Origin of the sequence: Pseudorhodoferax soli (assembly GCF_003337555.1) — a bacterium.
GTDB classification, from domain to species: domain Bacteria; phylum Pseudomonadota; class Gammaproteobacteria; order Burkholderiales; family Burkholderiaceae_C; genus Pseudorhodoferax; species Pseudorhodoferax soli.
In genome coordinates this window covers 386,411-441,919 of sequence record NZ_QPJK01000008.1, presented here as the reverse complement: position 1 = coordinate 441,919, position 55,509 = coordinate 386,411, and the positions used below count along the sequence as shown (strand labels likewise).

At 70.3% G+C, this 55,509-nt stretch carries 51 protein-coding genes, 1 other RNA gene and 2 riboswitches (2 of these 54 only partly in view); of the genes, 18 read left to right on the top strand and 34 right to left on the bottom strand.

Annotation, left to right across the window (positions count from 1 at the left end; genetic code table 11):
- Together DES41_RS27395 and DES41_RS27390 are read right to left on the bottom strand one after the other, a co-directional pair.
- Positions 1-265: the beginning of a cobyrinic acid a,c-diamide synthase CobB gene (locus tag DES41_RS27395; RefSeq protein ID WP_245965885.1), read on the bottom strand. It extends 1,082 nt beyond the left edge of the window; only the first 265 of its 1,347 coding nucleotides appear in the window; it begins with the start codon at positions 263-265; the stop codon falls past the left edge of the window.
- Positions 250-2,055, bottom strand: coding sequence for a TonB-dependent receptor domain-containing protein (locus tag DES41_RS27390; RefSeq protein ID WP_425466399.1), 1,806 nt, complete (start codon positions 2,053-2,055; stop codon positions 250-252). The genes DES41_RS27395 and DES41_RS27390 overlap by 16 nt, the downstream gene beginning before the upstream one ends.
- A gap of 143 nt (positions 2,056-2,198) precedes the next feature.
- A riboswitch (cobalamin riboswitch) is annotated at positions 2,199-2,432 on the bottom strand.
- Positions 2,433-2,470: 38 nt separating this feature from the next.
- Between DES41_RS27390 and DES41_RS27385 the strand changes: the two genes are divergently transcribed.
- The 5 genes from DES41_RS27385 to DES41_RS27370 all read left to right on the top strand — a co-directional run bounded on the left by DES41_RS27385 (position 2,471) and on the right by DES41_RS27370 (position 4,960).
- The gene (locus tag DES41_RS27385; RefSeq protein ID WP_114470762.1) at positions 2,471-2,731 is read left to right on the top strand and encodes a cell division protein ZapB; all 261 of its coding nucleotides are present in this window, start codon (positions 2,471-2,473) and stop codon (positions 2,729-2,731) included.
- A complete protein-coding gene (locus DES41_RS27380; protein ID WP_114470761.1) occupies positions 2,728-3,042 on the top strand; it encodes a cell division protein ZapA in 315 nt (104 codons plus the stop codon). Before DES41_RS27385 ends, DES41_RS27380 begins: the two co-directional genes overlap by 4 nt.
- Positions 3,043-3,106: 64 nt before the next feature.
- Positions 3,107-3,285: non-coding RNA, 6S RNA (ssrS, locus tag DES41_RS39915), on the top strand.
- 26 nt (positions 3,286-3,311) lie between these two features.
- Positions 3,312-4,121: a sulfite exporter TauE/SafE family protein gene (locus tag DES41_RS27375; RefSeq protein WP_114470760.1), complete on the top strand. Its 810-nt coding sequence runs from the start codon at positions 3,312-3,314 to the stop codon at positions 4,119-4,121.
- A 5-nt stretch (positions 4,122-4,126) separates the two neighbouring features.
- Positions 4,127-4,960, top strand: coding sequence for an SAM-dependent methyltransferase (locus DES41_RS27370; RefSeq protein WP_114470759.1), 834 nt, complete (start codon positions 4,127-4,129; stop codon positions 4,958-4,960).
- Positions 4,961-4,985: 25 nt separating this feature from the next.
- On the opposite strand, the gene DES41_RS27365 is transcribed toward DES41_RS27370, so the two are convergent.
- The 3 genes from DES41_RS27365 to DES41_RS27355 are packed head-to-tail and all read right to left on the bottom strand — an operon-like array spanning position 4,986 to position 8,824.
- Positions 4,986-6,152 (bottom strand): mandelate racemase/muconate lactonizing enzyme family protein, encoded by a 1,167-nt coding sequence (locus DES41_RS27365; protein WP_114470758.1) that lies wholly within the window; start codon positions 6,150-6,152, stop codon positions 4,986-4,988.
- 3 nt (positions 6,153-6,155) lie between these two features.
- Positions 6,156-7,139, bottom strand: a complete 984-nt coding sequence (locus tag DES41_RS27360; protein WP_114470757.1) for a Bug family tripartite tricarboxylate transporter substrate binding protein — start codon at positions 7,137-7,139, stop codon at positions 6,156-6,158.
- A gap of 41 nt (positions 7,140-7,180) precedes the next feature.
- Positions 7,181-8,824 carry a GMC family oxidoreductase gene (locus tag DES41_RS27355; RefSeq protein ID WP_114470803.1) on the bottom strand — a complete coding sequence of 548 codons (1,644 nt, stop codon included), beginning with the start codon at positions 8,822-8,824 and terminating at the stop codon, positions 7,181-7,183.
- Positions 8,825-8,993: 169 nt separating this feature from the next.
- Between DES41_RS27355 and DES41_RS27350 the strand changes: the two genes are divergently transcribed.
- The 6 genes from DES41_RS27350 (at position 8,994) to DES41_RS27325 (ending at position 15,186) form a co-directional block, all read left to right on the top strand.
- Positions 8,994-9,749, top strand: coding sequence for a GntR family transcriptional regulator (locus DES41_RS27350; protein WP_114470756.1), 756 nt, complete (start codon positions 8,994-8,996; stop codon positions 9,747-9,749).
- 238 nt (positions 9,750-9,987) lie between these two features.
- Positions 9,988-10,953, top strand: a complete 966-nt coding sequence (locus tag DES41_RS27345) for a choice-of-anchor A family protein (protein ID WP_114470802.1) — start codon at positions 9,988-9,990, stop codon at positions 10,951-10,953.
- Between the two features lie 44 nt (positions 10,954-10,997).
- Positions 10,998-11,957: a glycerophosphodiester phosphodiesterase family protein gene (locus DES41_RS27340; protein WP_114470755.1), complete on the top strand. Its 960-nt coding sequence runs from the start codon at positions 10,998-11,000 to the stop codon at positions 11,955-11,957.
- 32 nt (positions 11,958-11,989) lie between these two features.
- Complete coding sequence (locus DES41_RS27335) at positions 11,990-13,264, top strand: putative DNA modification/repair radical SAM protein (RefSeq protein ID WP_114470754.1); 1,275 nt, start codon at positions 11,990-11,992, stop codon at positions 13,262-13,264.
- Positions 13,251-14,780: a UdgX family uracil-DNA binding protein gene (locus DES41_RS27330; protein WP_170168302.1), complete on the top strand. Its 1,530-nt coding sequence runs from the start codon at positions 13,251-13,253 to the stop codon at positions 14,778-14,780. Before DES41_RS27335 ends, DES41_RS27330 begins: the two co-directional genes overlap by 14 nt.
- Entirely contained in the window at positions 14,695-15,186 is a 492-nt protein-coding gene (locus DES41_RS27325) for a flavodoxin family protein (RefSeq protein ID WP_114470753.1), read from the top strand. Before DES41_RS27330 ends, DES41_RS27325 begins: the two co-directional genes overlap by 86 nt.
- Before the next feature lie 19 nt (positions 15,187-15,205).
- Here the strand turns inward: DES41_RS27325 and DES41_RS27320 are convergent, their stop codons facing one another.
- Complete coding sequence (locus tag DES41_RS27320) at positions 15,206-16,108, bottom strand: LysR family transcriptional regulator (protein WP_114470752.1); 903 nt, start codon at positions 16,106-16,108, stop codon at positions 15,206-15,208.
- Between the two features lie 115 nt (positions 16,109-16,223).
- Between DES41_RS27320 and DES41_RS27315 the strand changes: the two genes are divergently transcribed.
- A complete protein-coding gene (locus DES41_RS27315) occupies positions 16,224-17,090 on the top strand; it encodes a pirin family protein (protein ID WP_114470751.1) in 867 nt (288 codons plus the stop codon).
- 77 nt (positions 17,091-17,167) lie between these two features.
- Positions 17,168-17,857 carry a hydrolase gene (locus tag DES41_RS27310; RefSeq protein ID WP_114470750.1) on the top strand — a complete coding sequence of 230 codons (690 nt, stop codon included), beginning with the start codon at positions 17,168-17,170 and terminating at the stop codon, positions 17,855-17,857.
- 33 nt (positions 17,858-17,890) lie between these two features.
- Here the strand turns inward: DES41_RS27310 and DES41_RS27305 are convergent, their stop codons facing one another.
- The 7 genes from DES41_RS27305 to hemN all read right to left on the bottom strand — a co-directional run bounded on the left by DES41_RS27305 (position 17,891) and on the right by hemN (position 25,360).
- On the bottom strand, positions 17,891-18,223 hold the full coding sequence (locus tag DES41_RS27305; RefSeq protein WP_114470749.1) for a hypothetical protein: 333 nt from the start codon (positions 18,221-18,223) through the stop codon (positions 17,891-17,893).
- A 65-nt stretch (positions 18,224-18,288) separates the two neighbouring features.
- On the bottom strand, positions 18,289-19,584 hold the full coding sequence (locus DES41_RS27300) for an HD-GYP domain-containing protein (protein ID WP_114470800.1): 1,296 nt from the start codon (positions 19,582-19,584) through the stop codon (positions 18,289-18,291).
- Between the two features lie 32 nt (positions 19,585-19,616).
- Entirely contained in the window at positions 19,617-21,194 is a 1,578-nt protein-coding gene (locus tag DES41_RS39640) for a methyl-accepting chemotaxis protein (RefSeq protein WP_114470748.1), read from the bottom strand.
- 33 nt (positions 21,195-21,227) lie between these two features.
- Positions 21,228-21,650, bottom strand: coding sequence for a type 2 periplasmic-binding domain-containing protein (locus tag DES41_RS27290; protein ID WP_114470747.1), 423 nt, complete (start codon positions 21,648-21,650; stop codon positions 21,228-21,230).
- 12 nt (positions 21,651-21,662) lie between these two features.
- Positions 21,663-22,874 carry a porin gene (locus DES41_RS27285; RefSeq protein ID WP_147282974.1) on the bottom strand — a complete coding sequence of 404 codons (1,212 nt, stop codon included), beginning with the start codon at positions 22,872-22,874 and terminating at the stop codon, positions 21,663-21,665.
- 358 nt (positions 22,875-23,232) lie between these two features.
- Positions 23,233-23,943, bottom strand: coding sequence for a sulfite exporter TauE/SafE family protein (locus DES41_RS27280; RefSeq protein ID WP_114470745.1), 711 nt, complete (start codon positions 23,941-23,943; stop codon positions 23,233-23,235).
- 7 nt (positions 23,944-23,950) lie between these two features.
- Positions 23,951-25,360, bottom strand: coding sequence for an oxygen-independent coproporphyrinogen III oxidase (gene hemN / locus DES41_RS27275; RefSeq protein WP_114470744.1), 1,410 nt, complete (start codon positions 25,358-25,360; stop codon positions 23,951-23,953).
- 113 nt (positions 25,361-25,473) lie between these two features.
- On the opposite strand from hemN, the gene fnr reads away from it, so the two are divergent.
- Positions 25,474-26,193, top strand: a complete 720-nt coding sequence (gene fnr, locus DES41_RS27270; protein ID WP_114470743.1) for a fumarate/nitrate reduction transcriptional regulator Fnr — start codon at positions 25,474-25,476, stop codon at positions 26,191-26,193.
- Here the strand turns inward: fnr and DES41_RS27265 are convergent.
- Genes DES41_RS27265 through ccoN form a run of 7 tightly spaced genes read right to left on the bottom strand, consistent with a single transcriptional unit; the run spans position 26,171 to position 31,328 of the window.
- Positions 26,171-26,398: a hypothetical protein gene (locus DES41_RS27265; RefSeq protein WP_114470742.1), complete on the bottom strand. Its 228-nt coding sequence runs from the start codon at positions 26,396-26,398 to the stop codon at positions 26,171-26,173. The genes fnr and DES41_RS27265 overlap by 23 nt on opposite strands.
- A 28-nt stretch (positions 26,399-26,426) precedes the next feature.
- Positions 26,427-26,681, bottom strand: coding sequence for a nitrogen fixation protein FixH (locus DES41_RS27260; protein WP_114470741.1), 255 nt, complete (start codon positions 26,679-26,681; stop codon positions 26,427-26,429).
- An 11-nt stretch (positions 26,682-26,692) separates the two neighbouring features.
- The gene (gene ccoG / locus DES41_RS27255) at positions 26,693-28,144 is read right to left on the bottom strand and encodes a cytochrome c oxidase accessory protein CcoG (protein ID WP_114470799.1); all 1,452 of its coding nucleotides are present in this window, start codon (positions 28,142-28,144) and stop codon (positions 26,693-26,695) included.
- 40 nt (positions 28,145-28,184) lie between these two features.
- On the bottom strand, positions 28,185-29,084 hold the full coding sequence (ccoP, locus tag DES41_RS27250) for a cytochrome-c oxidase, cbb3-type subunit III (protein WP_114470740.1): 900 nt from the start codon (positions 29,082-29,084) through the stop codon (positions 28,185-28,187).
- A 9-nt stretch (positions 29,085-29,093) separates the two neighbouring features.
- Positions 29,094-29,231 (bottom strand): cbb3-type cytochrome oxidase subunit 3, encoded by a 138-nt coding sequence (locus DES41_RS27245; protein ID WP_114470739.1) that lies wholly within the window; start codon positions 29,229-29,231, stop codon positions 29,094-29,096.
- 9 nt (positions 29,232-29,240) lie between these two features.
- A complete protein-coding gene (gene ccoO, locus DES41_RS27240) occupies positions 29,241-29,864 on the bottom strand; it encodes a cytochrome-c oxidase, cbb3-type subunit II (protein ID WP_114470738.1) in 624 nt (207 codons plus the stop codon).
- Positions 29,865-29,885: 21 nt separating this feature from the next.
- Entirely contained in the window at positions 29,886-31,328 is a 1,443-nt protein-coding gene (gene ccoN / locus DES41_RS27235) for a cytochrome-c oxidase, cbb3-type subunit I (protein WP_114470737.1), read from the bottom strand.
- Between the two features lie 200 nt (positions 31,329-31,528).
- On the opposite strand from ccoN, the gene DES41_RS27230 reads away from it, so the two are divergent.
- Positions 31,529-32,782, top strand: a complete 1,254-nt coding sequence (locus DES41_RS27230) for a pentapeptide repeat-containing protein (RefSeq protein WP_170168301.1) — start codon at positions 31,529-31,531, stop codon at positions 32,780-32,782.
- A 34-nt stretch (positions 32,783-32,816) separates the two neighbouring features.
- On the opposite strand, the gene ccoS is transcribed toward DES41_RS27230, so the two are convergent.
- Together ccoS and DES41_RS27220 are read right to left on the bottom strand one after the other, a co-directional pair.
- Complete coding sequence (gene ccoS, locus DES41_RS27225) at positions 32,817-32,951, bottom strand: cbb3-type cytochrome oxidase assembly protein CcoS (protein ID WP_056899354.1); 135 nt, start codon at positions 32,949-32,951, stop codon at positions 32,817-32,819.
- Positions 32,951-35,296: a heavy metal translocating P-type ATPase gene (locus DES41_RS27220; protein WP_114470735.1), complete on the bottom strand. Its 2,346-nt coding sequence runs from the start codon at positions 35,294-35,296 to the stop codon at positions 32,951-32,953. Before DES41_RS27220 ends, ccoS begins: the two co-directional genes overlap by 1 nt.
- A gap of 104 nt (positions 35,297-35,400) precedes the next feature.
- On the opposite strand from DES41_RS27220, the gene DES41_RS27215 reads away from it, so the two are divergent.
- Positions 35,401-35,844 (top strand): universal stress protein, encoded by a 444-nt coding sequence (locus DES41_RS27215; RefSeq protein ID WP_114470734.1) that lies wholly within the window; start codon positions 35,401-35,403, stop codon positions 35,842-35,844.
- 28 nt (positions 35,845-35,872) lie between these two features.
- On the opposite strand, the gene uca is transcribed toward DES41_RS27215, so the two are convergent.
- From uca to DES41_RS27165, 10 genes are all read right to left on the bottom strand, one after another.
- Complete coding sequence (uca, locus tag DES41_RS27210) at positions 35,873-39,472, bottom strand: urea carboxylase (RefSeq protein ID WP_114470733.1); 3,600 nt, start codon at positions 39,470-39,472, stop codon at positions 35,873-35,875.
- A 148-nt stretch (positions 39,473-39,620) separates the two neighbouring features.
- On the bottom strand, positions 39,621-40,259 hold the full coding sequence (locus DES41_RS27205; RefSeq protein ID WP_114470732.1) for an urea amidolyase associated protein UAAP2: 639 nt from the start codon (positions 40,257-40,259) through the stop codon (positions 39,621-39,623).
- 13 nt (positions 40,260-40,272) lie between these two features.
- Positions 40,273-40,983: an urea amidolyase associated protein UAAP1 gene (locus tag DES41_RS27200; RefSeq protein WP_114470731.1), complete on the bottom strand. Its 711-nt coding sequence runs from the start codon at positions 40,981-40,983 to the stop codon at positions 40,273-40,275.
- A complete protein-coding gene (locus DES41_RS27195; RefSeq protein ID WP_114470730.1) occupies positions 40,980-41,831 on the bottom strand; it encodes an ABC transporter ATP-binding protein in 852 nt (283 codons plus the stop codon). The genes DES41_RS27200 and DES41_RS27195 overlap by 4 nt, the downstream gene beginning before the upstream one ends.
- Entirely contained in the window at positions 41,828-42,643 is an 816-nt protein-coding gene (locus DES41_RS27190) for an ABC transporter permease (protein ID WP_114470729.1), read from the bottom strand. Before DES41_RS27190 ends, DES41_RS27195 begins: the two co-directional genes overlap by 4 nt.
- Positions 42,644-42,662: 19 nt before the next feature.
- A complete protein-coding gene (locus tag DES41_RS27185) occupies positions 42,663-43,718 on the bottom strand; it encodes a putative urea ABC transporter substrate-binding protein (RefSeq protein ID WP_114470728.1) in 1,056 nt (351 codons plus the stop codon).
- A 62-nt stretch (positions 43,719-43,780) separates the two neighbouring features.
- A riboswitch (guanidine-I (ykkC/yxkD leader) is annotated at positions 43,781-43,883 on the bottom strand.
- 160 nt (positions 43,884-44,043) lie between these two features.
- Positions 44,044-45,861 (bottom strand): sensor histidine kinase, encoded by a 1,818-nt coding sequence (locus DES41_RS27180; protein WP_114470727.1) that lies wholly within the window; start codon positions 45,859-45,861, stop codon positions 44,044-44,046.
- Positions 45,858-46,544 carry a response regulator gene (locus DES41_RS27175; protein ID WP_114470726.1) on the bottom strand — a complete coding sequence of 229 codons (687 nt, stop codon included), beginning with the start codon at positions 46,542-46,544 and terminating at the stop codon, positions 45,858-45,860. The genes DES41_RS27180 and DES41_RS27175 overlap by 4 nt, the downstream gene beginning before the upstream one ends.
- An 11-nt stretch (positions 46,545-46,555) precedes the next feature.
- The gene (locus DES41_RS38895; RefSeq protein ID WP_211333090.1) at positions 46,556-49,894 is read right to left on the bottom strand and encodes a two-partner secretion domain-containing protein; all 3,339 of its coding nucleotides are present in this window, start codon (positions 49,892-49,894) and stop codon (positions 46,556-46,558) included.
- A gap of 2 nt (positions 49,895-49,896) precedes the next feature.
- Positions 49,897-51,543, bottom strand: a complete 1,647-nt coding sequence (locus tag DES41_RS27165) for a ShlB/FhaC/HecB family hemolysin secretion/activation protein (RefSeq protein WP_114470725.1) — start codon at positions 51,541-51,543, stop codon at positions 49,897-49,899.
- A gap of 288 nt (positions 51,544-51,831) precedes the next feature.
- Here DES41_RS27165 and DES41_RS27160 point away from each other — a divergent pair, with 288 nt between their 5' ends.
- Entirely contained in the window at positions 51,832-53,031 is a 1,200-nt protein-coding gene (locus tag DES41_RS27160; RefSeq protein WP_114470724.1) for a helix-turn-helix transcriptional regulator, read from the top strand.
- Between the two features lie 15 nt (positions 53,032-53,046).
- Here the strand turns inward: DES41_RS27160 and DES41_RS27155 are convergent, their stop codons facing one another.
- Together DES41_RS27155 and DES41_RS27150 are read right to left on the bottom strand one after the other, a co-directional pair.
- Positions 53,047-53,814, bottom strand: a complete 768-nt coding sequence (locus tag DES41_RS27155; protein WP_114470723.1) for an SDR family NAD(P)-dependent oxidoreductase — start codon at positions 53,812-53,814, stop codon at positions 53,047-53,049.
- A 54-nt stretch (positions 53,815-53,868) separates the two neighbouring features.
- Positions 53,869-54,486, bottom strand: coding sequence for a DJ-1/PfpI family protein (locus tag DES41_RS27150; RefSeq protein ID WP_114470722.1), 618 nt, complete (start codon positions 54,484-54,486; stop codon positions 53,869-53,871).
- Between the two features lie 93 nt (positions 54,487-54,579).
- Here DES41_RS27150 and DES41_RS27145 point away from each other — a divergent pair, with 93 nt between their 5' ends.
- Positions 54,580-55,509: the 5' portion of an aminotransferase-like domain-containing protein gene (locus DES41_RS27145; protein ID WP_114470721.1), read on the top strand. Its footprint extends 405 nt past the window's final position; 930 of the gene's 1,335 nt are visible here — the first part of the coding sequence; the start codon lies at positions 54,580-54,582; its stop codon lies beyond the right edge, outside the window.

Here is a 55,509-nt window from a genome sequence, read left to right as displayed (position 1 = left end):
CGGCATCCCGTGCCGCCGCATGCAGGCGCGCGCGGCAGTCGTCTTCGCCCGTCATCCAGAGGTCCAGCTGGTGCACCGGCGCGCCGCTGGCCTGGGCGAGCCAGAACGGGTCGAGGAAGTCGGGCCCGCACTTGAAGGCGCGCACGCGCCGGCCCTGGCGCGCGTGCAGCCGCGCCAGGGCGCAAGCCACCGTGGTCTTGCCCTGGCCCGAGGCCGGGGCGGCGACGAGGATGGCCGGGCAGCGCTGGCTCAGTTCGGCGCCCACTTGAGTCCGACCCACAGCGTGCGGCCACCCGTGTCGTACAGCCGCGCGGTCTCGTATTGCTTGTCGGTGAGGTTGTCGACGCGTGCGCTCAGCGTGAAGTCGCGTGCGACCGGGGTGCTGGCGTGCAGGTTGAGCAGCGTGTAGCCGCCCAGTGTGTAGACGGTGCCGCCGAAGTCGTCGTACTCGCGGCGCTTGCTGGACAGCTGCGCCTCGGCGCCGAGCGTCCAGCCGGAGACCTGCGTGTCCGCGCCCAGCGTCGCGAAGCGCTTGGCCCGGCGTGCCAGTTGCCGATCCTTCTCCAGGTCCCTGGGGTCCTGGAAGTCGACGGAGGCGCGCAGCCTCACATTGGCGATCTGGTGCTGGCCCGCCAGCGTGATGCCCTGGTACTGCGCGCGGTTCACGTTCTGGTAGCAGCCCCAGGACGAGGCGCAGGCGCCCGCGCCGTCGATGTAGTCGATCATGTGGCGCACGCGGTTGCGGTAGACCGTCACGCTGGCGCTGCTGGCGCCCTCGGTCCAGCGCAGGCCGGCTTCGATGTTGCGGCCTGCTTCGGGCTGCAGGCTGGCCGAGCCGTATTCACTGAAACGCTGGTACAGCGTGGGCACCCGGAACGAGGTGCCGGCCGACACGGTCGCACGCAGCGCGCGCGTAATGGCGTAGCCGTAGGCCGCGCTGCCGGTGGTCTTGCCACCAAACTCGCTGTCGTCGTCGCGGCGCAGGTGCAGCTGCAGCGCGTGCGGGCCGGCGTTCAGGCCGTAGCCCAGCGCCAGTGCGTTCTGGCTGCGGTCTCGGTCGATGGGGTCGTTACGCAGGCCGTCCTCGCGGCGCTCCAGCGTGGCCGACCACGTGTGCACGCCCAGGCGGTATTCGTTCTGCCACAGGTAGCCGCGCAGGTCGGTCTCGGTGCGGTAGAAGGACGGCGTGGTGGCGTAGCGTGCGTGCGAGTCGGTGAACTGCAGCCGCGTGCTGTACGCCTCGGTCCACTGGCTAGACAGGGTCACGCCTGCAGTGCGCAGCCGGTTGTGGGTGCGGTCGTCCTGCGGGCTGGCCGGGTTGTAGGAGAAGGAGTCGTCGTACTGCGATTCCAGCTGGCTGGCCAGCAGCGTGGCGTCGATCCGGTGCGCCTTGTTGATCTGCAGGCCCAAGCGCGCATTGCCGGACAGGCGCTCGTAGCCATCCTTGTCCGGGTTCGTGGCGCTGTCGAAGGCGCCGCGCAGCCGCGCCGGCATGGCATCGAAGCCGCTGCTGCGCTCCTTGGTCACGCCCAGGGCGTAGTCGATCGCGCTGTCGGTGCCGGCACGGCCGCTGATGCCGCCCTCGGCGCGCCAGCTGCCGTGGCTGCCGCCGCCCACGCCGATGAAGGGCGCGGGCTTGCCGACCTCGCCCTTCTTCGTGAACAGTTGCAACACGCCGCCGACGGCATCCGAGCCGTAGACCGCGGCTGCCGGGCCGCGCAGCAGCTCGATGCGGTCGAGCTGCGACAGCGGAATCTGCTCCCACTGCACACCGCCGGTGGATTGCGAGTCCAGCCGCACGCCGTCCAGGTAAACCGGGGTGTAGCGCGACTCGGCGCCGCGCACGAACACGCTGGTGGTTCCTGCCGGGCCGCCGCTGCGTGCGAACTGCACACCGGGCAGGCGCGCCAGCAGGTCGGCCACGCCGACGGCGCCGCTGCGCTCGATAGTCGTGCGGTCGATGATGGAGACATCGGCCACGAGGTCGGCCAGTGGCCGGGCGCTGCGCGTGGCGGTGACCACGGTGTCCTGCAACGCAGGCTGGCTCTGCGCCATGGCAACGAGCGGCCAGCAGGCGGACAGGGCCAGGGGGAGCGCAGCTAGGCGCACGTGGGACGAAGAGAACTTCATGGAAGCGGAACCCGAATAAACCGCCCGCGCCAGCTTCCCCGCCGGCGATGGGCACACAGGCCGCGCCAGGCGCAGCCACCTCGTTGGCCGGTATCCGGGCTGGCGGCGCACACTCCAATGCCTTCCCACGAGCAGGGCTCGCAGTGGCGTCGTGATGGAGGAGAAGCCATCGAAGGCTTCGGCCGCTTACCGTTGCGGGGGCAGCGCAGGTTAGATGGCCCCGTGCGGGGCGCACCCTCCTGCTTCCCGTTGAACCGCGGCGCGTGAACCACGCCGCGAGCACCAACGGCGCGGATTCTACGGGGGGGCCGGCCCCACAGGCTCCTACAATGCGCCCGCCATGGACCAAGCCACGCAAATCCAGCAGATCGCCGAGCGCACGGAGCGGCTGCTGGTCCGCCACCGTGAACTGCAGCGCACCAATGCGCTGCTGACCGAGCAGGTCGCGCTGCTCACGCACGAGCGCGATTCGCTCAAGTCGCGCCTGGGCGCTGCACGCGCCCGCATCGACGCCCTGCTCGAACGCCTGCCCGAGTCGATCACGGTCGCACCGGCCCCGGCTTACCGCAAGGACAGCACGGACGTGGGAGACCTGCCATGAAGCAGATCGAAGCCAAGATCCTCGGCCAGAGCTACCTGCTCGGCTGCCCCGATGGCGGCGAGGAGCGCATGCTCGAGGCCGTGCAGCGCGTGGACAGCGCCATGTGCGCGATCCGCGACGCCGGCAAGATCCGGGCGCGCGACCGCATCGCCGTGCTGGCCGCGCTGAATCTCGCGTTCGACCAGACCGAGCCGCCTCGCGCGAACACGGCCGGTGCCGCACCCATCGCGTCGCTGCCCGCCGATGCGCAGCTCGCGGCCATCCTTGCCCAGCTCGACGCGGCGCTGGGTGACGACGGCAGGCTTTTGTAAAGCCTCAACACCGCAATCCGTACGTTCTTTGCGCCACCGAGTTCGCGCAATCGTCCTAGAATGAAGGCGTCTGCGGTGCGCACCGGGCTTTTATGTCCTTGAACCAATGCTCATATGAGCTCGGGCTTGGAAATTTCCTGGGGAGCGTGAACGTCTCGCGTCAGATGATCCCAACTCCGGGCTGACCTCGCCCACCTGAACCGCCGGTTCAGGCTGCGGCCCGGTGGCATCTGCAGACACCTTTTTCTCTCCCCCTCGCCCCCGCTTCCATGACGCTTGTGCTGGTGATCGAGCTCGTGCTGCTGGGCGTGGGCAGTGGCTTTCTGGCCGGCCTGCTGGGCATCGGTGGCGGCATGTTGATGGTGCCCTTCCTGACCTTCCTGCTGTCCAAGCAAGGCGTGCAGGCCGACCTGGCGGTGAAGATGGCCATCGCCACCTCGATGGCCACCATCATGTTCACCTCGGTTGCCAGTGTGCGTGCGCACCACAAGCGCGGCGCCGTGCGCTGGGACATCGTCAAGACGCTGGCGCCCGGCATCGTGCTCGGTAGCCTGGTGGCCAGCCTGGGGGTGTTCGCCTTGCTCAAGGGCGCCTACCTGGCGATTTTCTTCGGCCTGTTCGTGGGCTTCTCAGCCACGCAGATGTTCCTGGACAAAAAGCCCAAGCCCGCGCGCCAGTTGCCCGGCACGCCAGGCCGGCTCGCGGCCGGCGGTGCCATCGGCTTCCTGTCGGGCCTGGTGGGCGCCGGTGGCGGCTTCGTCAGCGTGCCTTTCATGACCTGGTGCAACGTGGCCATCCACAACGCGGTGGCCACCAGCGCGGCGCTGGGCTTTCCGATCGCCGTGGCCAACGTGGCGGGTTACCTGGTCGCCGGCCAGGGCGTGGCCGATCTGCCGCCCGGCGCGCTGGGCTATGTCTGGTTGCCCGCGCTGGCCGTGATCGCGCTGGCCAGTTTCCTCACCGCGCCGTACGGCGCCCGCGCGGCGCACGCGCTGCCCGTGGCCATGTTGAAGCGCGTGTTCGCCAGCATGCTGTACCTGCTGGCCGCCTACATGCTCTACAAAGGTCTGACCGCTTGAACGCCATGCTCCGTTCCCGCACCGCGCTGGTCTGCGCGGCCCTTGCCACATCGCTCGCCGCGCCGGCCCACGCACTCGAAGAGGTGCCCTTCGTCACCTCCCCCGACAACGTCACGCTGGAGATGCTGCGCATTGCCCAGGTGGGGCCGCAGGATCGCCTGATCGACCTCGGTTCGGGCGACGGCCGCATCGTGATCGTGGCGGCGCAGCGCTTCGGCGCCAGCGGCCTGGGCGTGGAGATCGTGCCCGACCTCGTGCGCCAGAGCCAGGAGAACGCCCGCATCGCCGGCGTGGCCGACCGCGCCCAGTTCCGCGTGGAAGACATCTTCCAGACCGACCTCTCGGGCGCCAGCGTCATCACCATGTACCTGCTGCCCGATGTGAACCTGGCGTTGCGCCCACGCCTGCTGGCGCTCAAGCCCGGCACGCGCATCGTTTCGCACGATTGGGACATGGGCGACTGGAAGCCCGACCAGACCACGGTGCTGCCCGTGCCCGACAAGAAGGTGGGCCTGGAGAAAACCAGCAAGGTGCAGCTGTGGACGGTCCCGGCGCAGGTGCACGGCCTGTGGTGCGGTGCCGGCATGCTGGGCGGCATGCGCTTCGAGGTGAAGCAGAGCTTCCAGCAGTTCACTGCCATGATGACGCGCGGCGGGCGCGTGCGCGAGTACGCCGGCCGCATCGAGGGTGACACGCTGCATTCGCTGCCCGGCGCACGCACGCAGATGCAGCTGCGCCTGCAGGGCGAGCAGCTGGTGCTGGCCCAGGCCGACGGCGCGCTGGGCCTGCTGAAGGGCGCGGCACTGGCGCGCAGCAGCGGCGAGGACTGCGCCGACTGAGTCCGGCCTGCCCGGTGCGCGCACCTCAGGTCCCGGGCACCTCGACGATGAAGTCGCGGCAAGCCACCAGGTCCGGCACGACACCGAGCCCGGGGCGGTCGTCGAGTTGCACCGCGCCCTCGGAGAGGGCAAACCCGGGCACGGCCAACACCTCGCGCAACGGGTTGGGATTGGCGTCCACCTCCACGTAGCCCGGCCCGCCGACTGCCGCCTTGAGGTGGAAGGACGCGGTCAGCCCGATTCCTGCGCCGAGCCAATGGGGGCAGAAGGTCTTGCCGTGCTGCAGCGCCAGCCTGCCGACCTGCACGCAGCCGCTGAAACCGCCCCACTTGCCCAGGTCGGGCTGGACCACGGACATACCGCGGGCACCGATGAACGACGCGAACTGCGGCATGCCTGCGAGGTTCTCTCCGCCGGCCAGCACGAGCGGCTGCTCCACCGCCAGGCGTGCCCAGTCGGCAGGGCTGGCATCGGCGCGGACCGGCTCTTCCAGCCAGGCCAGGCCGAAGCGTTCCATGCGGCGGCCGGCGGCAATGGCCTCGCCCATGTTCCAGGCCTGGTTGGCGTCGACCATGAGAGGGGCATCGGCACCGATCGCATCGCGCACCGCTTGCAGGTTGGCCGCATCGCGCTCGGCCCCGAACCCCACTTTCATCTTGAAGGCACGGTAGCCCTCGGCCAGCTTGGCTGCGGCCAGCTTCTCGGGCTGGGTGGGATTGATGCCGGAGGCATACAGCGCGACCGGCGCCGGTCGCGCGGGCCCAGCAGCGGGCGACAACAGCCGCCACAAGGGCATGGCGGCACGCCGTGCCACGAGATCCCACACGGCAACATCCAGCCCGGCAACGATCTGCTGCAAGGTGCCGGGCTCGCCGCACTGCAGCGCCAGCACGGACAGCTTGTCGGTCAGCGCCTCGAAACATGCCAGAGGGCTGTCGAAACGCTGGCCGCAGACGAGCGGGCGCAGGTAGGTGGCGGCCATGCGCGCACGGTGTTCGGCCCCCACGACGGGGAAATTGCACCAGACCTCGCCCCATCCGAACACGCCGTGCGCATCCACCACCCGCAACAGCACAGCCGGGCGGTCGCGCATGGTGCCGAACGACGTTTGCACCGGCGGGTCTGCCGGCGCGCGCAAGACGAAGACATCCAGCCGTTCGACGGCCAACGCGGTATCGATGGGCAGCACCATGCGTCAGTCCAGCGCGATGCCGGAGGCACGGATGATGGGCACCCAGCGCGCGGTCTCGGCGCCGACATAGCGGTTCAGGTCTTCCGGGCTGCGGTAGAACGCCACGTCGCCCAACGCGGCCATCTTCTTCTGCAGGCCGGGGTCCTCCAGTGCCGTCTTGAGTTCGGCCGACATCCTGTGCTGGATCTGGGCCGGAACGGCCGCCTGTGCGAACAGCCCGATCCACGAATAAGCCTCGAAGCCCTTGATGCCGGCCTCCCCGAGCGTGGGCAGGTCCGGGAAGACGGGCGAACGCATGGCGCCCGTGGTCGCCACCGGCTTCACCCGCCCCGTGGCGATGATGCTCATGGCCAGCGGGATGTGGTTGATGGAGTAGGTGACGTCGCCCGCTGCCAGCGCCGTCATCGCCGCCGGCCCTCCGCTGAACGGGATGTGGGCGCTCTTGACCCCGGCCATCTGCTTGAACATCTCGGTGGCCAGATGCGGCGTGCTGCCGTTGCCATTGCTGGCGTAGTTGATCTTCTCTGCGCCGCCCTTGATCTCGTTTAGCAGTTCGGGGAAGGACTTGGAAGGGCTCTTGCTGCCCACCAGCACGACCAGCGGGCCATAGCTGATCTGCCCGATCGGCGCAAAGCTCTTCACCGGGTCGTACTTCACGCTCTTGAAGATGGCCGGGCTGTAGACCTGCGTTGCCGCATCGCCGACCAGGAAGGTGTAGCCATCGGCCGGCGCGCGTGCGGCCAGCGCCGTGCCAATGGTGCCGCCGGCGCCGGGCCGGTTGTCAACCACCACCGTCGTTTTCAACTGCGCCTGCAGTTTCTCCGCGACCATGCGCGCGGTCGCATCGATCACGCCGCCGGCCGGAAAGGGCACGATCAAGGTGATGGGTTTGGCCGGATAGCCGGCGTCTTCTGCTCCGGCGGCAAGCTGCGGCAGCAGCAGGGCACCTGCGGCGCAGGCGGTGGCAATCGCGATCGGCAAGTTCAAGATCAGTCTCCTGGTTCGAATTGGTGGTATGTGGCGAAGCGTCAGATGCGGGCTGGCGCTGCGGGCGGCGCGGCGTCCTGGATCAGGGCCGCGCCTTTTTCTCCGATGAGAATCGCAGCGGCGTTCGTGTTGGTCGACACCATGCGCGGCATCACCGAGGCATCGACCACGCGCAGGCGATCGATGCCGCGCACCCGCAGCGCCGGGTCCACCACGGCACGGTCGTCCGAGCCCATGCGGCAGGTGCCGCTGGCATGAAACACCGTGCCGCCCTTGTGGCGCGCGTAGTGTTCCAGTTCGGCTTTCGAGCGCATCGCGTCGCCTGGCGCGTATTCGTCCTTGGCCAGCAACGCGCGGAAGCTGGGCCGTTGGTAGATGTCGCGCAGGATCTCCAGGCCCGAAACCAGCACCTTGGCGTCGTGCGGGTCGGTCAGGTAGTTCGTGACGATGTGCGGAGGGTCCGCCGGATCGGCGGACCTGATCTCCACATGGCCCATGGAACGGGGCCGGCATTGCGCTGCCGACGCAGAGAACCCCGAGAAGGCATGGAGCGGATCGCCCGGCTTGTCGACCGACAAGGGCATCACGTTGAAGAGCAGGTCCGGACGGCCGCCCTCGGCGTGCGCGCTGCACACCAGGCCACCCACCTGCCCCGCGCCCACCGTCAACGGCCCGCGCTGGCCGAACGCCCATTGCGCCCCCATCTGCAGCAGCTTGAACGGGTTGCGGATGTCGTCGTTCAGCGAAACGCGGTGCTTCAGCTTGACGACCACTCGCGCCTGGTAGTGGTCCTGCAGGTTGCGGCCGCACTCGGGGGCGTCCGCCTGCACCTTGATCTGGTGCCGCCGCAGCAGGTCGGCCGGACCGACGCCGGACAACTGCAGCAGCTGCGGCGATTGCAGGGCACCGGCCGCCAGCACCACCTCCTGGTCGGCACGCCCGACGATGCGCTGGCCGCCCTGCGTCCACTCGACGCCCACGGCCCGTCCACCCTCGATCACGATCCTGCTGACGAATGCCTCGGTCGCGATGCTGAGATTGGGCCGGCCGGCAACGGGGAACAGGAAGGCATCTGCAGCGCTGCAGCGCCAGTGGCCCCGCAAGGTGAGCTGGTAGCTGCCCAGCCCCGCGTCCTGCGCACCATTGAAATCGGCTGTTGCGGCGAAGCCGGCCTCCTGCCCGGCCTGCAGCCAGGCCCGGCAATAGGGATGGTCGTTGCGCAGGTCGGACACGGCGAGCTCGCCCGCCACGCCGTGGTACTCGGAAGGCGTTCCGGCGTACTTTTCCGACTTCCTGAAGAACGGCAGCACATCGCGGTAGCCCCAGCCCGTGGCGCCCAGGCGCTCCCAGTCGTCATAGTCGGCATGCTGCCCCCGGATGTAGAGCAGGCCGTTGATGGCGCTGGACCCTCCGAGCACCCTGCCGCGCGGCCAGACGATCGTGCGCCCACCGGTTTCGGGCTGCGCCTGCGTGGCGAACTGCCAGGAAAACCGTTTGTCGTAGATGGTCCGGAAGTAGCCCACCGGCAACCTGAGCCAGAAGTTGCTGGACCGGCTGCCCGCCTCCAGCAGCAGCACCCGGCAAGCCGGATCCTGGCTCAGACGGTTGGCCAGGACGCAACCCGCCGAACCTGCGCCAACGATGATGTAGTCCCACGCCCTGGCGCTGGTGGATGCGGATGGCATGGGGTTGGGAGGCACTGCGAAGTCCTTGCGGTGGCTTTTGAAGATGTGCATATAGTCCTATAGACCATACGTTTAGTCTATAGGGATAACACGTGCTTCGAAAGCTGGCATGCTCCGCGCTCCTGCGCACCACATACCCGCACCGCCCACTTTTCCAACGCCAGACCGCATGACTTTTTCAGACAACGCCGTCCCGCTGTATCTGCAAATTGCAGACCTGCTGCGCAAGCGCATCGCAAGAGGGGTCTGGAAAAACGGTGAGAAAGTACCTTCGCTCGAAGCCATGGTGGGCGAATTCGGCGTGGCGCGCGTCACGGTCCGGCAGGCTGTCGACGTCTTGGCACGGGAAGGTCTCGTGTCGCCGCAACGCGGCAAGGGCACTTTCGTGACGGCCGTCCCCATCCAGCGGCAATGGCAGCGTGAATGGCAGACCGTGCATGCGTCGGTGGACGCGCTGGCACAGGCGTTCAAGGACACCCGCCCGCAGATCGTCACCATCAACGAATCGATTTCCGACGCACCGCTGCAGGCGAAAGACGGCATCCCCGCAGAACGCTACGTCTACATGCGGCGCGTCCATTCGGAGAAGGACGAGCCCTATTGCGTGATCGAGATCCACCTGGACGAGGCCATTTTCCGCACCGCGCCCGAGCGCTACCGCACCGAGGCGGTGGTTCCGCTGCTGGCCGAACTCACGGAGGGCGGCATCGCGCAGGCCCGCCAGGTACTGACGATTGCCAATGCAGACATGGACGTGGCAAGGCTGCTGAACATCCATGTCGGCGACGCCATTGCGCAGGTTCGGCGGGTCTTCACCGACGCGCGTGGACGGATCATCTACCTGGGCGAGGTGACCTACCGCGGCGACCTCTTCCGCCTCGAGATGGACCTCACGCCGCCCGAGCGGAACGCACGCAGACCCTGAGATCCCGTGGGTTGCACGCGCCATCGCGGCAACGTCGCGGCGACATCGCGTTGCGCGCCCGCTGCAGCCGGTGCAACAAAGTCACGGGAAGCAACCCGCCGACGCGGAGCACCGTGAAGTACTGGGCACTTTGCCAGCCCTGCTCCGCCACAGGGCCAGATTTGCGCCCGCCAGTGAACACAATCCTGCCCACTCGCTCAGTTTTACGCCGGTTCCGGCACGGGTTTCAGGATTCAGAATGTTCAAATCGTCTCGCTTTCTGCTCGGCTTCGCCACCTTCCTCGGTGCCTCGACGGCATTCGCTGCGCCGGTCGACCTGGGCCTGGCCAACGCCTACAGCCTGGTCAGCTTCGGCGACTTCAAGAGCAACAACAACAGCATCGGCGGCAGCGTCGCCGTCGCGGGCGACTTCGCGGCCAACGGGTTCTCGCTGAACGGCAAGAGCCTGGTCGTCGGCGGCGACCTCAGCTACAGCAATGGCTCCATCGCGGGCAACGCCTACGTCGGCGGCACGCGCGACACCAAGGGCATGAGCATCAACGGCCAATGGCTGAGCGGCGAGGCGCCGCTGGGCTTCGCGGCGCTGGCCCAGCAGATGGGCAGCCTGTCCAGCGGCCTAGCCGGCCTGGGCGCCACCGGCAGCAGCCAGAGCCAATGGGGCGGCCTGTACCTGGCGGGCACGAAGAGCGCGGTCGACGTGTTCCAGCTCACGGCCAGCGACTTCACCGGCAATGGCTGGAGCAACCTGAGCAATCTGGCCTACGGCAGCACCCTCATCTTCAACATCGGCGGCAGCCACCTGAGCTTGTCCAACGGCATGCTGGGTGGCCTGTCCGGCTACAACGTGCTGCTCAACTTCTACGAGGCCGAGAGCATCACCTTCGCCGGCATCTCGCTGGATGCCAGCATCCTGGCGCCCCATGCCACGGTGAAGGGCGGCAACGGCACCATCAGCGGCAATGTGGTGGTGGCGGACTGGCAGGCCCAGCTGACGCTGCCGGGCACGCGCAGCTTCCAGAGCACCGAGGTGGCCGCCTATCGGCTCCCCGAGCCGATCCAGCCCGAGCGCCCCGACCAGCTCCCAGTGGCCACGCTGCCCGGCGACGCCGTGGCCGAGGTGCCCGAACCCAGCCAGCTGGCGCTGTTCGGGGTCGGCCTGGCCATGCTCTGCATCGCCACGCGCCGCCGCAAGCTGGTGTCTTGAAGCCCATTGCGGGGGAGCCGCATGCCTTGCCCTAATATGGGGCCATGCGAACTTCCCTGGTTTCCCGCCGCACCGCGATGGCGCTGGCCGCGGCAAGCTGCCTGCCGGCGCACGCACTGAAAAAGAGCCGCTGGCCCACACGCGACGGCGCCCCGCCTCTGGTCATCGCCCACCGCGGCGCCTCCGGCTATCTGCCCGAGCACACACTGGCCGCCTACGAGCTGGCCGTGCGCATGGGCGCCGACTGCATCGAGCCCGACCTGCACCTCACGCGCGATGGCCAGCTGGTGGCCATGCACGACGCGACGCTGGAGCGCACCACCGACGCCGCCACCCGCTTCGCCGCGCGCAACGGTGGCTGGCGCGTGGCCGACTTCTCGCTCGAAGAGATCCGCCAACTGGCGATGCGCCCCCAAGGCAGCGCCGCACTGAGCGTGCCCGGCTTCCAGCCCAGCGCCGCCCACCCGCTGCGCGTGCCCACGCTGGAAGAGATCATCCTGCTCGCGCGCCGGCTGGAGGCCGAGGGCGCGCGCGCCATCGGCCTGTACCCGGAGGCCAAGCAGCCCGGCCCGCGCCTGGCCAGCCACTTGCTCAGCGTGTTGTCCGCCGCCGGCTATGTCGGCAGCGACAAGGTCTTTCTGCAGTCCTTCGATCTGGACACCGTGCGCAACCTCGGGCGGCGCCAGCAGGCGCTCGGCCTGGGCTACCGCGTGGTGCTGCTCAGCGGCTCGGCCAACCGCCTGCTGGCCATGGACCTGGCCCACATTGCGGGCTTCGCCAGCGGCGTGGGCATCAACATCCGCGGTGAAGGCATGTCGCGCAGCTTCATCGAGATGGCCCACGCGGCCGGCCTCACGGTGCACGGCTACACCTTCAACGAGGCACGCGCTGCCACCGCCCTGCCCGAGTACCGCAAGTTCATGGGCTGGGGCATGGACGGTGTGTTCAGCAACTACCCCGATCTCGCGCTGCAGGCGCGTGCGGCGGAAAGCCACTTTCTCTAAACTGTTTTTCCATCCAGTATCATGGCACTGCCATGGAACTGGACCGCAAGCTCGCCATCCTCGCCGATGCCGCCAAATACGACGCCTCCTGCGCGTCCAGCGGCACGACCACGCGCGACTCCATCGGCGGACGCGGCATCGGCTCCACCGAGGGCGCCGGCATCTGCCACAGCTACGCCCCGGACGGCCGCTGCATCTCGCTGCTCAAGGTGCTGCTGACCAACTGGTGCCTGTACGACTGCCTGTACTGCGTCAACCGCGTCAGCAGCAACGTGCCGCGCGCGCGCTTCACGACGGACGAGGTGGTGCAGCTGACGTTGGACTTCTACCGGCGCAACTGCATCGAAGGCCTGTTCCTGTCCTCCGGCATCATCAAGAGCCCCGACCACACCATGGAACTGGTGGTCGAGGTGGCGCGCAGCCTGCGCGAGGACCACGACTTCCGCGGCTACATCCACCTGAAGACCATCCCCGAGGCCAGCGCCGAGCTGCTGGCCCGCGCCGGCCGCTACGCTGACCGCCTGAGCATCAACATCGAGCTGCCGACCGACGAAGGCCTGGTGGCGCTGGCACCCGAGAAGGACGGCCAGGCCATCCGCCGTTCGATGGCCCGGCTGCGCGTGCACATCGACGATGCCAAGGGCGAACGCGCCGCCGTGCGGCCCACCACCCTGCCCGCGGCGCGCCCCAGGCCGGCCGAAGCGCCGCGCTTCGCACCGGCCGGCCAGAGCACGCAGATGATCGTCGGCGCCGATGCGGCGAGCGACCGCAGCATCCTGGCCACCAGCGCCACGCTGTACGGCTCGTACCGGTTGCGGCGCGTGTACTACTCGGCCTTCAGCCCCATCCCCGACGCCTCGCGCCAGTTGCCGCCCGCCGCGCCGCCGCTGGTGCGCGAGCACCGGCTCTACCAGGCCGACTGGTTGATGCGCTTCTACGGTTTCGCGCACGACGAGATCGCCAGCGGCAGCGACGGCATGCTGGCGCTGGACATCGACCCCAAGCTGGCCTGGGCGCTCGCCCACCGCGAACGCTTCCCCGTCGACCTCAACCGTGCGCCGCGCGAGCTGCTGCTGCGCGTGCCCGGCCTGGGTGTGAAGTCGGTCGACCGCCTGCTGCTGGCGCGGCGCCAGCGCGTGCTGCGCGTGGACGACCTCGGCCGCCTGGGCGTGCCGCTGCGCAAGCTGCTGCCCTTCGTGAGCGTGCCGGGCGCCACCGCGCGCGGGCTGGACAGCGCGCAACTCGCTGCCCAGTTGCGCCCCAGGCCGCGCCAGGCCTCGCTGTTCGACGCCCATGCAGACGCTTGACCGCTTGCGCACCGTGCGGCTGGCTGCGCCCGACGACCTGGCTGGCTTCAAGGCCGCAGTACGGCGCCTCATCGCGCAGCAGTCCCCGCCCGAGGCCGTGCAGTGGCAGCTGGCAGACGCAGGCGACCTGTTCGACGAGGCGCCCCAGCTGCCCGAAGCCGCCCCCGCAGCGCCGTTTCGCCTGCCGGCCGAGATGGTGGCGCTGCTCGAGCGCGCCGCGCTGCACCGCGACCCAGGCCGCTTCGCACTGCTGTACCGCCTCGTCTGGCGCCTGCTGGCCGAACCGGCCCTGCGCGAAGACCCGCTCGACGCTGACCGCCTGCTGGCCGAACGCATGGCCCGCGCGGTGCGGCGAGACATGCACAAGATGACGGCCTTCGTGCGCTTTCGTCCGCTGCCCGGCGCACGGCACGTGGCCTGGTTCGAACCCGAGCACCACACGCTGTGCGCCACGGCGCCCTTTTTCGCGCGCCGCTTCGCGCAGATGCACTGGGCCATCCTGACGCCCGAGCGCAGCGCCCAGTGGGATGGACAGGCGCTGGTCTTCGGCCCCGGCGCGCGGCGCGAGGACGCGCCCGGCCCCGATGCCGGCGAACAGCTGTGGCTGACGTACTACGCCCACATCTTCAACCCGGCCCGGCTCAAGCCCGCGATGATGCAAAAGGAGATGCCGCGCCGCTACTGGAAGAACCTGCCCGAGGCCCAGCTCATCTCCCCGCTCATGCACGCCGCGGCCCAGCGCAGCGGCCGCATGGTCGAAGACGGCGCCAGCGATCCGCAGCACCGCCGGCCCGCCGCCTCCATTGCGCTGCGGCTGGACCAGCGCCCCGCAGAGATCGCCGCCCCGGGCACGCTGGCAGCGCTGCGCCTGGCCACGGCCCAGTGCCGCGCCTGCCCGATCGGCCAGCACGCCACCCAGGCCGTGCACGGCGAGGGGCCACTGGGCGCGGCGCTCATGCTGGTGGGCGAACAACCCGGCGACCAGGAAGACCTGCGTGGCCAGCCCTTCGTTGGCCCCGCCGGCCAGCTGCTGCGGCGCGCGCTGGAGCAGCTCGGCTGGTCGCGCGAAGCGCTGTACCTCACCAACGCCGTCAAGCACTTCAAGTACGAACTGCGCGGCAAGCGCCGCCTGCACAAGACCGCCGGCCAGAAGGAAGCCGCCATCTGCAGCCAATGGCTGGAACACGAGATCGGTCTGGTGCGCCCGCGCGCGGCAGTCGCGCTCGGCGCCACGGCCGCGCGCGCGCTGCTGGGCCATGCGGTGCCGGTCGGCGCATCGCGCGGCCAGTGGCTGCGCCGCGCCGACGGCCTGCCCGTGCTCGTCACCCTGCACCCGGCAGCGCTGCTGCGCATGGACACACCCGATCCTGAGGCGGCCTTCGCCGGCTGGCTGGCCGACCTGCGGGCGGCCACGCCTATCATGGCCGCCCATGAAGACGCTGCTGATCGTCCACCACAGCCTGACCGGCGGCACGGCGCAGCTGGCACAGGCGACGCTGCGGGGCGCGCAGACTGAAGAAGGCGTGCAGACCCGTTTGCTTAAAGCCGTGGACGCCGGCCCCGAGGACCTGCTCGCGGCCGACGGCTATGTGTTCGCCACGCCCGAGAACCTGGCCGCCATCGCCGGCCTCATGAAGGACTTCTTCGACCGCTGCTACTACCCGGTGCTGGACCGCATCCAGGGCCGTCCCTATGCCGCGCTGGTCTGCGCCGGCAGCGATGGCAGCAACGCGGCGCGGCAGATCGCGCGCATCGCGACGGGCTGGCGGCTCAAGGCGGCGGCCGAACCGCTGATCGTCTGCACGCACGCGCAGACGCCCGCGCAGATCCTGGCGCCCAAGCACATCGCTGCGGCCGAGCTGCAAAGCGCCGAGGAGCTGGGCGCAGGGCTGGCCGCGGGCCTGGCGCTCGGCGTGTTCTGAGCCACCAGCCAGCGCAGCTTCAGTCCTCGTCCAGCGCCTGGAACCGCTCCGCCAGGAAATCCACCAGCGCGCGAACGGCAGGCAGCAGGCCCCGCCGCGAGGCGAACACCGCGTGGATGATCTCGCGCCGCGGCGCCCACCCCGGGATCACGTGGACCAGCTCGCCGCGCGCGATCTGCTCGCGCACCATCATCGAGGGCAGCTGCACCACGCCCACGCCGGCGACGGCCGCCGCGCGCAGTGCCACCATGCCGCGCGTGACCAGGCGCGGCCGGTGGCGCAGTGCCACCTGCGCGCCGTCCGGGCCCATCAGGTTCCACACGTGCTCGTGCTGCGGCAGTCCCAGGTCCATGCTGGGCAGGCCGGCCAGGTCGGCCGGCACCGCGGGAACCACACCCGACAGCAGCCGCGGGCAGGCCACCAGGCACTGGCCGCGTTCGGCCAGCACGCGCATCACCAGCTCGCTGTCCTCGATCGGCGGGGGACGCACGCGGATGGCCACGTCGATGCCTTCACCCACCACGTCCACACGGCGGTTGGTTTCCTCCAGATGCAGCTCCACGCGCGGGTGCGCGGCCAGGAAGGCCGCCACCATGTCGGCGACGCGCGTGTCCAGCAGCGCCACTGGGCAGCTCATGCGCACCACGCCGCGCGGCTCGGCATGCGTCAGCGCGATGGCCTCGTCCGCGGCCTCTGCCTGCACCAGCATCGCCTTGCAGTGGCCGTAGTAGGTCTGGCCGGTCTCGGTCACGGCAAAGCGCCGTGTCGAACGCTGGATCAGCCGGGTCCCCAGGCGCTCCTCGAGCAGCGCAATGCGCCGGCTGAGCTTGGACTTGGGCAGGCCCAGCGCCCGGCCGGCCGGCGCGAAGCCGCCGTGGTCCACCACCTGCACGTAGTAGTAGAGATCGTTCAGGTCTTGCATCGTTCACCCAATGGAACGCTGATGGCACATATCGGCGACTACCGGGACCAGCGTTCCGATCCTATTCTCTCTACATCGCCCAGGGCCGGTGTCCTGGCAAAGCAAGGAGATGCACATGAAGAAGGTACTCGGTGTCTACAGCGCTCCCCGCCCGCACTGGGTGGGCGACGGTTTTCCGGTGCGCTCGCTGTTCGGCTATGACGGCCTGGGCAAGCACCTGAGCCCGTTCCTGCTGCTGGACCACGCGGCCCCGACCCCATTCCCGCCGGCGACGCAGCCGCGCGGCGTGGGCCAGCACCCGCACCGCGGCTTCGAGACCGTGACCATCGTCTACCAGGGCGAGCTGGAGCACCGGGACTCCACCGGCGCCGGCGGCCTGATCGGCCCGGGCGACGTGCAATGGATGACGGCCGGCGGCGGCATCCTGCACGAGGAGTTCCACTCGCGCGCCTTCACCGCGCGCGGCGGCACGATCGAGATGGTGCAGCTGTGGGTCAACCTGCCCGCCAAGGACAAGATGACCGAAGCGCACTACCAGACCCTGCTGGATGCGCAGATCCCGTTGGTGGCGCTGCCCGGCGGGGCGGGGCGGGTGCGGGTGATCGCCGGCGCGTTCGACGGGCAACGCGGCCCGGCACGCACCTTCACGCCAATGGACGTGTGGGACATCCGCCTCGGCCAGGGCGGCGCGGCCCGCTTCGACGCCCAGCCGGGCCACACGCTCGCGCTGGTGGTGCTGCACGGCACGGTGCAGGTCAATGGCGACACCACCGCCCGTGAAGGGCAGCTGGTGCACCTGGAGCGCGCCGGCAGCGGCGTGGCGATCGAAGCCAATGGCGACGCGAGCGTGCTGTGGCTGTCGGGCGAACCGATCGAGGAACCCATCGTCGGCTACGGCCCGTTCGTCATGAACAGCCCGGCCGAGATCCAGCAGGCCATGGCCGATTTCAACGCCGGCCGTTTCGGCCGGATGCCAGCCTGACATCCGACGGCCCCGGCAACGGGGCCGCCCGTTCCGCCCGTTCCAGGGCTTTGCGCACCCCCCACAGGAGATCCACCATGGGCACCCCCGCCACCACCGCCAACTTCAACGGCGCCCGGCCAGTCATCGATCCCGACAACGCGGCGATGCTGTTGATCGACCACCAGAGCGGCCTGTTCCAGACCATCAAGGACATGCCCTTCACCGAGGTACGCTCCAACGCCACCACGCTGGCCAAGGTCGCGACGCTGGCGAAGATCCCGGTCATCACCACGGCGTCGGTGCCGCAGGGCCCGAACGGCCCGCTGATCCCGGAGATCCACAAGTACGCGCCGCACGCGCAGTACGTCGCGCGCAAGGGCGAGATCAACGCCTGGGACAACGCCGAATTCGTGGCGGCGGTGAAGGCCACCGGACGCCGCCAGCTCATCATCGCCGGCACCATCACCAGCGTGTGCATGGCCTTCCCGAGCATCGCCGCCGTGCACGAGGGCTACCAGGTGTTCGCCGTGGTCGACGCCTCGGGCACCTACTCCAAGATGGCGCAGGAGATCACGCTGGCGCGGATCGTGCAGGCCGGCGTGGTGCCGATGGACACCGCCGCCGTGTGTTCGGAGGTGCAGAAGACCTGGAACCGCCCCGATGCACAGCAGTGGGCCGAGGCCTACAGTGCCGTGTTCCCGCCCTACCAGCTGCTGATCGAGAGCTACGCCCGGGCGCAGGAAGTGGCGAAGAACAACGAAGGCCTGGATTCGCAGCGCGCCTGAGCGCCATGCGTGCGGTGCGCGCCGCGATGCCGCTCAGCGGGCCGGAACGACATTCGCCCGGCCATCGCGCGAGGGCACAGGGTCGGCGGACGTCGGCGGTGGCGGCGCACCTTCGGGCGTGACCACGGTGGCACGGCCATCCGGTGTGGTCTGCGGAATCTCCGCCGGCGGCCCGCCGCGTGCGGCGTCGCGCCGGCGGCCGGCCTCGCGCACGCAGGCATCGCGCGCCGGGGCGGACAACTGGCCGCTGTTGCAGATCGCCAGGTCGCTCTGGTAGATCTGCTCCACCGTGCTGCCCTGGGCCCAGGCCCAGCCGGTGCCCACGAGCGGGGCGAGCAGTGCAGCGGTGGCCAGGTGCGAGCGCATGGCAAGAGGGTGCGCCGCTGCGGCGGCCTTGCCTGTGGGTCGTGGCCGCGTCGGCGTGTCCGGCGTCAGGCCGCGGCGGGGGCCCGCGCTGGCGGCTGGTGTTCGTAGAAGCAGCGCACGCGCGAGACCGGCGCCAGGTAGGCGCGCGCGCTCGCCGGCAGCTGCGCCGGCTTGAGGCTGCGGCGGATGCCCTGCTCCGGCACCGATTCCAGGTCCAGGATGAGCGCCTGGTCGGGCGGCACAGCCGGGTCATGCACGAGCACGCGCGGCTTGAGCGGCCGTGTGGAATTGACGGAGACCACCAGCGCAAAACGCTCGTTGGCCAGCTGGACCACCGAGCCCGGCGGGTACACACCCATCATGCGGATGAAGGCGCCCAGCACCTCGGCATCGAAGCAGGCCTTGTGGCGCGCGAACGTCAGCGCGAGCGCCTCGTGCGGCGTCAGCGCCTGCGCCATCACAGGTGGATTGCACAAGCGGTCATAGCGGTTCACGAGCGCCAGCACCTTGCCGCCCGTGCCCATGTCCTCCCCTTGCACGCCAGCCGGGAAGCCGCTGCCATCGGCCATCTCATGGTGCTGCCCGATGGCCTGCAGCGCCCAGGCCGACAGGCCCATGCGCCGGCCGGTCTTCACGCTCTCGCCCACATGGCTGCGGTAGATCGCCATCTCTTCGGGCTTGTAACGCTCGTCGCGCATGCGCAGCTGCGCGGGCAGCTGCTGCTTGCCCAGGTCGTGCAACAGCGCCGCGATGCCCAGTTCGGCGAGGCCGTGCGCCGGCAGGCCCACCGCCCGGCCCAGCAGCAGGGCCAGCACCATGGTGTTGGCCGGGTGCGTGGCCTGGCTCTCGCCGCTGCCCTCGGAGAGCAGGCGGATCGTGGCCTCGCCATCGACGAGGATCTCGGCCACGCAGCGGGCCACCAGTGCCTCGCACTGCTCGCGCATGGCGACGGGCCGTGCGGGCACCTCCTCGACCACACGCTGGTACAGCCGCGCCACCTCGCCGAAGCGCTGCTCGCAATGCTGCAGGCTGGCCTGCTGGGCCGCGAGCTGCTGGTGCCGCTGCGCCTGCAGGGCGCGCGCCTCGGCCTGCAGTCGGTCCTGCGCCACATCCGCGACGCGGGGCTCGCCGATGGCGGGGATGGCGCCGAAATCCGAGGGCGGCTCCTCGGGATCGCTGCGGTCGGGAAAGTAGCGCACCTGCGTCAAGCCCAGCGCACGGATGGTGCGGATCTGGTCGCTCGAGGTGATCTTGAAACTGCCGCGCGGGAAGGGATGGTCCATCCAGCCCAGGTCCAGCTGGATGAACAGACCCCGCCGGAGTTGACCGACATCGATCAACTGCGAGCTCTTGTCATCCATGGCGAAACGGCGCGCGGCCTGGCATCGGACCATTATGTCGTGACCATGGCATAAGTCGGCGCGGCTTGCGTGGGTTGCGCCACAGGGGCTGCCACCGCCCCGAGCCGGAAGCGCTCGACCGCATGCTGCAGGTCGCCCGCCTGCGACTCCATGCTGCCGGCCGCCGCGGCGGCCTGCTCGACCAGCGCCGCGTTCTGCTGCGTCATCTGGTCCAGCTGCACGATGGACCGGTTCACGTCGGCGATGCCCTGGCTCTGCTCGGTCGATGCCGCCGTGACCTCGCCGATGATGTCGGACACGCGCTGCACGCTGGCCACGATCTCGTCCATCGTGGCCCCTGCATCCCTGACCAGCAGTGCGCCCGAGCCCACGCGGGTGACGTTGGTACCGATCAGCGCCTTGATCTCGCGCGCCGCCTCGGCGCTGCGCTGCGCCAGCGAACGCACCTCGCTGGCCACCACCGCGAAGCCGCGCCCCTGTTCGCCGGCGCGCGCCGCCTCCACCGCCGCGTTCAGCGCCAGGATGTTGGTCTGGAACGCGATGGAGTCGATCACGCCGATGATGTCGCCGATCTTGCGCGAGCTGGCACTGATCTCCTCCATCGTGCTGACCACCTGATGCACGAGCGCGCCGCCCTTCTTCGCCACGCTGGCGGCCGAGCCGGCCAGCTGGTTGGCCTGGCGCGCCGCGTCGGCGCTCTGGCGCACGGTCTCGGTCAGTTGCTGCATGTGCGATGCCGTCTGCTCCAGCGAGCCGGCCTGGCGCTCCGTGCGCTCGGAGAGGTCCTGGTTGCCGGCCGCGATCTCGCGCGAGGCGATGGTCATCGCATCGGTGCCGCCGCGCACGTGGGCCACGATGGCGGCCAGGCCCTGCGCCATGTCGCGCACCGCCGCCAGCAGGCTGGCGTCGGCGCCGGGCGCCACGGAGATGGCCTGCGACAGGTCGCCTTCGGCCATCTGGCGCATGACATCGCACGCGTACTGCGGCTCGCCGCCAAGCTGGCGCCAGATGCTGGCGATCAGCAGCCACGAGCCCAGGGCCAGCACCGCCACCACCACCAGGCCGCTGGCCACGGTCGCCAGCACGCCGGAGTTCACGCCGAGTTCGGCCCGCGCCAGATCGGCATCGAAGCTGGCGCGCGCGTCGCCCTGCATCTGGCCCAGTCCGGTCTCCAGCCGCTTCAGCGCCGCCTGCATGCGCGGAATGGATCCGGCCTGGTCGCCCTGCCGGATGCCCAGGAACAGCTGGGCCGTGTCCACCGCCGCGGCGTAGTAGGCCTCGAAGTCGCGCTCCAGCAACGCCCCGGGCTCGGCCTTGCCGGCGATGGACTTGATCTGCCCCAGCGTCTGGCGCATGGTCGCGGCGCGCTCGGCCGCTTCCTCCAGCCGCTTCTTCTCGCCTTCGGCCACCGCGCTCTGCATGGTGTTGCCCAGGCCTTCGAGCTGGCTGGCGAAGCGGTTGGATGCATCCAGGTAAGGGTGCGACACCTCGCTCACGTGGTCGATCGCCTCCTGCGTGCGCGTTGCAAAGAACAGCACCACGGCGATGCCCAGTCCGAACAGCAAGGCCGCCATCACGGGCAGCAGTGCGATGCGGGTCTTCAGATTCATGCCAACCTCCAGGACGGCCGCCGCTCGGCACCGTCAATCGACGTTCAACACCACCTTGACCGAGCCGTCGACGGCGGACTTCTCGATGTAGCCGATGGCGTCCGGGTTGGCCGCCACGAAGCTCTTCATCTCGGCTGCGCCGGCCAGCTCCTTGGGCGGCGTCGCCTTGCCCGAGAACACCAGGCGCGACCAACCGGCCTTCACCTGGGCCGAGGACTTGCCCGTGACCTTGGTGTAGAACTGCTCGCGCACCGCCGCGCTTTCCGGCAGGTCGGCCGCGGCCGCCGCGGCGCCGCCGGGCAACTGGTTGCTCTTGCCCAGGAAGATGCCGGCCACCTGGTCGGCCGTCATGGCGGCGGTGGCGCTCTTGGCGCCGACCACCACGGCCACCTGGGCCTGGGCTGCCCATGCCGCGCCCGACAGGGCCAGCACGGCGAAGACTCTGGTGCGGGTCATGCTGCGCCCTCCTCAGAACACGAAGTCCACAGCCAGGCTGTAGACGTTGACGCGCTTGTTCGAAAAGCTCGCGTCGGCGTTGTAGAACTGGCCAGCGCCCGTGGTCTTGATGCTGTCGATCTGGGCCTTGACGGCCACGTTGCGCAGGCCATCCCAGCGCACGCCCAGCCCGATGGTCTTCTGCGGTGTGCTCTGTGCGGCGGTCGCGCCGTCGACATAGGCCCGCAGCGGCGCCTGCATCCCCGGCAACACCACCGAGCCCGGAATGGTGTTGTTGACATTGCTGTCGTCGGTCTTCAGCCGCGACAGCGTGGCATAGGGCGTGAACTTGCCCACGCGGTAGCCCAGGGTCGTGTACCAGCCCGTGGTGTCGGGAATGAAGGTCTCGGTCTTGCGCTTGGTGTACTCGGCCAGCACGATCCAGTTGCCCTGGTCGTAGGTCAGGCCCAGGCCGCTGAAGCTGGCCCGCTTGTCGTTGGGATCCAGCTGGTTGCCGACGCCGGCGAAAGGCGTGCGGCGCAGCACGCCCACCAGGTCGTTGAGCGAGCCGGAGTTCACCGTCAGCTTGCCCGTCACATGGCCCAGCCGCAGGCTCAAGCCATCGACCAGCTCAATGGTGGCATTGAAGCCGACCAGTGAATCGATCTCGACCTTGGTGCGTTCGACGTACGAGGAACTCCTGCCGCCGATGACCTGCAGCGTCAGCGCCTTGCCGGCCACGCTGGTCTGCCAGCTCAGGTCGGCGCCATCGAAGTGGCTCACGGGCACCTGGCCGTAGACGTCGATGGGCGGGCGCAGCCAGGTGTTGGCATAGCCCACGTCGCGGAAGTCGGACACCGCGAAGAACGGCCCGCCCATGCGGCCGGCGCGCACGGCCAGGCCCGGCGTGGCCTGCCACTTGGCGAATGCCCATTCGATCTGCGGCGTGAACTTGCCCTTGCCGTCCTGCTTGCTGAGCACCTGCACCGTCGCCGAGAACTGGCTGTTGAACCTGGCCCCCATCTGGACGCCCAGCTTGCTGTCGACCTCGCCGCTCCAGGACTTGTCGGCACCACGGATCTGGCTCGGGACCACATACTCGGCGCCGTCCTTGCTGGTGCCGACCACACCCACGGTGCCGAAGCCGGACAGGCTGAAGATGGACTCGGCCTGCGTCTGCGCCTGGGCGCTGGTGGCCAGGCCTGCCAAGGCGGCCACCACGGCCGCCCGAAGCTGGAATCTCATGGCGAACTCCTTCGATGAACAAGGCCCTGCATGCCTGTGCAGGCAGCACGGGGAGCGGTGGTCGGTGCCCGGCGGGCACCGCTCCGGCAGCCGGCGGGCACCTGCGGAACAGGGCGTGCGCCGGCTGGCGCGTTCGGTGGGAGGCAGCGGGTCGTTTGTGTTCTGTTTCTTGTCTATCCCCTCTTGCATGCATCCTAGGACTTGAACTCCTCCACGCGACATGCATTCAGGCCCCGGCTGTCGCCTCCACGGTGCCGGTCGTAGACAAGACATGAGCGCATCGACAGAACGGCGCGCTGCATGCCGCTTGCGCGCGGCCTGCAGGCAGGGCCGACCGGATGCAAGTCAGGGTGCGTGCTCAGCGCGGCAGGCACCAGGGCGCCTGGGCATGCACGAGGCCATGCCACAGCGCCCACGAGGAACTGGCCAACAAGGCCAGGCCGGCCAGGCGGGTTCCCCAGGCCGAGAGCCGTTCGGCCCGGCCGGCCAGCACGCCGCCCGCGCCGCCCGCCAGCGCCGGCGGGCGCATCACCAACCAGGGCGCGGCCCACAGCGACAGTGCCGAGCCCGCCGCGAACGCCAGCATGGCGCTGGCACCGCGGACCGGATCGCCCGCGAGCGCCGCCGTCAGCAGCGCCGCCTGCAACAAGCCACACGGCATCAGCGCCCAGGCCAGGCCCACCAGGACACTGCCACCGCGCCGTGGCGCGAGCATGCGCACGCGCTGCCACACCGCCCGGCCCTGGCGCTCCAGCCAGGCCGGCTGGCGTGCCTGCAGCAGCAGCACCAGCCCCAGCGCCATGGCGGCCAGGTGCACGAAGCTCCAGAGCGGCCGCAAGGCCACACTGGCGCCGCCCAGCCAGCCCAGGCCCTGCAGGGACCAGGCGGCCAGCGCGCCCATGGCCGCATAGCCGGCGGCCCGGCCGGCATGGAACTGCGCGAGCGCGCGGCCGCTGTGCGGCCCGGCGGCGCGGCCGATGCCGGCGCAGGCTGCGCCGCACATCAGCGCGCAGTGCGGCCCACCGGCCAGGCCCATGAGCAGCGCAGTCATGCCGGGATCGGCGGCCATGGGGAACTCAGAGGATGCGCGAGAAGCGGGCACGCGTGCGGTCGGCCTGCACGTAGCGGTCGAACACCATGGCCACGGCGCGCACCAGGTACCAGCCCGTGGCCGTGACCTGCAGGCCCTGGGCGTCGACCTGCACCAGGCCGTCGTCCTGCAAGGCTTGCAGCTGCGCCAGCTCGGCTGCAAAGTACTGGTGGAAGTCGATCAGCCAGGCCAGCTCGATGGCCTCGAACTGCAGCGCACCCTGGCACATCAGCGCCATGATCACGCTGCGGCGCAGCAGGTCGTCGCGCGTGAGCGCCAGGCCGCGCACCACGGGCAGCGTGCCCTGGTCCAGCAGGTCGCAGTACTGCTCCATGGTCTTGGCGTTCTGCGTGTAGCTCGCGCCGATCTTGCCGATGCCGGACACGCCCAGCGCGACCAGGTCGCAATCGGGCTGCGTGCTGTAGCCCTGGAAGTTGCGGTGCAGCCGGCCCTGGCGCTTGGCCACGGCCAGCGCGTCGCTGGGCAGCGCGAAATGGTCCATGCCCACGTAGACGTAGCCGGCGGCCTCGAAGCGCGCCAGCGCCGCACCCAGCATGGCCAGCCGCGCAGCGCCATCGGGCAGCTGCCCGGCATGGATGCGGCGCTGCGGCTTGAAGCGCTCGGGCAGATGCGCGTAGCCGTACAGCGCGATGCGCTCGGGCCGCAGCTGCACCACCTGCTCCAGCGTCTGCGCGAACGAGGCCGGGGTCTGCAGTGGCAGGCCGTAGATCAGGTCGACGTTGATCGATTCGAAGCCCAGGCCGCGCGCACTGTGCACCAGTTGCTCCACCTGCGCATAAGGCTGCACGCGGTGCACGGCCTTCTGCACGGCAGGGTCGAAGTCCTGCACGCCGAACGAGAGCCGGTTGAAGCCCAGGCGGGCCAGGTGCTGCAGCCGCGTCGCGTCCACGGTGCGCGGGTCGATCTCGATGGCGTACTCGCCGCCCGGCGCCAGCGCGAAGCGGCGCCGCAGCAGCCCCATGAGCCGGCCCAGCTCTTCGTCGTTCAAGAAGGTCGGGCTCCCGCCGCCCAGATGCAGCTGCCACACCTGCTGGCCTTCGCCAAGCATGGCCACGTAGAGATCGACTTCGCGCGCCAGGTAGTCCAGGTAGGGCCCGGCCTTCTCATGCCGCTTGGTGATGATCTTGTTGCAGGCGCAGTAGTAGCACAGCGACTCGCAGAACGGGATGTGCACGTACAGCGACAGCGGCAGCGCCTGCCCCGCCCCGCCGTGGCGGCGCTGCAGCAGCGCCTGGCGCAGGTCTTCGGGACCGAAGGCCTCGACGAAGCGGTCGGCCGTGGGGTAGGAGGTGTAGCGCGGGCCGGGCCGGTCGAAGCGCCGCAGAACGTCGGTCGGTACCGCGCAGGCGGCAGGGCAAGCCAGTGAAGTGGTCATGGGAAATCCTCTGCCGCCACTGTGCCGCGTTCGATCTGGTCAGACCTTGACCCAGATCAAGTCTTCAGCCACCCGGGTTTGAGACAATTTGCGCCACGTCATGAAAGGACGCCATGCTCCCGCACACCATCAAAGTCGCCTGTTCCAACTGCAACCTGCGTGAGCTGTGCATGCCCATGCAGCTGGACCAGCAGGAGCTGGAGCGCATCGACGAAGTCGTCGCGACGCGCAAGTCCATCAAGCGCGGCGCCAGCTTGTTCCGCAGCGGCGAGAAGTTCACCTCGCTCTACGCGATCCGCACCGGCTTCTTCAAGACCACGGTGGCCACGGACGACGGCCGCGAGCAGGTCACGGGCTTCCAGATGGCCGGCGAGATCATCGGCCTGGACGGCATCGTCAGCGACAAGCACAGCTGCGACGCCGTGGCGCTCGAAGACGCCGAGGTCTGCGTGATGCCGTTCGACCGGCTCGAAGAACTCTCGCGCGAGGTCAACGCCTTGCAGCACCACGTGCACAAGATCATGAGCCGCGAGATCGTCCGCGAGCACGGCGTGATGCTGCTGCTGGGCAGCATGCGGGCCGAAGAGCGCGTGGCGGCCTTCCTGCTGAATTTAGTCAAACGCCTGCATGCGCGTGGGTTCTCGCGCAGCGAACTGGTGCTGCGCATGACGCGTGAGGAGATCGGCAGCTACCTGGGCCTCAAGCTCGAGACCGTGAGCCGCACCTTCTCCAAGTTCGGAGACGATGGCATCGTCGAGGTCAAGCAGCGGCACCTGCGCATCCTCGATGCCGATGCGTTGCAGCGCATCGTCAATCCCCAGGTCTGCCACTGAGGTACTGCGGCGTGGCCAGCAGCAGCGTGAGCGCGCTGCCGGCCATCGCCACCGCCCAGAACGCGAAGAAGCTCGCGGTGTAGACCGCCATCGCCGACCAGTCGAGCGCACGGCCCAGCCAGTGCAGGTCGTGCGGGTCGACCAGCGCGAACACGATGATCTCCAGCACGCCGGCGGCCAGGAAGGCCGGCCAGGCGATCCACATCCCATACCGCACTGCCACCGCGCCGCCCTCAGCGCGGCGCCGGCACGCTGCCGGTCGCCGCGTGGTTGCGCCCGGCCATGGCGGGCTGCAGGTCGAAGGCCTCTTCGGCCGCCACCTGGGCCGGGGCCGGCCGGACCACCGGGTCGGCACCGCGGAAGGCGATCACCGCCGTCGCGATGCCGGCCACCACGACCACCAACGGGCCGCCGATCACCATCCACACCATGCCGTAGCGCCACCAGGGCCGTGCGGGACGGGCTTGTTGTCGTGCTTGTGCTTGCATCGAAGTCTCCTTCACCGGGGAATCAAGAACACGGACTTCTCGCGCACGCGGGCGTCGCCGTCCAGCATGCGCAGCTCGAAATGGATGGGATGCGAGCCGCCTGCCGCCGCGCCCTGCTGGTGCGGCAGTTGCAGCCGCACGGCGACCCAGCGTGAGGCCGTGGCGTCCACCTCGACCTCGGGCTCGGAGGTCACGACCAGGCCCGGCAGGCCGCTCGCGGCGATGGCGAAGCGCTGGTGCGATTCGGTGGCGTTCATGATCTGCAGCCGGTAGACGTTCTCGATGGCGCCACCGGCCACGATCCGGGCCATGGCACCGCGGTCGCGCACCACGTCCACCTTGAACGGCGTGCGCAGCGCCAGGCTCACGGCCAGGCCCAGCGAGATCGCCAGCAGCACGGCCGCGTACACCAGCACGCGCGGGCGCAACACGCGGCGCCAGATCTGCGCGCGGCTCCAGCCCTGGGCCAGGCCCTGCTGCGTGGTGAACCTGACGAGGCCGGGCGCGTAGCCCATCTTGTCCATCACGCCATCGCAAACGTCGGCACAGGCGCCGCAACCGATGCACTCGTACTGCAGGCCCTGGCGGATGTCGATGCCGGTCGGACAGACCTGCACGCACAGCGTGCAATCGATGCACGCGCCCAGCCCGCGCGCCGTCGGGTCGGCGCTGCGTGGCCGGCTGCCGCGCGGCTCACCGCGCGCCGCGTCGTAGCTCACGATCAGCGTGTCGCGGTCGAACATCGCGCTCTGGAAGCGCGCGTAGGGGCACATGTACTTGCAGACCTGCTCGCGCAGGAAGCCCGCATTGCCATAGGTGGCCAGGCCGTAGAACAGCACCCAGAAGACCTCCCACGGCCCCATCGTGGTGGTGATGAAGGACATCGCCAGTGCGCGAATCGGGGTGAAGTAGCCGACGAAGCTGAAACCGGTCCAGAGCGCGAAGACGGTCCAGGCGATGTGCTTGAACCACTTCTTGACCAGCTTCTCCAGCGACAGGGGCGCCGCGTCGAGCTTCATGCGCGCGGCGCGGTCGCCCTCGATCCGACGTTCGATCCACAGGAAGATCTCGGTGTAGACCGTTTGCGGGCACGAGAAGCCGCACCACAGCCGGCCAGCCACGGCCGTGAACAGGAACAGCGCCAGCGCAGAGATCACCAACAGGCCGGCGAGGTAGATGAAGTCCTGCGGGTACAGCACCAGGCCGAAGATGTAGAAGCGCCGCGCCTCGAGGTCGAACAGCAGCGCCTGCCGCTCGCCCCACTGCAGCCAGGCGGTACCGTAGAAGGCCAGCTGCGTGAGCCACACGAACGCCCAGCGCCAGTGCTGGAAGAAGCCGGCGACAGTGCGCGGGTAGACCGTCCTCTGGGCCTCGAACAGGGGAATCAGCGCGGGATCGGGCTGGATGGGGATGACCTTGCGCTCGGTGTTCACTGAAGTACCTCCACGCTGACGCGCTGCCATGCGAGCACCCGGGGCCGGCCCGGCGGTGCCCATGGCAGGCTCAGCGGTTGGACAGCCCCCACACATAGGAGGCCAGCACCCGGATCTGCTCCGCGCTGAACTTGCCTTCCTGCGCTGGCATCTGGTTGGTCTTGCCGTTGTTGACCATCGCCACGATGGCCTCCTCGCCCCAGCCGTGCAGCCAGATGTCGTCGGTCAGGTTGGGCGCGCCCAGCAGCGGATTGCCCTTGCCGTTGCTGCCGTGGCAGGCCGCGCAGGCCGTGAACTTGGACTTGCCCAGCGCGGCGCGCACCGAGTCGTGCGGGCCATTCGACAGGCTCAGCACGTAGTGCGCCACGTTGCGCACATCGTCGGGCGTGCCCACGGCCGCGGCCATGGGCGGCATGCTGCCGATGCGGCCCTTGGCGATGGTCTCGGCGATCACCGAAGGCTCGCCGCCCCAGAGCCAGTCACCGTCCGCGAGGTTCGGGAAGCCCTTGCTGCCGCGTGCGTCCGAGCCGTGGCACTGGGCGCAGTTGTTCATGAACAGACGCTCGCCGATCGCCTGGGCCTGCGCGTCCCTGGCGATCTCGGGCACGGGCATCGCGGCGTACTTCGCATAGACCTGCGCCGTCGTGGCTTGGTGCTTGGCCACATCGGCCGCGTGCTCGCCGGACGAGCTCCAGTTCAGCGTGCCGGGCTTGTCGCCCAGGCCGGGGTACAGCACCAGGTAGAGCACGCCGAACACCACGGTGATGACGAACATCCAGACCCACCAGCGCGGCAGCGGGTTGTTCATCTCGCGCAGGTCGCCGTCCCAGACATGGCCCGTGGTGTTGTCGCCGGTCGGCGAGACGCGCGCCTTGCCGGCGCCCCACAGCAGCAGCACGCAGGCCAGGATGCCGCCCAGGGTCACGGCAATGATCGCGATCGACCAGAAGCCGCTTGTGAAATCGCTCATGGTGTCCTCTTACTCCTGCTCGAAAGGCAGATGCGCTGCCTCGTCGAACGACTGCCGGTTGCCGCGCGACCAGGCCCAGGCCCAGATCGCGACGAAAGCGATGAACGAGGCCACGGTGGCCACGGAACGCAGGGTGTTGATGTCCATGGCTCGCCTCTACTTCACGGCCAGACCAAGGGATTGCAGGTAGGCGATCGTGGCCTCCATCTCGGTCCTGCCCTTCACGTCCGCAGGCGCCTTGGCGACCTCCTCGTCGCTGTACGGCACGCCCAGGCGGCGCAGCGCGCGCATGTTGGCGGCCAGCTGCTCGCCGTCGATGGTGGCCTTGTCCAGCCAGGCGTAGGCCGGCATGTTGGATTCGGGCACCACGTCGCGTGGGTTCATCAAATGGATGCGGTGCCACTCGTCGTTGTACTTGCCGCCAACGCGGTGCAGGTCGGGGCCGGTGCGCTTGCTGCCCCACTGGAACGGGTGGTCGTAGACGAACTCGCCGGCCAGCGAATGGTGGCCGTAGCGCAGCGTCTCGGCCTGCAGCGGGCGGATCATCTGCGAGTGGCAGTTGTAGCAGCCCTCGCGCAGGTAGACGTCGCGGCCGGCCAGCTGCAGCCCGGTGTAGGGCTTGACGCCTTCGATCGCCACCGTGGTGGTGCGCTGGAAGAACAGCGGCACGATCTCCACGAGTCCGCCGACCAGCAGCACCAGCAGGATCAGCACGATCATGAGGAAGTTGTTGGTCTCGATCTTCTCGTGCGTGCCCGGCTTGTCGAGGTTCTGCGACATGGTTGTTCTCGTGCGTGGATGTCAGTGGGCCGCGGCCGCGGCGGGCAGCGGGATGGCGACGGCGGCGGGCCGCGCGTTGAGCATGGTCATGACCATGTTCCAGGCCATCACCAGCATGCCGCCCAGGTACAGCAGGCCGCCCAGCAGGCGCACCGCGTAGAAGGGCCAGGTGGCCTTGACGGATTCGGCGAAGGTGTAGGTCAGCGTGCCGTCGGTGTTCACGGCACGCCACATCAGCCCCTGCATCACGCCGGCGATCCACATCGCGGCGATGTACAGCACGATGCCGATGGTGGCGCTCCAGAAGTGCAGCTCGATGGCCTTGACGCTGTACATCTGCTTCTGGCCGAACAGGCGTGGGATCAGGTAGTACAGGCTGCCCATGGTGATGAGCCCGACCCAGCCGAGCGCGCCCGAGTGCACGTGGCCCACCGTCCAGTCGGTGTAGTGGCTGAGCGCGTTGACGGTCTTGATCGACATCATCGGCCCCTCGAAGGTGCTCATGCCGTAGAACGACAGGGCCACGATCAGGAAGCGCAGGATCGGGTCGTCGCGCAGCTTGTGCCAGGCGCCCGACAGCGTCATCACGCCGTTGATCATGCCGCCCCAGCTGGGCGCCAGCAGGATCAGCGAGAACACCATGCCGACCGACTGCGTCCAGTCCGGCAGCGCCGTGTAGTGCAGGTGGTGCGGGCCGGCCCACATGTAGGTGAAGATCAGCGCCCAGAAGTGGACGATGGACAGCCGGTAGCTGTAGACCGGGCGCTCGGCCTGCTTGGGGATGAAGTAATACATCATCCCGAGGAAGCCCGCGGTGAGGAAGAAGCCCACCGCGTTGTGGCCGTACCACCACTGCACCATCGCGTCCTGCACGCCGGCGTAGGCCGAGTAGCTCTTCCAGAAGCTCGCGGGCATGGCCGCGCTGTTGACGATGTGCAGCAGCGCCACGGCGATGATGAAGGCGCCGTAGAACCAGTTGGCCACGTAGATGTGGCGCACCTTGCGCGTGCCGATGGTGCCGAAGAACACGATGGCGTAGGACACCCAGACCACGGCGATCAGGATGTCGATGGGCCATTCGAGTTCGGCGTATTCCTTGCCCGAGGTGTAGCCCAGCGGCAGCGTGATGGCCGCGGCCACGATCACGGCCTGCCAGCCCCAGAACGTGAACGACGCCAGCCAGCCGCCGAACAGCCGGACCTGGCAGGTGCGCTGCACCACGTAGTAGGCCGTGCCGAACAGCGCACACCCGCCGAACGCGAAGATCACCGCATTGGTGTGCAGCGGCCGCAGCCGGCCGTAGCTGAGCCATGGGATGCCCAGGTTCAGTTCGGGCCATGTCAGCTGCGCGGCGATGACGACGCCGACCAGCATGCCCACCACCCCCCAGACCACGGCCATCACGGAAAACTGGCGCACGACGGCGTCGTTGTAGACCGCGGCCGGGCTTGTCGATTGATCCATCGCTGCCTCTTCTCTTGAACGCTTTTTCAGCACTGAAGAGCAGTGTCCGGTACGCGCGCGCGCAGCGCTTTGATGCACGTCAAGGGGGGGCGAGCGAGAACACGATGGCAGCGCAGCGGCCTTCTGTGACGGATGCGCAGATGCGCCATGGCATCGGATGCCGTACGCTTGCCAGGTGTCATGCCGCAACGGGGAGAATCATGGACGCCGACCCAGTGCAAGTTCCATCCGCAAGCGCCGGCGCGGCGGACGAGACAACCCTCGACCGCAGGAAAAAGGCAATGGAGGTGCGCAAGCTGCGTGCCGAGATCGCCAAGATTGGTGCTGATGTTCGGCTCGCCAGACGCAGCTTCAGCGCGAGCCAGGCAAGTGCTGCAAGAGCATTCGCGTTTGAGCGCTGGAAGACCATCGGCACGTTGGTGACGGCCGTGGTCGCGGTCGGCGGTTTGCTGTTGACCCTGAACGGGCAGCGAGCGGCGCATGAAGCAGAATCCAGCAGGCGCCACAGCGAGGCATTCTTCGCCGCGCAGCGCCAGTTCTTCGATGCCAATCCCACTTCAAAGCTGGCGGCGATCTCGACGCTCTCGGCCTATCTCGGGCCGCAAGCGCCTATCCATCGAGACAACGCGGCCCAACTGCTGGTGGCGCTGTTGGAGATCGAGCAGAACCCGACGGTCATCAGCCACATCATCGCCACATTGGCCAAGCATGGATCGCTTGCCATCGTCGCGCTGCTGCGGCAAAGCAATCTTCAACTGCAGGAGCAGTTGATCGAGGGGGCGAAGTTGTTGCCGGAGGATTTCGACACCTGGGAGCGCATGGACAGCGACGCACCGGCCATCCAGGCACTCGCGGACCGCGTGCAGACCAACGGCAAAGCGATCGTCGATGTGCTCAACGCCATGTTCCACCGGGACCGGGCCGTTCGCGGCGCTGACCTCTCCAATGTGGTGTTCGCGTTGCCAACGGTCAAGTTGTCGGGATACGCCGACGAACGAGCTCTGCAGACCTTTGGCGGCGTCAGTTGGAGCGGGCGCTGGACGCTGGGCTTCGCGCGCGGCATCCGTTTCGAGGAAACCAACTTCGCAGGCGCAAGGCTGTCATGGCTGGCCTTCGAGGACTGCAACTTCCACAACACGCAGCTCGATGGCGCGCGCCTTGTGGGCACCCGCTTCACACGCTGTTCCTTCAGCGGAAGTACATCGCTGAACCGGTTCGTGGCGACGCTGCAAGCCCGCGCGCCACGCACCGCTTGCTTCTTTGTCTGGGGGCCCACATTCGACGACAGCAGCTTTGCGGAAACGGCGCTATCGCCGCGCAAGGGAAAAACCGTCTCGCACAGCCACCACGCGATGTGGTATGTGATCCAGAAGTCGACACCCGCAAGGTACAACGTGGAGAGCCGCGTAACGCCCGCGGAAGCCCCAGGACCGTGCCGCCCTTGGCTGCAATAGATCCCATGCCGGTGCAGCCCTGGCGCGCCGCATGTCAGTCCCGCAGGATGCGCTCGCCCTCGGCCTCGATGTCTTCGAACTGGCCACGTTCGATGGCCCACCACAGGCCGCCGAGGATGCAGAAGACCAACACGACGGACAGCGGGATCAGCAGGAACAGGATGTCCATCAGCGGCTCTCGGTAGCCAGCCGCATGGGCTCGGGCATGGCATCGCCGACTGGCAGCGCGGCCGACAGGCGCAGCGCATTGAGCACGACCAGCAACGAACTCGCCGCCATGCCCAGGCCGGCCAGCCAGGCCGGCATCCAGCCCGCCACGGCCAGCGGCACGCTGACCGCGTTGTAGAGCGCGGCCCAGGCCAGGTTCTGGCGCACCACGGCCATGGTCTTGCGCGCCAGCGCGAGCGTGTCGGCCACGCGCATGAGTGCACCGCCCGGCACCACGAAGTCGGCCTGCGCCTGCGCCAGCGGCACGGACTGGCCGAACGCGAACGACACGTCGGCACCGGCCAGCACCGGGCCGTCGTTGAGGCCATCGCCGACCATGGCGCTGTGGCGGCCCTGCCGCTGCAGCGCGCGCAGGGCCTGCAGCTTGTGCTGGGGCGAGCAGCCGCCGCGCGCCTCGGCGATGCCCAGCTGCGCGGCCACACGCGCCACGGCCGCGTCCGCATCGCCCGACAGCAGCTGCACCGCCACGCCCATCTCTGCGAGCCGCTGCACCGTGGCGGCCGCGTCGGCGCGCACGTCCTCGTGAAGCACGAAGGAGGCCAGCATGCCCTGCTCGTCGGCAAGCCAGACCATGGTCTCGGCGCCAGGCGGTGCGGCGATGCCGCAGTGCGCGGCCGAGCCCAGGCGCAGCGCGCCGGGCCACGGCCAGCCGTTGCGCAGCAGGCGTCCGCGCAGGCCCAGGCCGGGTTCCTCGGCGAGGTCGGCCACCTGCCACTGCTCCTCGTGCGCACCGGCGCGCCCGGCCGCTGCCAGCGTGCGCGAGGCCGGGTGCAGCGAGTGCGCGGCCAGCGCGGCCGCCATGCCCAGCGCCTGCGCGCGGTCGATGCCGGCACGCGTCTGCACCGCACCCACCACGAGGGCGTCGCGCGTGAGCGTGCCGGTCTTGTCGAAGACCACGGTGTCGACCCGGGCCAGCGCTTCCAGCGCCTGCAACCGGCGCACCAGCACGCCGTGGCGCGCCAAGGCGCCGGCACAGGCCAGCATCGCGGCCGGCGTGGCCAGCGAGAGCGCGCAGGGGCAGGTGACGATCAGCACGGCCACGGCGACCATGAGCGCATGGCCGGGGTCGTGGCGCCACCAGAACAGCGCCGCGCCAGCAGCCGCCAGCAGCACCAGCAGCAGGAAAGGCCGCGCGATGCGGTCGGCCAGCTGCGCCAGGCGCGGCCGCGAGCGCGCCGCTTCGTCCATGAGCGCGGCGATCTCGGCGAAGCGCGTGTCGGTGCCCGCGGCCGTGACGCGCACGCGCACGGCCGCCGCCAGGTTGTAGCTGCCGGCCAGCACGCGCGCGCCCGGGCCGCGCGCCACGGGGCGCGACTCGCCGGACAGCAGGGCCTCGTCGACCAACGTCTCCCCGTCCAGCACCAGCGCATCGGCCACGAAGGCCTCGCCGGGCCGCACGTGCAGCACGTCGCCCACGGCCACGCGGTGGGCGGCCACCTGCTCGCGTGCACCGTCGGCCCGCTCGCGCTCCACGCCGTCGGGCAGGCGCTGCAGCAGCAGATCGAGCGCGCCGCCGGTGCGGTCGCGCAGCCGCTCTTCCAGCCAGCGGCTGCCGAGCAGGAAGAAGACGAACATGGTCAGCGAATCGAAATACACCTCGGCACCGAAGATGCCGTCCGGCTCGAAGGTGCCCCAGCTGCTGACGACGAAGGTGATGAGGATGCCCAGCGTGACCGGCGTGTCCATGCCCACGCGGCGCCGCCGCAGGTCGCGCAGCGCAGCGCGGAAGAACGGCCCGCACGAGAACAGCATGACGGGCAGGCTCAGCACCCAGGAAGCCCAGCGCAGCAGCGCCTGCGCATCGGCCGAGATCTCGCCCGGCGCCGTGGTGTACGCGGGCCAGGCGTACATCATGACCTGCATCATGCACAGCCCGGCCACGAGCCAGCGCCACAGCACCAGCCGTGCGTCGCGCCGGCGTTCGGCGCGCAGCGCGAGATCGGCCAGCGGCAGCCCGCGGTAGCCGGCCTGGCGCACTGCGGCCAGCCATTGCGAGGGCGGAGCCCGGCCCGCGCGCCAGACCACCCGCGCACGCCGGCTGGCCGCGCCGACCTCGGCCGCCAGCACGCCGGGCACGGCGCGCAGCGCGTCCTCGACCGCCAGTGCGCAGGCGGCGCAGGTCATGCCTTCGATGGCCAGGCTGGACTCCCAGACACCGCTGCCATGGTCGCCTGACGGGCGGCTGAACGCGGCCCATTCTTCGGGGTCGTCGATCCAGTCCAACCCGCGCGGCACAGGTGACGCGGGTGGCGCGGGTGGCGCGACGAACGGGGGGCTGGACGGCATGGCCCCGAGCGTAGCCAGCGCCTATTCCCCACGTCTTGACGTACATCAACCCATTCCGGCAGGGGCGGCCTATGCTGAACACACCACTTCAAAGGAGAAACACCATGTACCAACGCATCCTGGTTGCCACCGATGGTTCGGAGTTGTCGCAAAAGGCCGTCGACAGTGCGCTCGACCTGGCCGGCAAGCTCGGCGCGTCCCTGGTCGCCGTGAAGGTGGTGCCGCCCTATCCGCAGAGCTACTTCGACGGCGCGATGGCCATCGACATCAAGGAGATCGAGCGCACCGAGGCCAACTGGAGCGCGGCCGCGCTCCAGGAACTGGAGTCCGTGCAGTCCGCCGGCCTGTCCAGGAAGGTCACCGTGACGCCCGTGGTGGTGCGCGGCGACCAGGTCTCCGAGGCCCTGATCGCCACCGCGCAGAAGCACCACTGCGACCTGATCGTGATGGCCTCGCACGGTCGCCGCGGCGTGAGCCGGTTGTTGCTGGGCAGCGAGACCCAGCATGTGCTGACGCACTCGCACATCCCGGTGCTGGTGCTGCGTTGAGCCCGGGAGGCGGCCGGCCTTCCTCGGATCAGGCCACCTCGATCACCACCACCCTCTGGCCGGCCCGCACCGGCGAGCCAGGCTGCACGCGCACCTCGCGCACGATGCCGCGCTGCGGCGCGGCCAGACCGATCTCCATCTTCATGGACTCGAGCACCACGAGTTCCTCGCCCTCCTCCACGGTCTGCCCGACCTGCACGCGCACCTGCCACAGGTTGCCCGCGATGTGGCTGTCCACCGCGTGCTGGCCTGGTGCCAGCGGCGGCTCCTCGCCCAGGTCGGGCGCGGCCTCCTCGCTCGAGAATTCGGCCTGGCCGTTGGCGATCCAGCGCGCGCGCTCGGCCGCGAAGGCGGCCTGCTGCTGCGCGCGGAAGGCTGCGATGCCCTCGGCCTCGCGCGCCAGGAAAATCTGGTAGTCGGCGAGCCGCAGCTCGCCTTCCTCGATGCGCAGCGGGTAGCGGCCCAGCGGGAAGTCGCGCCGGATGCGCTGCAGTTCCTCCGCGCTCACGGGCTCGAAACGGATCTGGTCGAAGAAGCGCAGCAGCCAGGGCTTGCCGCCGAAGGCCTCGACGTGGCGCCAGCGGTTCCACATCTGCAGCGTGCGGCCGACGAACTGGTAGCCGCCCGGGCCCTCCATGCCGTAGACGCACAGATAGGCGCCGCCGATGCCGACCGAGTTCTCGGCCGTCCAGGTGCGCGCCGGGTTGTACTTGGTGGTCACGAGCCGGTGGCGCGGGTCCAGCGGCGTGGCCACGGGCGCGCCCAGGTAGACGTCGCCCAGGCCCATGACGAGGTAGCGCGCCTCGAACACGGTGCGCTGCACGGCGTCCAGGTCAGGAAGATCGTTGATGCGGCGGATGAACTCCAGGTTGCTGGGGCACCAGGGCGCGTCCTTGCGCACGGTCGTCATGTACTTCTGGATCGCCAGCTGGCAGGCCGGGTCGTCCCAGGACAGCGGCAGATGCACGGTGCGCGAGGGCACGGCCAGGTCGCGCGCGGCGCACACCCCGTCCCACAGGCCGGCGATCACCTGCAGCAGCCGCGCCAGCGGCAGCGCCTGCGGCCGGTAGTGCACCTGCAGCGAGCGGATGCCGGGCGTGAGGTCGACCACGCCGGCCAGCGCCTGGTCCTGCAAGGCCTGCATCAGCGCGTGGGCACGCAAGCGCAGCACCAGGTCGAGTTCGGCCGCGCCGATCTCCAGCAGCAGGTGCGTGTCGCCGGACAGGCGCGCGACGAGGCGACGGTCGGCTTCGCCGAGGTCGAGCACCACAGGCGAGGCCAACGGCGCCGGCGCCCAGTCCACGGCCACCGGCGCGAGCGCCGCCACCTCCTGTGCGCGCGCATCGGCGAGCCGGCGTGCGGTGGCGATGTCCACCGGCACGAAGCGCAGGCGGTCTCCGGCCTTGAGTTGGCCCAGCTGCCACAGGTCGGCCTCGATGACGGTCACGGGACAGACGAAGCCGCCCAGGCTGGGACCGTCCGGCCCCAGGACCACAGGCATGTCGCCCGTGAAGTCGACCGCGCCCACGGCATAGGGGTTGTCGTGGATGTTGGACGGGTGCAGGCCGGCCTCCCCGCCGGTCGCGCGCGCCCACTCCGGTTTGGGGCCGATCAGGCGCACGCCCGTGCGGCTGGAGTTGAAGTGCACCTCCCAGGCCGTGGCGAAGAAGCTCGCAATGGACGCGGGCGTGAAGTACTCGGGCGCGCCGTGCGGGCCGTAGACCACGCGCAGTTCGCGCACGGCCGCAAGCGGCGGTACCAGCGCGGCCGGCAGCGCGGCGCCGGTCGAAGCGTCGACCAGCGGCAGCAGGTGCAGCACGTCGCCCGCGCGCAGCGCCCGGCCGGCGTGGCCGCCGAACTGGCCCAGCGTGAAGGTGCTCAGGCTGCCCAGGTAACCGGGCAGTTGCAGGCCGCCGCGCAGCGTGAGATAGCTGCGCGCGCCGCGTTCGGCCACCTGGCCCAGCGCCAGGGTGCTGCCGGCCGGCACGAACAGCGTTCGGTCCATGGGCTGGGGCACACCATCGAGCAGCACGGGCAGCGGCGCGCCTGTCACGGCCACCACCGCGTCGCAGCGAAAGCGCAGGCGCGGGCCGGCCATGGTGATCTCCAGGCCGGCCGCGCCCTCGGGGTTGCCGAGCAGGCGGTTGGCCAGGCGCAGCGCGCGGTCGTCCATGGGGCCGGACGGCGGCACGCCCACCGCCCAGTAGCCCAGGCGGCCGGGCCAGTCCTGCACGGTGGTCTGCGTGCCGGCGGACAGCACGTCGAAGCCGTGGTCGCGCACGAGCAGTCCTTCGAGGCAGCGCGTCCAGGGCTGGCCGCTGGCGAAGGGCGCATCGGCAAGGATCTGGCGCAGGTAGCCGCGGTTGGTCTCCACGCCGTACAGGCGCGTGTCGGCCAGCGCGCGGTCGAGTCCAGCGCGCGCCTGCTCGCGGTCAGGCGCCCAGGCGATCAGCTTGGCCACCATAGGGTCGAAGAAGGGCGGGATCTCGCAGCCGGCCTCGACCCAGGTGTCGATGCGCAGCGCGCGGCCATCGGCTGGCGGAAATTGCACCTCGGTCAAGAGGCCCGGGCTGGGCTGGAAGTCGCGGCCGGTGTCCTCGGCGTAGAGCCGGGCCTGGATCGCGTGGCCCTGCGGCTTGAGCGCCTGCGCGAGTTCGGCCAGCGGCGCGAGCGTGTCGGCTGCGAGCTCTACCATCCAGCGCACCAGGTCCACGCCCCAGACCTGCTCGGTCACGCCGTGCTCGACCTGCAGGCGCGTGTTGACTTCGAGGAAGTAGAAGCGGCCAGCGTCGCTGTCGTAGACGAACTCCACCGTACCCGCGCTGCGGTACTGCACGGCTTTGGCGAGTTGCACGGCAGCAGCGCACAGGGCGTCGGCCATGCCCTCGGGCAGGTTTGGCGCTGGCGTCTCTTCCAGCACCTTCTGGTTGCGCCGCTGCACCGAGCAGTCGCGCACGCCCAGGGCCAGCACGTCGCCGCGCCCGTCACCGAAGACCTGCACCTCGAGGTGGCGCGCACGTTCGATGTACTTCTCCATGAACACGCCAGCGTCGCTGAAGTTGTTCTGGCCCAGGCGGCGCACGGTCTCGAAGGCTTGTGTGAGTTCACCGGCCGAACGGCAGACACGCATGCCGATGCCTCCGCCGCCGGCCGTGCTCTTGAGCATGACGGGATAGCCGACCTGCTCGCCGGCCGCCAGCGCGGCTTCGACGTTCTCCAGCAGTTCCGTGCCTTCCAGCAGCGGCAGGCCCTGGGCACGCGCCAATGCGCGCGCGGTGTGCTTGCGGCCGAACACGCGCAGCTGTTCGGGCGTGGGGCCGACGAAGGCGATGCCGGCCGCCGCGCAGGCCTCGGCGAAGGCCGCGTTCTCGGACAGGAAGCCGTAGCCTGGGTGGATGGCCTGCGCGCCCGTGGCGCGTGCGACGGCCAGCAGCTTGTCCACCGCGAGGTAGGTGCTGGAGGCAGCGCCCTCGCCCAGGCTATGGGCCTCGTCAGCCTGGCTCACGTGCTGGCTGGCCACATCGGCCTCGGCGTAGACGGCGACGCCGTGGACCTGCATGGCGCGCAGTGTGCGCAGGATGCGGCAGGCGATGGCGCCGCGGTTGGCGATCAGGAGTTTGTCGAACATATCGAACGGCTTTCAAACAGCGGGCCGTCCCGCGATGGAAAGGGTCGCGCCATGGCCGTCCATGGCGGGAGGCTCAGCCTCGAGATTCAGCGCTGGTAGCGGCGGGCGTAGCGCTCGAAGCAGTCGAGCAGCCACAGCGCCAGTTCCTTCAGTTCCATACCAGCACCTCCGCCGGCGTGGGGTTCCAGCCGTTGCAGGGGTTGTTGAGTTGCGGGCAGTTGGAGATCAGCACCACCACGTCCATCGCGGCCAGCAATTCCACGTACTTGCCGGGGGCGGACAGGCCGTCCTCGAACGTGAGCCCGCCCTCGGGCGTGACGGGCACGTTCATGAAGAAATTGATGTTGGCCGCGATGTCGCGCTTGCCCAGGCGGCCGTCGTGCAGGCAGGCACACAGGAAGTTGTCGCGGCAGCTGTGCATGTAGCGCTTGCCCAGCGCGTAGCGCACGGTGTTGCTCTCCTGCGCGCAGGCGCCGCCCAGCGTGTCGTGGCGCCCGCAGGTGTCGGCCACGATGGTCAGCAGCGGGTTGCCGAGGTTGGAATACAGCACGCTGCCGGTGGTCAGGTAGACCTTGCCCTGGCGGCGCAGCGTGCGCTGCGCGTCGTAGCGCTCGCGCGGGTTGGCGGCGCTGTAGAAGAGCGTGTCGACGGCCTGGTTGCCTTCGAGGTCGAGCAGGCGCAGCGTCTGGCCGGCCTTCACGTCGAACAGGTAGGGCTCGCCGGCCGGGATCACGTGGCGGAACGCGGCGGTCTCGGCGTGCCGGGGGCTGGAGGTGGTGGTCTGCATGGGCGGGTCTCCTTCAGGCGTAGAAGCGTTCGGTGTTCTGGAAGGCGCGCGCGTTCTCGGGGCGCGACGTGCGGCAAGCGGCGGCCACGTCGCCCTCGGCCAGGCTGACCTCCAGCTGCACGGGCCGCGGCGCGTAGCGCGGGTCCGGGTCCATCGGGTGCTGCAGCGCCGTCAGCACGACCAGCGTGTCCATCGGCGCGTAGAGCGTGATCTGGTCGCCGGCCTTGGCGTGATGGGCCGCGAAGTGGAAGGCGCCTTCGCCGTCGACCGTGACCTTGCTGAACAGGTTCAGCACCATCAGCAGGTCCTGCAGGCCCAGGTTCCACTTGCCCATCTCCACCAGCAGGTTGTCCACGCCGTTGCGGTAAAAGCCGTTGCGCAGCTCCTGGTAGCGGCCGGCGCCGTACTTCTCGCGCACCTCGTCGGCGTTGAGCACGCCGCCGAAAGGGTCGTGCCAGCCGCAGGTGTCGGCCGTGATGCAGGCCAGCACGCGGCCCATGTCGGAGACCAGGCAGTGGCCCGCGGTCAGCCGCGCCGTGTGCTGGCCCTTGAGCGTGTCGGGCAGGTTCAGCCGCTCGCTGGGCTGGTGGGCGTTGAGCAGCATCAGGCTCACGTTGGCGCAGCCTTCGAGGTCGGTGAGCGTCAGCTGCTGGCCGCGCTTCAGGATGAACGAGGTGTGGCCGCCGCCGGGCACGGTTTCCTCGAAGAGGTTCTGGCTGGTCATGTTTGGGTCTCCAGGATGGGTGTGTCGGTCACGCGTGCCAGGGCCGCCAGGGCCCCGCCGCTGCGCTCCGGGTTGAGCGGGATGTCGTAGGTGATGCGCGCGCCATAGGCCTGCGGCGCCTGCGGGTCGATGCGCAGCTTGTCGAAGACCAGCAGCCGCGTGCCCAGGTGGAAGCCTTCGGCCAGGTCGTGCGTGACCATGAACACGGTGAGCCGCGTCTCGCGCCACAGCTCCAGCAGCAGCACGTGCATGTCCTTGCGGATGCCGGGATCGAGCGCACCGAAGGGCTCGTCCAGCAGCAGCACGCGCGGCCGCACGATCAGCGCCTGCGCGATGGCCAGGCGCTGCTGCATGCCGCCCGACAGCTGGCTCGGGTACTTGCCGAGCGCATGGCCCAGGCCCACGCGTTCCAGCATCTGCGCGGCGGCCTCGCGTGCCACACGCTTGCGAGCGCCGAACAGCCGGCCCCACAGCGGCGCGGCCGGCAGTTCCAGGCCGATGGCCACGTTGTCCAGCACCGACAGGTGCGGGAACACCGAATAGCGCTGGAACACCACGCCGCGGCTCGCGTCGGGCTCGGCCGCCAGCGGCTGGCCCTGCAGCAGCAGCTGGCCCTTGCTCGGCGTCTCCTGGCCCAGCAGCAGCCGCAGGAAGGTGGACTTGCCGCAGCCCGAGGCGCCGACCAGCGTGCAGAACTCGCCCTCCTGCACCGCCAGGTTCAGGTTCTCCAGCACCACGTGATCGCCGTAGCGCTGCCACACATGGCGTGCGTCGATGTAGCGGGCTGTGGAACCTTCGCCCTGCGGGCTGCGGTGCCGATCACCTTGGGGGGGCCCGGCGGTGCTCATTTCACACCCCCTTCCGACCACGGGAAGCAGCGCCGGTTCAGCCAGCGCAGCCCCCAGTCCATGGCCCAGGCCAAGAGCGTGATCCACGCCACGTAGGGCAGGATCACGTCCATGGCCATGTAGCGCCGCACCAGGAAGATGCGGTAGCCCAGGCCGGCCGTGGCCGAGATCGCCTCGGCCGAGATCAGGAACAGCCAGGCCGCGCCCAGCATCAGCCGCAGCGACAGCAACAGGCGCGACAGCAGCTGCGGCAACACCACGCGCAGCACCAGCGTCCAGCTGTTGGCGCCCAGCGTCTGCGCCTTGACGAACAGCTCGGGCGGGATCTCGCGCGAACGCTGCTCCAGGTCGCGCGCCAGCACCGGCGTGATGCCGATCACGATCAGCATGACCTTGGACAGCTCGTCCAGCCCGAACACGATGAACAGGATCGGCAGGATGGCCAGCGGCGGCACCATGGACAGCACGGCGAGGAACGGCGACAGCGAGGCGCCCAGCAGCGGGAACACGCCGGCCGCGATGCCCAGGCACAGGCCCACGAGCGCCGAGATCGCGATGCCCAGCAGCAGGCGCGTCAGGCTCGCGGCGGTGTCGGACCACAGCAGCACCTCGCCGGTGCGCGGGTCTTCGCTGAACGCCAGCTGCGCGATGGCGTCCAGCATCTGCGTGGCGCCGGGCAGCAGCTTGTCGTCGGGGTTGTCGGCCAGGCGCATGGCCGAGCCGACGCCATAAGCCAGCAGCAGCAGGACCAGCGGCAGCAGCGCGAGCAGCCAGCGCCCGCCCAGGCCGGGGTGGCGGTTGATGAAACGCATGGTGTGCGTCCGGCGCGGGTCAGAGCTTGCCGTCGACGGCCAGCTGCAGGTAGCTCGCGTCGAAGCGCAGCTTGGTGTTCTTGGCGTTGCCGTTCGCGCTGCCCGGAAAGCCCACGCCGATCGCGTCGGCACTGCGCGCGCCCTGGCCCAAGAGGCCCTTGTCGAACGAGAACTGCGCCACCTTCTTCATGGTCTCGGGCAGCTTGGGGCTGGTCACGAAGGCCAGTGCCTCGGCCGGCGTGTAGAGCATGGCGGTGGTGGCCAGCTGGGCCTGGTAGTTCGCCAGCGTGGTGCCCGAGGCCTTGGCCATCTGCGTCAGCGCGGCGCTGTCCCTGGCCTGCATGGTGGCCATGACCTCGTACCAGGCGCCGGTCAGCGCCTTGCCCAGGGCCGGGTTGTCCTTGAGCGTGGCGGTGTTGACCACCAGCAGGTCGATGATCTCGCCCGGCACCTGGCTGGAGTCGAACACCTTGGTGGCGCCGGGCGTGGCGGCCACGGTGGCCAGCTGCGGGTTCCAGGTCACGACGGCCTGCACCTTGGGCGTGGCGAAGGCGCCGGCGATGTCGGCATCCGAGGTGTTGACCACCTTGAGATCGCGCTCGCGCAGGCCGGCGGCATCCAGGCCGCGTGCCAGCAGGTAGTGCGAGACCGAGAACTGCACCAGGTGCACGTTCTGGCCCTTGAGGTCCTTCAGCGTCTTGCCCGCACCCTTGAGCACGATGCCGTCGTTGCCGTTGGAGTAGCTGCCCGCGATCAGCGCGGTGCTGTCCACGCCGCCAGCGGCCGGCACGGTGAGCGCGTCCATGTTGGTCATGGTGCAGCCGTCGAACTGGCCGGCCGTGTACTGGTTCAGCGACTCGACGTAGTCGTTGAGCTGCGTCACCTGGATGGCGATGCCGTACTTCTTCGCCCACTTGGCGACGATGCCCCTGGCCTGGGCGTAGTCCCACGGCATCCAGCCGGCGTAGATGGTCCAGCAGATGTTGAAGCTGGTCTTGGGGGCTGCGTGGGCGCTGGCGCCCCACAGGGCGGCAAGGCAGAGGGTGAAGACACCCAGTAGACGGCGCGGATGCATGGCGGGAACACTCCGGTTGAAAGAGGACAGGCAGCTGGGAGCAGCCAGCGCCGATGGCGCCGCTCTCCCGGGCTTTTGTCCCGCCGTGTAACCTCAACCAGAGGTCGCCAGCTCTCGGACCAGACATCCGTCTTGCGACGGACCGGAACCCTAGCCAGCTATTTGTGGATCCACAGCACTGCTGCTGCTCCCGCACAGTGCTCAGCAGGTTCTGTGCCAGTGGGCCTGGCAAAGGCAAGTGCTTGATTTTCCTGGCAGCACGGCGCCCGCGCTGCTGCGTTGCGGCACCGTGCCGGGGCGTGGCGACCGGTTGTGGTGCAGGCCTTCAGGCCAGCGGCAAGCGGATATGCACGCTGCTGCCGCCGACCCCGCCCTGCAGTTCCAGCAGCACGCCCGCCAGCGCCGCGCGCTCGCGCATGGTGCGCAGGCCATTGCCGCTGCCTCCGCGGATGCCCACGCCGTTGTCGCGCAGCTCCAGCACGATGGCCTGGTCCTGCCCCTTCCCTTGCACCTGCGCGCGCAGGCCCATGCGCGTGGCCTGGGCATGCTGCAGCGCATTGGAGATCGCCTCGAACAGGATGTACTGCAGGTGGTGCAAGGCCTCCTCGGTGCAGCCCGGCCACAGCGGCAGCAGGTCGACCTCCCAGTCCAGCGCGATGCCGGCCGCCTCCAGCCGCGGCGCCAGCCGGTAGCGCAGGCTGGCCAGCAGCGCGTTGATGTCGCCCAGCGGCAGCGACAGCGCATCGACCGACAGGCGCAGCTGGTCCAGCGATTCGCGCAGCGTCTGCAGCACGTCGCCCCTGGAGGCCACGCCGCCTTCGAGCTGGCGCATGGCGGTGATCAGGTGGGCGCCCGCGCCGTCGTGCATGTCGCGCAGGATGCGCGTGCGCTCCTCGGCCTTGACGCTGGCGCGTTCGAGCCGGCGCAGCTCCTCGTGGCGCGCGGCCAGCTCGGACTCGCGCAACGCCACCCGGTCTTCCAGCGAGTGCGTCAGCGCCAGCAGCTGCTGGCGCGTCTGCTGGAAACGCAGGCTCACGATGACCAGCACCGCCAGGCCCGAAAGCCCCGCCGCCCAGACCGTGAGGCCGCCCTCGTCGTAGCGCGCCGGCAGCAGCCGCGCGGTGGCGATGTCGACCACCAGCGCCACCCAGCAGACCACGGCCGCCGCGCTCATCCAGACACGCTCGCCGCTCGGCGCCCGCCAGGTCTCCCGGAGCAGCCGCACCAGCAGCCAGGCCCAGGCCGCAAGCAGGGCCACGGTGCAGGCCAGCACCGCATCCGGCCCCAGCCACATCGCGGCCAGCCAGGCCACCAGCACGCCGGCAGCCAGCCACTGCTCGCGCCGCGGCCGGCCTTTCCAGACCGCGCGCACCAGGGCGTAGCCGGCCACGCAGCCCAGCCAGAACAGCGCCTGCGTGAGCCGGAACCACTCGGGCCACGCGAGGAAGGCGTCCTCCCACCAGCGTGCCGTCACGCGCAGGCACCAGGCCGCCTGCCAGGCCGCAGCCAGGGCGTACAGCGCCTCGCGCTGCTGCCACCACAGCAGCATGCAGAACACCGCCACCAGCAGGCCGAAGATGGAGGCCGCGCGCGGCAAGGTCACATGGCGCCACTCGCTGGCATGCCAGGCGTCGCGCAGCGCGGCCTCGGGCCCCAGGCGCACCTCGGACACGCCGGCCCGGCGCAGGATGTCGGCACGGATCTCGATCACGAGTTCGTTGTGGGGCTGCAGTAGCGGGCCCGGCACGCGCAGCCACAGCGGGCGCTTGCCGATCCAGCCATGGTTGGGCTGGCGCATCTCTCCATGCTCGGCCAGCAGCACGCCGTTGAGCGAGACGCGGTAGGCGTTGCCGACGCGGCCGATGTACAGCGCCAGCGGCTGGCCGGCCTGCAGCGCATCGCCCGCGAAGGCCAGCCGCACGCGGGCCCAGCCGGCCTGGCGGCGGTAGGCCACGTCCCAGTGCAACGGCAGCTGCGTCTGCGAGATGATGGGCTCGGCCCGCCCACGCAGGCGCACGCTGAGTTCGGCCTCGCGCAGTTCCAGCACGCCGGGGAGGGGTGGCGGCACGGCGTCGGCGGCCGCGGCCGGCCAGGCGGCCAGCAGCAGCCAGGCCCAGAGCAGCAGCCGGGCCAGCGCCGTCACGGCGCTGCGCGCGCGCCCGCGAGCAGGCCCATGCGGCTGGCCTCGAACACGGCCTCGCCGCGCGAGTGCACGGCCAGCTTGCTGTACAGGTTCTTGATGTGGCTTTGCACCGTGTGCTTGGTGACGGACTGCAGCCGCGCGATCTCGGCGTAGGAGTAGCCGCGCGCGATGAGTTCCAGCACCTCGGTCTCGCGCGGGGTCAGCGCGACCTGCGGCTCGGCCGGCAGGGGCGGCGCCGCGCCACGCGCGCCCTGCTGCTGCAGCCGCGCCAGCAGCTTGCGCGCGATCATGGGCGAGATCGGCGAGGCCCCCTGCTTCACGCCGACGATGGTCTGCGCCACGTTGGCCGGCGTGTCGTCCTTCTGGATGTAGCCGACGGCGCCGGCCTCCACACAGGCCAGCACCGTGTCCTCGTCGCCGAAGACCGAGACCACCAGCACGTCGCAGGCCGGCTGTTCGCGCACCACCTGGGCCAGCAGGTCCAGGCCATGGCCGTCGGGCAGCGCCAGGTCGGTCAGCAGCACGTCGGCCTGGTGCTGGGCGAACCAGGCGCGCGCGGGGGCCAGCAGGCCGAACGATGCGGCCAGCAGCAGCGTGGGCTCGGCGCGCACGCAGTCCTCGAAATAGCGGCGCATGTCGGCGTCGTCCTCGAGCAGCACGACGCGCCAGCGGGGAATGTCCATGGGCCGCGATGTTAGGGGGTGGCGGGCGGGCGGCTCTTGGGCTTCTCGACGATGCGGCCTTCCTCGGTCAGCACCATCTGGACATCGTCGTTGCTGCTGACCACCACGTCGGCCGTGTCGTCCACGGCTTCGCCGGCGGCCTCGCGCGCAGCGATGACCATGGCACGCGCGATGCGGCCCGTCACGAGTTGGTGCTCCTGCTCGGCCTTGGCGCGCGCTGCGGCGTCCTGGCCTTCGGCGCGCATGCGGTTCAGGTCGGCCTGGTACAGCTCGCCCTCCAGGATCTGCAGCTCGGTCTCCAGGGCGGTGCGGGCACGGTCGGGCGCGGAGCCGTCGTCGGGCCGGGGCGCGGCGATCTTCTCGGTCATCGCCTTGCGCAGGCCCTCGGCCAGCGCCTCGGTCTCCAGCGTGCCATAGCCCTGCAAGGTGGCCAGCGCATTCAGCGTGGCGCCGCGCATGTCGTCGCTCATGTCCTTGGTGGCTTGCTGCAGGTCCTTGTTGTTGATCAGCATGGCGAAACCCGCGTCGTTCAGGATCTGGCGGCGCTGCTCGTCGTTGCCGCGGTCGAAGGCGGCCGCCGCCTCCGGGCCCAGCAGGTCGTCGACGACGCGGCGTGCATTGGCCAGGAATTCCGGATCGGCGTCGCTGGTGCGCCGGCCGTCCAGGTCCTTGCCGAAGCGCAGCTTGCTCACGTCGGCCACGGACAGGCCCGGCAGCGGCTTCAGGCCCTCGGCGGGCCGCGTGGCCGGCTGGTAGGGGGGCGGGGGGATCTCGCCGACCGGTGCCGGCGGGGCCGGTGGCGGTGCGGGTGGCGTCGGGGGCGTGGATGGAATGGGGGGCGGCGCGGGCGGCGGCGTCGACGGGCCTGGCGCAGGGGCCGGTGGCTGCGGTGCGGGCGGAGGCGGAGCGGGTGGTGGCGGAGGCGGTGGTGGCGTGGGCACGCCGCCCAGGCTGCCGTTGCCCTGCCCCGGCTGCGCCGCCAGCAGCACGGGCGACAGCACCGCGCCCGCCGTGCCCGTGGCCGCGAAGGGCGCATTCACCAACTGGCGCTGCAGCAGTTGCAGGGTGTTCTGGCTCCGGTCGTTCCGGCTGCTGGTGAAGGTGTTGAGGTTGGGGCCGGCATTGCGCACGGTCTGCGACTGCGAACTGCGCGCCTCGTCGGTGTGCAGCATGACCAGCGCGCTGCTGTCCACGGCACGCAGGAAGGCCGGGCCGACCGTGGCACTGTCCGACGTCACCTGGCCTCCCGCGCTCGTACCGCCCGTCCTGTAGAGGCTGGTGGCAAAGCGCGTGAACGCGCCGCGGTCCCAGACGCCGATGTCGGAGGTCTCGCCGCTGCTGAAGCTGCCGCCGAAGTTGGTCGCCCCCAGCAGGCCGGTGCCCAGCACCGCCTCCACGCGCGCCAGCGGCGGGTCGTTAGCGACGCTGCGCACGACGCTGTTGTCCGCCAGATCCACCAGTTCCTGCGCCCCGCCGGTGCTTGCGCGCCACAGGCGGCGTTCGTCCACGGGCGTTTTCAACGGGCCCATGGCCTGGTAGCCCAGCGGGCGGTCGAGCGACTCGCCGGCCAGCGCGGCCGCCACGTCGGCCACGGTGCCGCCCAGCCTGTCGAACACCAGGCGCTGCAGGCTGCCGCCCTGGGGCGTGGCCTCCACCAGCAGCCCGCCGGCCAGCAGCGGGCGCAGCGTGGCGCCCGTGGCCACGTCCACGCTGGCCACGGTGCCGCGCTCGGCCGACAGGAACACCACGCGGCTGGGGGCGCCGAACTGCTCCACCAGCACGGCCCAGCCGCCCTTGCTCAGGCCCACGGCCTGGAAGCGCGACTGCGGCGTGTCGACGCCCACGACCGTCGGTCCATTGAACTGGGTGCTCTGGAAGTCCGAGCGGCCCAGGGACTGGCTGGAAACCACCTGGCCGTCGGCACCCACCAGCAGCGCGGTGTAGACATTGCTGGAGACGACGCGCAGGTCGGTCAGGCTGGGGATGCTGGGCGCCTGCTGGTTCTCGTTGTAGCTGGTGCTCTGGCGCCGGTTGGTGATCACGAGGAAGCGGCCGTCACCCGCCGGTGCCACCAGTTCGATCTGCGTCTCGTCGCTGGCGTTGTTGGTGATGCCGTGGGCATGGCCCTCGCCGGTGCGGATGTTCTGGCTGCCCGTGTCGGTGTTGGTCCAGGCCGGGCCGTCGACCACGGTGTAGCCGAAGTTGCCGCTCTCGGTGACCTCCACGCTGCCGTAGCGCGCCAGGTCCAGGCCCTGGGCGCCGTAGCCGCGCGCATGCAGCTGCAAGGGGCTGGCCTCGGGCGTGCCCAGCAGGCCGGGCAGTTGCACGGCTGCGGCGGAGAGCTCGATCAGCCCGCCCTTGCCGCCTCCGCCCGCGCCCGGCACGCCGCCGTCGGCCGCGATCTCGGCCGCAGCCGACACCGTGACCTGCTGCGTGGCACCCAGGCGCACCGCGCCCGCATCGGCGCCGGGGGTGCCCGACACGTCCAGCCGCGCGTCGGCGTCCACCACCACCTTGGCCGCGGCGTTGGCGACGATCTGGCCGGCCGCGCCCACATCCGAGCGCGCGCGCACCGCACCGGCGAAGCGCACGGTGTCGGCGAAGAAGCCGGCCGCGCCGCGCGGCACCTCGATCTCGCCGTCCAGGTCGATGCGGCTGCCCGCCGTTCCCGTGAGCGTGAAGCGTATCTGCCCCAGCGCCGGGCTGGTGATGCTGACCTCGCGCGCCGTGGCCGCCATGACCTGGCCGCTGGGCGCCTCGATGCGGCTGCCCTTCTCCATGACCACGCGGTCGCGCGCGACCAGCCAGACCTGGCCGCCCTCGCCCGCCTGGCGCGTGCTGATCTGGCTGCCGTCCTGCAGCACGACGCGGTTGTTGGTGGGGTTCAGCGCATCGACCCCGGCCTCGCAGGCGATCGCGTTGAAGCACTTGAAGTCGTACTTGCCGTCCAGGAAGTCCCGGTCGGCGATGTCCAGCGTGGAGGCCAAGAGGCCCGCCACGTCCACGCGCGCGCCGGCGCCGAACAGGATGCCGTTGGGGTTGAGCAGGAACACGCGTCCGTTGGATTGCAGCGCGCCGTGGATCTGGCTCGGCGTGTTGCCCGTGACGCGGTTCAGCACCGCGCTGGAAGGGGCTTGCTGCACGAAGCGCACGGTGTTGCCGGCGCCTATGGAAAAGCCGTCCCAGTGCACGATGGCGCCGGGCGTGTTCGTGACCTGCACGCCGTTGGTGAAACGCTGCACGTTGACCACGCCGTTGACGACGGTGGCGTTGCCGGGCAGCGACTGGGCCTGGGCCTGGCAGGCGAGCAGCGCGGCCAGCGCCAGGGGATGGAGGGCAAAGCGGCGCATGGTCAGAAACTCCAGTCGAGCAGCAGGTGGGCGCGGGTGTCGCCGGCTTCGCGCTGCGGCAAATGGTTCACGGCCAGCAGCCGTGCGATGGTGGCCTGCAGGCGCAGGCCAGGCAGCGGCCGCCACTGCCAGGCCAGGCCGGTGCTGGCCGCGCTGGCGCGGCCCAGGTCGCCCGTGCCGGCCTGGTGGCGCCAGACGGACGCGCCGTCCAGCAGCACGCCGACGCGGTGCGCGGCCGGCAGCGCCCACCAGAACTCCAGCGCCACGGCCGTGCCCTGGTCGCCGCCGAGTTCGCCTTCGCGCAGGCCGCGCAGCATGCTGGCCCCGCCCATGCGGAACTGCTGGGCGGAGATCAGCGCATGCGGGCTCCACTGCGCCTGCGCGCGGGCCGAGAACTCGCCATGGGCCGCCACCTGCCAGCGCGCCTCGCCGGCCAGGTCCAGCGTGGTCCAGCGCGGCGTGGCGCCGGCACGCGCCGAGCCGTAATCGGAGCTGCCTGCGTAGCCGCCCCAGCCCGTGTTGTGGCGCAGCCGCGCCTGGCCGAAGGCGCTGGTGCCCGCCCCTTGCCAGGTCGCGCCCAGGGTCAGCGCCAGCGGCAGCACGCCGACCTTGGAGCCCAGGTTGACGCCCGAGAAGCCGACCACGTCGTCGTAGACGCTGCGCTCCACACCGGCCTCCACATAGGGCTCCAGCGCGCCACGGCGGGCCAGCAGGTGGCGCGCCGAGAGGTTGAGGCTGCGGCTGTCGCCGCTCACATCGAAGAAGTCCTGCACCAGGCCGGGCCGGCTGGTGGCGCGCGAGGCCTCCACGGTGAGCAGCGTGGCCTGCGCCGGCAACGGGTGCTGGTAGCGCAGCGCGACCTGGCGCTGGCGCGCGGGATGGGCCAGCGAGGTGAGCAGCGTGAGGTCGAGTGCGCGGCCCGGGCCCAGCGCATCGCCATGGCCGACCTGCAGCCGCGCGCGTTCGCGGCCGGTGGCGTCCTGGCCGTCGTTGTCCAGCAGCAGCCGGCCATAGAAGGGTCCACCGCCGTCCAGCAGCACATGGGCGTCGACGCTGTTGTCGGCGGCCGGCCCGACCGGGCGGATGGGCGGCGTGGCCACGGCCGGTGCGTCCTGCGACGACGCGATGCTCTGGCCGGGCAGGCTGCTGAAGCCGGTGGCAGGCGGCGCAGCAGGCGGCGCAGCAGGTGCCACGGCAGTGGCCTCGGGCGTGCGGAAGTCGATGGTCCAGCGCCGGTGCGGCTGCAGGTTGGCCAAACGCAGCTGGCGGTCCAGCGCATGCAGGTCGGGACTGCGCCCGCCTTGCAGGGCCGGCAATGCGGCCAGGACCTCGGCCTGCGCCGCGGCACCCGCATCCGGCTGCACCACGACCCGGCCCAGCACCAGCGGCTGCACGCGCAGCAGGGCCACGCCCTGGAACAGCCGCGGCGCATCGACGGCCACCAGGCCCAGGCCGGCCGCGTCGTAGACGCCGGCCACGGTGCGGCGCAGCTGCGCCAGCAGCGCATCGTCGGCCGGCTGGCCGACCAGGGCCGCGACGGCAGCCTGCACGCGCGAACCCGGCAGCACCGTGTCGCCCTGCAGCAGCACGCCGCGCAACACCGGTGCGGGCGCCTGGGCAGCCACAGGGCCGGCCAGCGCGAGCCACAAGGGAGCGCAGCGGACCAATTGCCGCGTCAATCGTCGACCAGGTGCGCGCGGCATTCCGTCTCCAGCAGTGCGAAAGCGCGCACTCTATGCAAAGGCTGCGGTGCCAGCGCCCCATGAAGATGGGGTGACGCCACAGTCGGCCCTGCGCGGGTGCGTTGCCGTGCACCCTCGCCACACCCGTGCCGTCATCTGTTTGGTGAACGGTTCGCCCGGGAACGGCGCGGCGGCGCCCCGAAAAAAACCACCGGCCGCCGCACAGCTGCATTAGATTCAGGCCCGCCCGCCACGATGGCGGCACAGGGGGCCTACGGCATGTCGGTTCTGGGATTGCAGCGTGCGCAGTTGGTGGCAAGCGTCTACGACGCCGCGCTGCAGCCCTCCCGTTGGCGCGACTTCCTGTCGGAACTGGTGTTCGCGACGGGCTCGACCACGGGCCTCATCTGGGGCCATGACTTCAGCCAGCGCACGGTCACCGTGTCGGGCCGGACCAGCGACGCCCTGTTCGCCTCGGTCGGCTTTTCAGAGTTGGCGTTGGCGCAGTTCGATGCGCACTACGGCGCGCTGAACGTCTGGCTGCAGGACCCGGCCCTGCACGTCGGCGGCACGGTGGTCCATGGGGAGATGCTGTTCCCGAACAAGCAGCTCAAGCAGACCGAGTACTGGACCGACTGGCTGCGGCCGCAGGACATCTTCTACACCTCCGCGGCCATCGTCGAACGCACGCCGGAGCGCTCGCTCAACGCCACGGTGTGCCGGCCCGAAGCCGCAGGCCCCTACAGCGAACAGGAGTTGGGCATCCTCGCCGAACTGATGCCGCACCTGCAGAGCGGCTTCGCGCTGCACCGCAGGCTGCGCGACCTGGACGCGCTGGCCGGCGCCTCCACCGCGGTGCTGGACCGCATGCCACTGGGCGTGGCGCTGCTCGACGAATCCGGGGTCCTCATCCACCACAACACCCGCGCGAAGCAGCTGCTGGACGGCGCCGCCGACATGCTGGCCGTGCGCGGCGGCCGGCTGGTGTGCAGCCGCCCGCGCGAGAACGACAAGCTGGCCGCGCTGGTGCGCGCCGCCGTGCGCACCGGCCTGGCCGATTCCGGCAGTGCCGGCGGCGCCCTGCGGCTGCAGCACCTGGGCGGCGACACGCTGCATCTGCTCGTCACACCGCTGCCCTCGTGGTCCGGGCCGTTCGGGCTGCGCTCCGCGGCGGCCGTCTTCCTGAGCCGGCCCGAAGACAGCGTGGGTTCGCTGGCCAAGGCCCTGCAGCAGGTCTACCAGATGACGCCCGCCGAATGCCGCCTGACCGAAGCGCTGGTCAACGGCCTCTCGCCCAAGGAGTACTGCGTGCAGGCCGGCATCTCGATCAGCACGGTGCGCACGCAGATCAGGACGGCCACCGCCAAGGTGGGCGCACGCCGCCAGGTGGACCTGGTGCGCACGGTGCTGCTGGGGCCGGCGGCGCTGTCGCGCCCAGCGGGCCTGTGGCGCTGAGACCGCGCCCGCCTCTCACTGCGCCAGGAAGCCCCCGTCCACCGCCAGCACGTGGCCCGTGACCATGGAGGCCGCCGCGCTGGCCAGGAACAGCACGGCATGCGCGACCTCGTCGGGCTCGGCCAGCCGGCCCAGCGGCGTGACGGCGCGGATGCGGTCCATCAGCGCAGGTGAAGCTTCCAGCGGGCCGATGAAGCCGGTGCGCGTCCAGGTCGGCGCCACCGCGTTCACGCGGATGCCCTGCCCGGCCCATTCCACGGCCAGTGCGCGCGTCATGTTCACGAGCCCGCCCTTGGTGGTCTGGTAGGAGATGTTGGGGTACAGGCCGCCGCCCGACATGCCCATGATGGACGCCATGTTGACCACGCTGCCGCTGCCCGCGGGCATGTGGCGGGCGGCTTCGCGCGCGCAGAGGAAGGCGCCCGTGAGGTTGACGGCGACGACCTGGTTCCATTCCTCGATGGCCAGCTCCTGCGTGGGCTTGCGGACCGCCGTGCCGGCGTTGTTGACGAGGATGTCGATGCGGCCCGCCTGCTGGGCGATGGCATCGAAGACCTGCGCCACGGCCGCGGCATCGGCCACGTCCAGCGCGAAGGGGAGCGCGCCATCGATGCCGCTGGCGACTGCCGCGGCTGCGGCGGCATCGCGGTCGACCACGACCACCCGCGCGCCGGCCACCGCCAGCAACTGCACGCAGGCCAGGCCGATGCCATTGGCACCCCCGGTCACGACGGCCACCTGGCCGTCCACGCGGAATCGATCGAGGCTGGCTGGCGTGGTCATCGCAGTCCCTTGTCTCTGAGGTGCCGGCGATGATAGCCACGCCGCCTTGCCGCGCTATGCGGGCTGCGCCGCGCCAGCCAGGCTGGGAGCGATGTGCCGCATGGCGCGCTCCACGTAGTCTTCCTTCTCGCCGACCGGCGCCACGTAGTACATGGCCTCGCGCGCCGCCGCCTCGCCCTGCAGCCGCGCGATGAGCCAGCACGCCAGGTACTGCGAGGCCAGGCAGCCGCCCGCCGTTGCCACGTTGCCGCGCGCGGCGAAGGGCTGCTCCAGCACGGCGATGCCGGCCTCCTGCACCCATGGCCGGGTGGTCAGGTCGGTGCAGGCCGGCAGGCCCTGCAGCAGGCCCAGCCGCGCCAGCACCAGCGTGCCCGAGCATTGCGCCGCCAGCAGCTGGCGGGACGGGTCCAGCCGCAGCTGCGCCATCAGCGCCGCATCGGCCACCACCTCGCGCGTGCGCAGACCGCTGCCGACGACCACGGCGTCCGCGGCGCAGGCTTCGGCCAGCGTGGCCTGGGCGTGCAGCACCACGCCATTCATCGAGCGCACGGTGGCCGTGGGGCTCGCGATGGAGACCCGCCAACCGGGCGCCTTGATGCGGTTCAGGATGCCGAGAGCGATCAGCGAATCGAGCTCGTTGAAGCCGTCGAAGGTCAGGATGGCGATGTGCATGGTGGTGCCGGTGTCGTGGTGGATGCCGCCATGCTAGGCCTGTCACTCAATACAATCAAAAAATTGTATTGAATACATTGCCCCGCCACCGCCATGCCCCGCGCCCGCTACAAGCCCCTGGTCGACCGGCTGGCCGCCGAGATCCGTGCCGGCCGGCTCGCACCCGGCACGCGGCTGCCCACGCACCGGCAGCTGGCCGCGCGCGAGGGCCTGGCGCTCGTGACGGCCACGCGCGTCTACGCCGAGTTGCAGGCCATGGGCCTGGTCAGCGGGGAGGCCGGGCGCGGCAGCTTCGTGCGCGAGCCCGCGCTGCCGCCCGGCCTGGGCATCGACCAGCAGGCCACGGCGGCCGGCATGGTGGATCTCAACTTCAACCACCCCGCCCTGCCCGGCCAGGCCGCGCTGCTGCGCACCGCGCTGCGCCAGTTGGCCGCGGCCGGCGACCTCGACGCGCTGCTGCACTACCAGCCGCACGGCGGGCGCCCGCACGAGCGCGCCACGGTGGCGCGGCACCTGGCGCAGCGCGGCCTGTCGGTCGCGCCCGGGCAGGTGGCCATCGTCGACGGCGCGCAGCACGGCCTGGCGACCACCGTGATGGCCTTGCTGCAGCCCGGCGACGTGGTGGCCATCGACGCGCTGACCTACCCCGGCTTCAAGCTGCTGGCGCAGGCGCACCGGCTCGAACTCGCGCCGCTGCCGGCCGCTGGCGCCGGCCCGGACCTGGACGCCCTCGAAGCGCTGTGCCGGCGCCGCCGCGTGCGCGCGGTGTACGCCATGCCCACGCTGCACAACCCCCTGGGCTGGGTCATGGGCCTGGCGCGGCGCCGGCAGCTGGTGGCCACCGCCCGCCGGCACGGCCTGCTGCTGATCGAAGATGCGGCCTACGCCTTTCTCGCGCCCGAGCCGCCTGCGCCGCTGGCCGCGCTGGCGCCCGAGTGCACGGTCTACGTCTCCGGCCTGTCCAAGAGCGTGGCCACGGGCCTGCGCGTGGGTTTCGTCGCGGCACCGGCCGACTGCATGCCC

Coding starts and splice junctions, on each gene's coding strand:
- DES41_RS27215 (WP_114470734.1), top strand. CDS start 35,401: ATGTACCAACGCATCCTGGTTGCCACCGATGGTTCGGAGTTGTCGCAA.
- DES41_RS27370 (WP_114470759.1), top strand. CDS start 4,127: ATGCTCCGTTCCCGCACCGCGCTGGTCTGCGCGGCCCTTGCCACATCG.
- ccoG (WP_114470799.1), bottom strand. CDS start 28,144: ATGGCAGCGCGTCAGCGTGGAGGTACTTCAGTGAACACCGAGCGCAAG.
- DES41_RS27175 (WP_114470726.1), bottom strand. CDS start 46,544: ATGGACATTCCCCGCTGGCGCGTCGTGCTGCTCGAGGACGACGCCGAC.
- ccoO (WP_114470738.1), bottom strand. CDS start 29,864: ATGTCGCAGAACCTCGACAAGCCGGGCACGCACGAGAAGATCGAGACC.
- DES41_RS27380 (WP_114470761.1), top strand. CDS start 2,728: ATGAAGCAGATCGAAGCCAAGATCCTCGGCCAGAGCTACCTGCTCGGC.
- ccoP (WP_114470740.1), bottom strand. CDS start 29,084: ATGAGCGATTTCACAAGCGGCTTCTGGTCGATCGCGATCATTGCCGTG.
- DES41_RS27245 (WP_114470739.1), bottom strand. CDS start 29,231: ATGGACATCAACACCCTGCGTTCCGTGGCCACCGTGGCCTCGTTCATC.
- DES41_RS27350 (WP_114470756.1), top strand. CDS start 8,994: ATGACTTTTTCAGACAACGCCGTCCCGCTGTATCTGCAAATTGCAGAC.
- DES41_RS27195 (WP_114470730.1), bottom strand. CDS start 41,831: ATGAGCACCGCCGGGCCCCCCCAAGGTGATCGGCACCGCAGCCCGCAG.
- DES41_RS27290 (WP_114470747.1), bottom strand. CDS start 21,650: ATGACCCGCACCAGAGTCTTCGCCGTGCTGGCCCTGTCGGGCGCGGCA.
- DES41_RS27190 (WP_114470729.1), bottom strand. CDS start 42,643: ATGCGTTTCATCAACCGCCACCCCGGCCTGGGCGGGCGCTGGCTGCTC.
- DES41_RS27220 (WP_114470735.1), bottom strand. CDS start 35,296: ATGCCGTCCAGCCCCCCGTTCGTCGCGCCACCCGCGCCACCCGCGTCA.
- DES41_RS27200 (WP_114470731.1), bottom strand. CDS start 40,983: ATGACCAGCCAGAACCTCTTCGAGGAAACCGTGCCCGGCGGCGGCCAC.
- DES41_RS38895 (WP_211333090.1), bottom strand. CDS start 49,894: ATGCGCCGCTTTGCCCTCCATCCCCTGGCGCTGGCCGCGCTGCTCGCC.
- DES41_RS27300 (WP_114470800.1), bottom strand. CDS start 19,584: ATGGATGACAAGAGCTCGCAGTTGATCGATGTCGGTCAACTCCGGCGG.
- DES41_RS27375 (WP_114470760.1), top strand. CDS start 3,312: ATGACGCTTGTGCTGGTGATCGAGCTCGTGCTGCTGGGCGTGGGCAGT.
- DES41_RS27340 (WP_114470755.1), top strand. CDS start 10,998: ATGCGAACTTCCCTGGTTTCCCGCCGCACCGCGATGGCGCTGGCCGCG.
- DES41_RS27365 (WP_114470758.1), bottom strand. CDS start 6,152: ATGGTGCTGCCCATCGATACCGCGTTGGCCGTCGAACGGCTGGATGTC.
- DES41_RS27320 (WP_114470752.1), bottom strand. CDS start 16,108: ATGCAAGACCTGAACGATCTCTACTACTACGTGCAGGTGGTGGACCAC.
- DES41_RS27330 (WP_170168302.1), top strand. CDS start 13,251: ATGCAGACGCTTGACCGCTTGCGCACCGTGCGGCTGGCTGCGCCCGAC.
- DES41_RS27305 (WP_114470749.1), bottom strand. CDS start 18,223: ATGCGCTCGCACCTGGCCACCGCTGCACTGCTCGCCCCGCTCGTGGGC.
- DES41_RS27160 (WP_114470724.1), top strand. CDS start 51,832: ATGGCGGCACAGGGGGCCTACGGCATGTCGGTTCTGGGATTGCAGCGT.
- DES41_RS27315 (WP_114470751.1), top strand. CDS start 16,224: ATGAAGAAGGTACTCGGTGTCTACAGCGCTCCCCGCCCGCACTGGGTG.
- DES41_RS27345 (WP_114470802.1), top strand. CDS start 9,988: ATGTTCAAATCGTCTCGCTTTCTGCTCGGCTTCGCCACCTTCCTCGGT.
- DES41_RS27310 (WP_114470750.1), top strand. CDS start 17,168: ATGGGCACCCCCGCCACCACCGCCAACTTCAACGGCGCCCGGCCAGTC.
- DES41_RS27205 (WP_114470732.1), bottom strand. CDS start 40,259: ATGCAGACCACCACCTCCAGCCCCCGGCACGCCGAGACCGCCGCGTTC.
- DES41_RS27260 (WP_114470741.1), bottom strand. CDS start 26,681: ATGCAAGCACAAGCACGACAACAAGCCCGTCCCGCACGGCCCTGGTGG.
- DES41_RS39640 (WP_114470748.1), bottom strand. CDS start 21,194: ATGAATCTGAAGACCCGCATCGCACTGCTGCCCGTGATGGCGGCCTTG.
- DES41_RS27385 (WP_114470762.1), top strand. CDS start 2,471: ATGGACCAAGCCACGCAAATCCAGCAGATCGCCGAGCGCACGGAGCGG.
- DES41_RS27285 (WP_147282974.1), bottom strand. CDS start 22,874: ATGAGATTCCAGCTTCGGGCGGCCGTGGTGGCCGCCTTGGCAGGCCTG.
- DES41_RS27230 (WP_170168301.1), top strand. CDS start 31,529: ATGGACGCCGACCCAGTGCAAGTTCCATCCGCAAGCGCCGGCGCGGCG.
- DES41_RS27335 (WP_114470754.1), top strand. CDS start 11,990: ATGGAACTGGACCGCAAGCTCGCCATCCTCGCCGATGCCGCCAAATAC.
- DES41_RS27280 (WP_114470745.1), bottom strand. CDS start 23,943: ATGGCCGCCGATCCCGGCATGACTGCGCTGCTCATGGGCCTGGCCGGT.
- DES41_RS27325 (WP_114470753.1), top strand. CDS start 14,695: ATGAAGACGCTGCTGATCGTCCACCACAGCCTGACCGGCGGCACGGCG.
- DES41_RS27185 (WP_114470728.1), bottom strand. CDS start 43,718: ATGCATCCGCGCCGTCTACTGGGTGTCTTCACCCTCTGCCTTGCCGCC.
- ccoS (WP_056899354.1), bottom strand. CDS start 32,951: ATGGACATCCTGTTCCTGCTGATCCCGCTGTCCGTCGTGTTGGTCTTC.
- DES41_RS27390 (WP_425466399.1), bottom strand. CDS start 2,055: ATGGCGCAGAGCCAGCCTGCGTTGCAGGACACCGTGGTCACCGCCACG.
- hemN (WP_114470744.1), bottom strand. CDS start 25,360: ATGACCACTTCACTGGCTTGCCCTGCCGCCTGCGCGGTACCGACCGAC.
- DES41_RS27155 (WP_114470723.1), bottom strand. CDS start 53,814: ATGACCACGCCAGCCAGCCTCGATCGATTCCGCGTGGACGGCCAGGTG.
- fnr (WP_114470743.1), top strand. CDS start 25,474: ATGCTCCCGCACACCATCAAAGTCGCCTGTTCCAACTGCAACCTGCGT.
- DES41_RS27355 (WP_114470803.1), bottom strand. CDS start 8,824: ATGCCATCCGCATCCACCAGCGCCAGGGCGTGGGACTACATCATCGTT.
- DES41_RS27150 (WP_114470722.1), bottom strand. CDS start 54,486: ATGCACATCGCCATCCTGACCTTCGACGGCTTCAACGAGCTCGATTCG.
- uca (WP_114470733.1), bottom strand. CDS start 39,472: ATGTTCGACAAACTCCTGATCGCCAACCGCGGCGCCATCGCCTGCCGC.
- ccoN (WP_114470737.1), bottom strand. CDS start 31,328: ATGGATCAATCGACAAGCCCGGCCGCGGTCTACAACGACGCCGTCGTG.
- DES41_RS27265 (WP_114470742.1), bottom strand. CDS start 26,398: ATGTGGATCGCCTGGCCGGCCTTCCTGGCCGCCGGCGTGCTGGAGATC.